Origin of the sequence: Streptosporangium jomthongense (assembly GCF_042650425.1) — a bacterium.
Classification (GTDB): Bacteria; Actinomycetota; Actinomycetes; order Streptosporangiales; family Streptosporangiaceae; genus Streptosporangium.
This window is the reverse complement of record NZ_JBHSBC010000009.1, coordinates 1-43,978: the sequence shown is the minus strand read 5'-3', so window position 1 is coordinate 43,978 and position 43,978 is coordinate 1. Positions and strand designations below refer to the sequence as shown.

General features: G+C 68.8%; 34 protein-coding genes. 17 read left to right on the top strand and 17 right to left on the bottom strand.

Translation table 11 applies throughout. The features are described from left to right. Positions 1-91 precede the first annotated feature (91 nt). The 3 genes from ACFOYY_RS09955 to ACFOYY_RS09945 are packed head-to-tail and all read right to left on the bottom strand — an operon-like array spanning position 92 to position 5,197. Positions 92-3,079, bottom strand: a complete 2,988-nt coding sequence (locus ACFOYY_RS09955) for a YbcC family protein (RefSeq protein ID WP_386189509.1) — start codon at positions 3,077-3,079, stop codon at positions 92-94. Continuing rightward, the gene (locus ACFOYY_RS09950) at positions 3,076-4,719 is read right to left on the bottom strand and encodes a SulP family inorganic anion transporter (protein ID WP_386189507.1); all 1,644 of its coding nucleotides are present in this window, start codon (positions 4,717-4,719) and stop codon (positions 3,076-3,078) included. Before ACFOYY_RS09950 ends, ACFOYY_RS09955 begins: the two co-directional genes overlap by 4 nt. Continuing rightward, positions 4,685-5,197, bottom strand: coding sequence for a hypothetical protein (locus tag ACFOYY_RS09945; protein WP_352015841.1), 513 nt, complete (start codon positions 5,195-5,197; stop codon positions 4,685-4,687). The genes ACFOYY_RS09950 and ACFOYY_RS09945 overlap by 35 nt, the downstream gene beginning before the upstream one ends. Positions 5,198-5,833: 636 nt before the next feature. On the opposite strand from ACFOYY_RS09945, the gene ACFOYY_RS09940 reads away from it, so the two are divergent. Continuing rightward, positions 5,834-6,202, top strand: a complete 369-nt coding sequence (locus tag ACFOYY_RS09940; protein WP_386189505.1) for a hypothetical protein — start codon at positions 5,834-5,836, stop codon at positions 6,200-6,202. A 77-nt stretch (positions 6,203-6,279) separates the two neighbouring features. Here ACFOYY_RS09940 and ACFOYY_RS09935 read toward each other — a convergent pair whose 3' ends face one another. The 6 genes from ACFOYY_RS09935 to ACFOYY_RS09910 form a co-directional block, all read right to left on the bottom strand. After that, positions 6,280-6,687 (bottom strand): NUDIX domain-containing protein, encoded by a 408-nt coding sequence (locus tag ACFOYY_RS09935; protein ID WP_386189503.1) that lies wholly within the window; start codon positions 6,685-6,687, stop codon positions 6,280-6,282. 183 nt (positions 6,688-6,870) lie between these two features. Next, positions 6,871-8,166 carry an endonuclease Q family protein gene (locus ACFOYY_RS09930; protein WP_362911345.1) on the bottom strand — a complete coding sequence of 432 codons (1,296 nt, stop codon included), beginning with the start codon at positions 8,164-8,166 and terminating at the stop codon, positions 6,871-6,873. A 29-nt stretch (positions 8,167-8,195) separates the two neighbouring features. After that, positions 8,196-9,380 carry a (Fe-S)-binding protein gene (locus ACFOYY_RS09925; RefSeq protein WP_386189501.1) on the bottom strand — a complete coding sequence of 395 codons (1,185 nt, stop codon included), beginning with the start codon at positions 9,378-9,380 and terminating at the stop codon, positions 8,196-8,198. Between the two features lie 62 nt (positions 9,381-9,442). After that, complete coding sequence (locus ACFOYY_RS09920) at positions 9,443-10,825, bottom strand: FAD-binding oxidoreductase (RefSeq protein ID WP_386189499.1); 1,383 nt, start codon at positions 10,823-10,825, stop codon at positions 9,443-9,445. Between the two features lie 25 nt (positions 10,826-10,850). Further along, positions 10,851-11,615 (bottom strand): SDR family NAD(P)-dependent oxidoreductase, encoded by a 765-nt coding sequence (locus ACFOYY_RS09915; protein WP_352015847.1) that lies wholly within the window; start codon positions 11,613-11,615, stop codon positions 10,851-10,853. Between the two features lie 28 nt (positions 11,616-11,643). Then, a complete protein-coding gene (locus ACFOYY_RS09910) occupies positions 11,644-12,741 on the bottom strand; it encodes an alanine racemase (RefSeq protein ID WP_386189496.1) in 1,098 nt (365 codons plus the stop codon). Positions 12,742-12,990: 249 nt separating this feature from the next. Here ACFOYY_RS09910 and ACFOYY_RS09905 point away from each other — a divergent pair, with 249 nt between their 5' ends. From ACFOYY_RS09905 to ACFOYY_RS09890, 4 genes are all read left to right on the top strand, one after another. Continuing rightward, positions 12,991-13,824 carry a fumarylacetoacetate hydrolase family protein gene (locus ACFOYY_RS09905; RefSeq protein ID WP_386189494.1) on the top strand — a complete coding sequence of 278 codons (834 nt, stop codon included), beginning with the start codon at positions 12,991-12,993 and terminating at the stop codon, positions 13,822-13,824. Between the two features lie 91 nt (positions 13,825-13,915). After that, positions 13,916-14,851 carry a zinc-dependent alcohol dehydrogenase gene (locus ACFOYY_RS09900; protein ID WP_386189492.1) on the top strand — a complete coding sequence of 312 codons (936 nt, stop codon included), beginning with the start codon at positions 13,916-13,918 and terminating at the stop codon, positions 14,849-14,851. A gap of 74 nt (positions 14,852-14,925) precedes the next feature. Next, positions 14,926-16,224, top strand: a complete 1,299-nt coding sequence (gene melA, locus ACFOYY_RS09895; RefSeq protein ID WP_386189490.1) for an alpha-galactosidase — start codon at positions 14,926-14,928, stop codon at positions 16,222-16,224. Next, positions 16,221-17,306: an amidohydrolase family protein gene (locus ACFOYY_RS09890; protein ID WP_386189488.1), complete on the top strand. Its 1,086-nt coding sequence runs from the start codon at positions 16,221-16,223 to the stop codon at positions 17,304-17,306. Before melA (ACFOYY_RS09895) ends, ACFOYY_RS09890 begins: the two co-directional genes overlap by 4 nt. A gap of 45 nt (positions 17,307-17,351) precedes the next feature. On the opposite strand, the gene ACFOYY_RS09885 is transcribed toward ACFOYY_RS09890, so the two are convergent. Continuing rightward, positions 17,352-18,482, bottom strand: a complete 1,131-nt coding sequence (locus tag ACFOYY_RS09885) for an endo alpha-1,4 polygalactosaminidase (RefSeq protein WP_386189486.1) — start codon at positions 18,480-18,482, stop codon at positions 17,352-17,354. 262 nt (positions 18,483-18,744) lie between these two features. Between ACFOYY_RS09885 and melA (ACFOYY_RS09880) the strand changes: the two genes are divergently transcribed. From melA (ACFOYY_RS09880) to ACFOYY_RS09865, 4 genes are read left to right on the top strand one after another with little or no spacing between them, the layout of a single operon-like run. Beyond that, the gene (gene melA / locus ACFOYY_RS09880; RefSeq protein WP_386189483.1) at positions 18,745-20,034 is read left to right on the top strand and encodes an alpha-glucosidase/alpha-galactosidase; all 1,290 of its coding nucleotides are present in this window, start codon (positions 18,745-18,747) and stop codon (positions 20,032-20,034) included. Further along, positions 20,031-21,323 (top strand): ABC transporter substrate-binding protein, encoded by a 1,293-nt coding sequence (locus tag ACFOYY_RS09875; protein WP_386189481.1) that lies wholly within the window; start codon positions 20,031-20,033, stop codon positions 21,321-21,323. Before melA (ACFOYY_RS09880) ends, ACFOYY_RS09875 begins: the two co-directional genes overlap by 4 nt. Further along, positions 21,320-22,252, top strand: a complete 933-nt coding sequence (locus ACFOYY_RS09870; protein WP_386189479.1) for a carbohydrate ABC transporter permease — start codon at positions 21,320-21,322, stop codon at positions 22,250-22,252. Before ACFOYY_RS09875 ends, ACFOYY_RS09870 begins: the two co-directional genes overlap by 4 nt. Continuing rightward, positions 22,249-23,064, top strand: coding sequence for a carbohydrate ABC transporter permease (locus tag ACFOYY_RS09865; protein WP_362783105.1), 816 nt, complete (start codon positions 22,249-22,251; stop codon positions 23,062-23,064). Before ACFOYY_RS09870 ends, ACFOYY_RS09865 begins: the two co-directional genes overlap by 4 nt. A 107-nt stretch (positions 23,065-23,171) precedes the next feature. Here ACFOYY_RS09865 and ACFOYY_RS09860 read toward each other — a convergent pair whose 3' ends face one another. Both ACFOYY_RS09860 and ACFOYY_RS09855 read right to left on the bottom strand, forming a co-directional pair. Beyond that, entirely contained in the window at positions 23,172-24,029 is an 858-nt protein-coding gene (locus ACFOYY_RS09860) for an SMP-30/gluconolactonase/LRE family protein (RefSeq protein ID WP_386189477.1), read from the bottom strand. Between the two features lie 80 nt (positions 24,030-24,109). After that, a complete protein-coding gene (locus tag ACFOYY_RS09855) occupies positions 24,110-24,868 on the bottom strand; it encodes an IclR family transcriptional regulator (RefSeq protein ID WP_352015859.1) in 759 nt (252 codons plus the stop codon). Between the two features lie 773 nt (positions 24,869-25,641). Here ACFOYY_RS09855 and ACFOYY_RS09850 point away from each other — a divergent pair. After that, complete coding sequence (locus ACFOYY_RS09850) at positions 25,642-31,920, top strand: DNRLRE domain-containing protein (RefSeq protein ID WP_386189474.1); 6,279 nt, start codon at positions 25,642-25,644, stop codon at positions 31,918-31,920. A gap of 62 nt (positions 31,921-31,982) precedes the next feature. Continuing rightward, positions 31,983-33,008: a hypothetical protein gene (locus tag ACFOYY_RS09845; protein ID WP_386189472.1), complete on the top strand. Its 1,026-nt coding sequence runs from the start codon at positions 31,983-31,985 to the stop codon at positions 33,006-33,008. 757 nt (positions 33,009-33,765) lie between these two features. Here the strand turns inward: ACFOYY_RS09845 and ACFOYY_RS09840 are convergent. Further along, positions 33,766-35,337 (bottom strand): sulfatase family protein, encoded by a 1,572-nt coding sequence (locus tag ACFOYY_RS09840; RefSeq protein WP_362911358.1) that lies wholly within the window; start codon positions 35,335-35,337, stop codon positions 33,766-33,768. 148 nt (positions 35,338-35,485) lie between these two features. Continuing rightward, positions 35,486-35,593 (bottom strand): putative leader peptide, encoded by a 108-nt coding sequence (locus tag ACFOYY_RS09835; RefSeq protein WP_352015862.1) that lies wholly within the window; start codon positions 35,591-35,593, stop codon positions 35,486-35,488. 220 nt (positions 35,594-35,813) lie between these two features. Between ACFOYY_RS09835 and ACFOYY_RS09830 the strand changes: the two genes are divergently transcribed. Together ACFOYY_RS09830 and ACFOYY_RS09825 are read left to right on the top strand one after the other, a co-directional pair. Then, positions 35,814-36,380 (top strand): DUF4291 domain-containing protein, encoded by a 567-nt coding sequence (locus ACFOYY_RS09830; protein WP_386189469.1) that lies wholly within the window; start codon positions 35,814-35,816, stop codon positions 36,378-36,380. A gap of 36 nt (positions 36,381-36,416) precedes the next feature. Further along, positions 36,417-37,067: an HAD family hydrolase gene (locus ACFOYY_RS09825; protein ID WP_386189467.1), complete on the top strand. Its 651-nt coding sequence runs from the start codon at positions 36,417-36,419 to the stop codon at positions 37,065-37,067. Positions 37,068-37,338: 271 nt separating this feature from the next. Here ACFOYY_RS09825 and ACFOYY_RS09820 read toward each other — a convergent pair whose 3' ends face one another. Together ACFOYY_RS09820 and ACFOYY_RS09815 are read right to left on the bottom strand one after the other, a co-directional pair. Beyond that, positions 37,339-37,707 carry a DUF4440 domain-containing protein gene (locus ACFOYY_RS09820; RefSeq protein ID WP_386189465.1) on the bottom strand — a complete coding sequence of 123 codons (369 nt, stop codon included), beginning with the start codon at positions 37,705-37,707 and terminating at the stop codon, positions 37,339-37,341. After that, positions 37,692-38,537 carry an SDR family oxidoreductase gene (locus ACFOYY_RS09815; protein ID WP_386189463.1) on the bottom strand — a complete coding sequence of 282 codons (846 nt, stop codon included), beginning with the start codon at positions 38,535-38,537 and terminating at the stop codon, positions 37,692-37,694. Before ACFOYY_RS09815 ends, ACFOYY_RS09820 begins: the two co-directional genes overlap by 16 nt. A 71-nt stretch (positions 38,538-38,608) precedes the next feature. Between ACFOYY_RS09815 and ACFOYY_RS09810 the strand changes: the two genes are divergently transcribed. Both ACFOYY_RS09810 and ACFOYY_RS09805 read left to right on the top strand, forming a co-directional pair. Beyond that, positions 38,609-39,538: an AraC family transcriptional regulator gene (locus ACFOYY_RS09810; protein ID WP_386189461.1), complete on the top strand. Its 930-nt coding sequence runs from the start codon at positions 38,609-38,611 to the stop codon at positions 39,536-39,538. Between the two features lie 672 nt (positions 39,539-40,210). Next, on the top strand, positions 40,211-40,762 hold the full coding sequence (locus ACFOYY_RS09805) for a GNAT family N-acetyltransferase (protein WP_386189459.1): 552 nt from the start codon (positions 40,211-40,213) through the stop codon (positions 40,760-40,762). Here the strand turns inward: ACFOYY_RS09805 and ACFOYY_RS09800 are convergent. After that, positions 40,717-41,991, bottom strand: coding sequence for a hypothetical protein (locus ACFOYY_RS09800; protein WP_386189457.1), 1,275 nt, complete (start codon positions 41,989-41,991; stop codon positions 40,717-40,719). The two genes, ACFOYY_RS09805 and ACFOYY_RS09800, sit on opposite strands and share 46 nt — an antisense overlap. A gap of 1,052 nt (positions 41,992-43,043) precedes the next feature. Between ACFOYY_RS09800 and ACFOYY_RS09795 the strand changes: the two genes are divergently transcribed. Both ACFOYY_RS09795 and ACFOYY_RS09790 read left to right on the top strand, forming a co-directional pair. Further along, on the top strand, positions 43,044-43,277 hold the full coding sequence (locus tag ACFOYY_RS09795; protein ID WP_362783133.1) for a hypothetical protein: 234 nt from the start codon (positions 43,044-43,046) through the stop codon (positions 43,275-43,277). Continuing rightward, positions 43,274-43,816 (top strand): hypothetical protein, encoded by a 543-nt coding sequence (locus ACFOYY_RS09790; RefSeq protein WP_386189455.1) that lies wholly within the window; start codon positions 43,274-43,276, stop codon positions 43,814-43,816. The genes ACFOYY_RS09795 and ACFOYY_RS09790 overlap by 4 nt, the downstream gene beginning before the upstream one ends. Positions 43,817-43,978 lie beyond the last annotated feature (162 nt).

Sequence of the window (43,978 nt, the reverse complement as noted above, 5' to 3'; positions counted from 1 at the left end):
CGCCCCTGCCAGGCGAACACCGCCATCAGGGCGAACGCCCCGAGCGGGAACCCGGCGACCGAGAGCAGCAGAAACCGCTGGAGGGTGTCGTTCACGACGCCTCCTCCCCGACGAGCTCCGGGGAGACCGGCTCCCCGGACCCCGTGCCGAGGGAGGCCGTCACGTGGGCGAACCCCAGGTGCTCCCGCCTGCCCGCGTAGAACTGCGCCGAGCGGTGCACCGTGGGGAGGGCCTCCCCCTCGGGGACGTACGGCACGAAGCCGCCCCGCTCGAAGACGTGCATCGCGTCCGACGACGGGCTCCACGCGACGAGCTGGATCCACCCGTTGCTCACGAGCCGCTCCAGTACGGCGTGCGCCCCCACGATCGCGGCCAGCCGCTCGGGCTCGGTCTCGACGACGAGCAGCAGCCGTACCGGCTCGTGGATCTCGACCATCTGCCAGGGCAGGCCCGTGCGCAGGTCGGAGGCGTGGCCGTCCATGACGCCGAGCAGGCCGACGATGTTGTGCGGCAGCTTCGTGCCGCACCCGTACCCCGCCGGGTCGACGTAGCTGAAGTAGTACTCCAGGTTGATGCCCGCGCAGACCGGCCCCGCCGCGAGCAGCAGGTTCGTCAGCAGGTCCCCCGACGGGTCGCCCTCCGGGTCGTAGGAGACGAGGAAGGCCCGCCGGTCGAGGAAGAGCCCCCGGGTGCGCGACCTGCGCCCGACGACGCCGATCGCGTTCGTGGCGTGGCCGTACTCGGGCCTGGGCTGGCCCAGGTCGACGGTGTGACTCTCGACGTGGGCCAGCGCCGCGTCGAGCGGCAGGTCGAGGGGGGCCGACTCGAACCTCCGGCAGCGTTCGTGCGCGTCCAGGACGCACGCCCGCGCCATGATCCGCTTCGCCTCCTCGACCGCGTGTCTCGACCGCTCGGGGACGAGGTCCTCGTCGTAGTAGGTCATGGAGTCGTCGCAGGTGTTGTGGTACGCCCCGACGAACCAGGTGCCGTCCGGGATGTCCAGGCCCAGGTCACGCAGTCCGGCGCGCACTCCCGGGTGGTTGGCCATCGCCGCGAACGCGCGCGCGTTGGGGCCGCCGCGTCCGCCGCCGGTCGCCCCGCAGTCGTGCGCCGACTCGTGCGGGTTGTTGAGGCTGGAGGAGCCGTGGCCGACGATCAGCACGACGGGCGCCAGTTCACGGCCGAGCCCGGTCGTCCGCAGGGCGGAGGAGACGACCTGCGTCATCTCCGGCACGGAGTACCCCCGCCGCAGGCCGTCCTCGGTCTCCACGGCGCCGGGGGCCCGCTCGATCGCCAGCCTGGTCACGGCCCCGCCGCCGGGGTCGTGGTCCAGGCGCCGGGACCAGCGGTGGAACCGGCGCGGGAACAGGCAGCGGCCGACCAGCGTGACGACCTGGGTCGCCCCGAGGCCGAGGGAGATCACGCTGCCGCGCGCCAGGGTCCTGCTGCCCACGGCCAGGCCCAGGCTCAGCCCGCCCCGGCCGTGTCGTGAACCCGGCTGCCGTGGCGTGCGGGACTCTGCGGGTTCCTCGACGACCAGGTGCGTCGGGGTGACGACGACCGGGCACAGCGGGCGCGGGCGCACCTCGCCCGTCCCGAGGTAGGTCATGGCCACTCCGAAGAAACCGGCGTAGCCGTAGGTCCTGGCCTGCGGGAAGTGCTCCTCAAGGTGTCTGCGCAGCGACTCCTCCCGCTCGTCGATGCAGAACACGGCCTGCATCGTGACGGGTGGTGCCTCGGCTCCGGCCGTGAACCGCCGGTGGGCGTCGAGCGCGTCGAGCGCCCCGACCCGGTGCCGCCGTTCGTAGGCCAGGTGCAGCAGACGGCGCCGTTCGGTCTCGTCGCAGGCGGCGACCGCCCCGAGCCAGGCGGCGGCGTGCTCCGGCCTGGCGAGGACCGTGACGTCCACGGGCATCAGCTGTGCCAGGACGAACGCCTCGTAGACCAGTTCGAGGCCGGGCCGTACCGTCGTCCGGTCGGCCGTGGCGGGCCCGCCGGGGTGGTTCCGCATGACGTGCCGTGCGGCCTGGACGTCCAGGACGAGCTGGACGGCCAGGTAGTCGAGCAGCCGTGCCGCACGCGCCTCGACCGGCGCCAGGTCGGGCCGGTGCTCGAACTGACGCATCATGCCCGCCCAGCCGCGCAGCGACAGCAGCGTCGCCTCGATCGCGGCGCCCCGGGCCTCCTCGGGTACGGCCAGCTCGTCCAGGGCCCAGACGACCGTCCGCTCGGCCGTCCAGCCCTCGGCCTCCTGCCGTCTCAGCTCGGCGCCGAGACCCCGCAGGAACCGGTCGGGCGGGCCGCCGGCCTGGCCGTACAGGCGGCGGAAGGCGCGCAGGAAGCCCAGTTCGCGCTCGGGCATCGGCCAGTAGGCGATCCCCTGGTCGAGGAAGGCCGCCGAAAGCCGGATCAGCAGCGGGTGCACCAGTTCGTCGGTGTCGGTCCCGGTCTCGGCGAGGATCCGGTCCCGCCCGCGCGCCGGGGGAGCGCCCGCGCCGGGCACCGTCGGAGCCGCCGCGGCCAAGCCGTTCCACAGGGTGTCGAGAAGCCGCGCCTGCGAGGCCCGCGCAGTCTGTTCGGGCGTCGTGGTCCAGTCGCGGCCGGCCTGTGCGAGCAGCTCGGCGCGTCGCCGGGGGTCGAGAAGGTCGCTGAGGCGGGTTCGGGCGTCGGTCTCCAGGAGCAGCCAGTCGAGCGCGGCGCCGCTGGGGATCTCGAACAGGTTCCGCAGCCGCAGGGCGAGGAAGCGCGCCCGCGTCGGTCCACCCGGCACGATCGGGGCGGCGCCGGGTGCCTCGGCCTCGGCGACCGCGTCGATGTCCGAGGGACGGATCCGTCCGGAGCCGACGTGGTCCCGGAAGGCCGCCTCACTCTGGAACGGCTCGGTGCCGAACACCCGCGCCGCGCTGACGACGGCCTCGTCGAAGGGCAGGTGCTCGAAGGCGTGCAGGGTGTTGTGGTGGACGAACGTCTGCAACGGAGCCTGCTCGGGCAGCAGCCTCGCCGCCCGTTCGACCAGCTCGGTGACGTCCGTGACGCGGTCCCCACGTCCGGGGGCCGCGGCGATGTCCAGATGGGTCATGCTCGCCTCCGGCGTCTGGTCGCCTGCGGGTGGGCGGAGACGGGGACGAGCCCGTCGAGCCCGCGCAGGGTGAGGGTGGCCCGCCACTCACGTGACATCGTGGCCAGCCCGGAAAGGAAGGTGTGGTCGACGAGCGTCGCGTCCGTCACGTCGACGACGACCTCGGTGACGCCGCCGTCCCCCGTGTCGTCCTTGGTGGCCCCGTTGACCGTACGGCGCAGCGGCAGCAGGGCGGTGAAGACGGCGGCTGCGGGGACGCGGACATTCAGCACGCTCCCCGAACGGACGGCCACGGCGCGGGGCCGCAGGAAGGCCACCGGCGGCACCCCGCGGACCAGGTGCAGCACGATCTTCAGGGCGAGACCGGCCGCGACGCCCATGAGCAGGTCGGTGGCGAGCGTGACGAACATGGTGGTCAGGAACAGGGCGAGCTGGTCGAGGCCGACCTCGCGGGCGTGGGCGAACTCTCGGGGGGAGGCGAGCCTGGTGCCGGTGTAGACGAGCATGGCGGCCAGCACCGCCAGCGGGATGGTCTGCAGCAGGCCCGGCGCCAGGGCGACGAACAGCAGCAGGAAGACGCCGTGGAAGAAGTTGGACCCCCGGGAGACGGCGCCCGCGTCGATGTTGGCCCGGCTGCGGACGATCTCCGAGATCATCGGCAGGCCGCCGATCAGCGCGGAGACGAGGTTGCCGCCGCCGAGGGCGAGCAGGTCGCGGTTGAGGTCGGAGGAACGCCTCTCGGGGTCCATGGAGTCGACCGCCAGCACGGTCAGCGTCGACTCGATGGTGCCGATCAGGGCGAACATCACCACGTACTTCAGCGACGTCCCGCTGAGGATCACCGAGAAGTCGGGGAAGGCCACGGCGTCGAGCAGGGTGCCGGGGAGCCGGACGAGGAACTCGGGGCCGAGGTGGTAGGTCGTGGTCATGAACCGGTAGTCGTGCGGGACGCCGACGTGGAACCACAGCGCGACCGGCACGGTCACGGCGAGCACGACCAGCGGCGCGGGTACGGCCCTGGCCCACCTGGCCCTGATCAGCGGCATGCCGAACATGATCAGCAGGCCGAGCGCGCCGAGCAGCAGGACGCGGGGGTTGGCACTGGCGACGCTGTGCGGGATCTCCGCGATCAGGCCGAGGGTCTCCTTGCTCTCCGGCTTGACGCCGAGCGCGACGTGGGCCTGCTTGGAGATGATGATGATCCCGATCGCGGCGAGCATGCCGTGCACGACCGAGGGGGACATGGCGATGCCGACGGTGGCCACCCGGCACAGCGCGAAGGCGATCTGGACGACCGCGGCGACGACGCCGACGGCCAGCGCCCGCCGGTAGCCGACCGCGAGGTCGCCTCCGCCGAGTTCCTGGACCGCGCCGAGCGCGATCACGATCAGGCCCGCGGCGGGGCCCTTGATGGTCAGGGGCGCGCTGCCGAGCAGGCTGACCAGCACACCGCCGACGATCGCCGTCAGGACACCGGCGACCGGCGGGAACCCGCTGGCCAGCGCGATCCCCAGGCAGAGCGGGAGCGCGATGAGAAAGACCAGGAAGCCGGACTTGACGTCGGCCGTCTGGAAGGCGCCGCGGCGGGGCGCGGTGGCTAAGTCGTCATGGGCCTTCAGGCCGTGCTGTTCTGACGTCACTGAGATCCTCACAAGGGCGTGGGCGGTCTGCTCCGGCCGTGTTCGGCCGGAGGTCGTGCGCACGGGAAACGCCTGCTCGCAGGCGTCCTGGGCGCACGGGGGGACCGCGGGCCACGCTCGTTTCGAGGATCGTCTCCGACGGCCGCTCCTGGTGGATCGCGACGGTGACGTCGCGTACCGGAGAACGGGAGTCGGTGGTCTCACTGTCGGTGAAGTCGTCCTTGACCTCACGCGAGTCGTTGCCGAAGGTGTCGTGCTCGTCGCCGAAGGCGGTGGCGACCGGGGAATCGAGGCTTCCCATGGCCGTCCCGCTGATCGGGCCTCGCACCGGGGTCGGTGGGACGGCCCTGGTGCGGTCGAGCTCTTCGTGGTGGTGGTGATGGCGCGTGTCCGCGCAGGCCACGGAAAAGGCCCTGGCCGGGGCGATCGTCTCGACCCATGACGTCATCGCCATCACGACCGCGAGCGCCGCCCCCACCGCACGGAGCAGTTTCCGCCCATGCCGGGATGATGCCCTGACAAAAGGGGCATTCGGCCGGTCGAGGGATGGCGGGGTCACTTTGGCTCCGGGCCACGATATGGGTCGGGATGAAGCCTCATGATTGATCCAGAAAAGGATTAAATCGGTCAAGACCTACGAAGAGTGGTTGTTCACTCTCCATCCGTGGCTTCGCGGCGCACGCGACCGTACTCTAGCTGCGATGATCTGCCGGTTACCGGAAATTCTCCCGGTCAATGTCACTATGACTTTCTGTAAACGCCGCAGGTCGTGAACAGGGAAACGTTACCAAAGCGTTATCGGAAGGGCTGCGGGATCGCTGTTTTCTCTACACGGATATCGGCATTCGCTGTGATGCCCGGCTATAACCCAAATACCTAACATCGTCTTTTCTATACGATGAATGCCGTAATTTCGTGTGCCATAACGCGTTTCCCTAACATGGGAAGAATGTTGGGTTCCTTATAGGGAACGCGCCGGTCGTTCTCCGGCGCGCGGCCGTCCGGTGCGCGGCCGGGGACGGGGACGCCGGGCTCGACGAATCCTCAACGAATCCTCAACACCCCCCGGCCTACGGTGCCCGTGTCATTCCGCTTCCGACAAGGAGAGCCGAACATGCGCGCACCAAGCTCCTCTCTGAGAGTGACCGCCGTGGCGGCCGTCGCGGCGGCCGGGCTGCTCACGGCGGTCGGCCCGGCGAACGCGGCCCAGGCACGGGTCCCTCAGGCGCCCACCGCGGTGGCCGCCTCCGACTGCGGTGGAACGATCACCCACAAGGACACGCACAGGTACGGCAGGCACACCCGTACCTACCGGATCACCTGGGCGAACTGCGGCTCCCGCACCTCACGCAAGAAGGTCGACATCCGCTGGGCCCGTGACCTGCCCTGCAGGACCATCCCGGGGGGCTCCACGGTGACGTGGACCGCCACGTACCCCATCAAGGCCCTCGCGCCGTACCCGCGGTCGATCAAGAACTGCTGACCACGACGGCACACCGCCCGGCCGGAGTCCCAGGGGCGTCTCCGGCCGGGCCCCGCGTTCTCGCCGAGCCGTACGGCTCAGGCGGGGAAGGCGACGGCCTTGCCGATCAGGTCGGCGTAGCCGTTCTCCAGATCTTCAGGGAGCTCGTCCACAGGGAAGAAACGCAGGGCGCTGTGCTCCTCACTGACCTGGAGCGGGGCGGAGCCGTCGACCGTGGCGCGCACCGCCACGATGAGCACCTTCGACTTCCCGATGCTCATGATCTCCGCGCCGACGACGGGGCCGACGACCACGTCGAGGCCGCTCTCCTCGCGGACCTCGCGCCTGACGACCTCGGCCAGGGTGTCGTCCTCCCTGTCCGGCCACCCGCCGGGGAGCTCCCATTTGTCCCGGGGGTTCCGGCAGAGCAGGACACCGCCGTCCACCAGCACCACGGCCTTGATCGAGGCGTGCATGAAGTACCAGCCGGTCTCGGCGTCGATCACGGGACGGTCCTTTCGACGGTGACGGTGTGGATCTTCCACCTCATCACCGATACCGGGGGAGATCCACCCTCCGCCATCGCGGCCCGGCACGGCCTCACGAAAGTCGGCCGACGCGGCCGGGCCGGTGGCGTTCAGCCCTGACGGTCGTACGGCGGCGGCGACGGGACGGCGCGGCCGGCGGCGCTAATCCGTGTCGTCGGCCGGGGTGTCGAAGAGGGTCGGGGCCTCCCGCTCGCCGGGGGAGAACAGGCGGATCACGCCGTACTCGCCGTCGAACCCCGGCTCCCTGATGACCTCGCCCCGGCGCAGCCTGCCGATCGCCTCCCCGAGCCTGGGGAGCCGGGCCTCCAGGTCGCCGACCGGCACCTCCTGGAGGATCCGCAGCTCGGGGCCGAGGGCGGCGACCAGCCGGTCGGCCTCCCCGGCGACCTTCTTGCTGCCCGGCCCGACACCCAGGATCTCGCCCACGATCTCCGGCAGCGGGACGAGCTCCTCGGAGACGGAGACGTCGCCCGCGGGCCGTACACCCTCGGAACGGTCGGCCAGATCCTCGACGCGGCTCAGCACGCCGACCGTGAGCGGTTTGCCGCACACCGGGCAGATCCCGCCGAGGCGGCGCGTCTCCGCGGGCTCCAACCTGACGCCGCACTTACGGTGCCCGTCCAGGTGGTAGCGGCCCTCCTCGGGGAAGAACTCGACCGTCCCCTCGTAGCCCGCGCCGGTCCGCAGCGCGTCCAGCACCGCGAAGTAGTCGAGATCGGTGTCGAGCACCGTGGTCTCCCGGCCGATCCTGGGCGGCGAGTGCGCGTCCGAGTAGCTGACCAGGCGGTAGCCGTCCAGCATGGAGACCCGCCGGTTCATCTCCGGGTCGCTCGACAGGCCGGTCTCCAGCGCGAAGATGTGCCCGGACAGGTCGCCGTAGCACTCCTCGACCGTGTCGAACCCCGACTTGGAGCCGAAGACCCCGAACCACGGCGTCCAGACGTGGGCCGGGACCAGGTAGGACCCCTCGCCGCTGTTCAGGGCGATCTCCAGCAGGTCGCGGGAGTCGAGGCCGAGGGTCGGCCTGCCGTCGGCGCCCAGGTCGCCGACCTTGCCCAGCTCACGGTTGAACGTCTCGGCCGCCTCGAAGCCCGGCACGTTGACCAGGTGGTGGAGCTTGCGGGTACGGCCGCCACGCCGGTAGACCGTGGACACCTCGACGGTGAGCATGAACCGCACCGGGGCCGAGGCGACCGAGGACGGCAGCGTCCTGGCGACCTCCCGGTCGAGGTCGTCACGCAGCCGGAACAGACCCGGCTCGGCGGGTACGAGCCCCTCGCGCAGCAGCGCGAACCAGGACGGATGCGTGAAGTCGCCCGTCCCCATCAGCGTGACACCCTTGTGCCGCGCCCACCTGGTCAGATGCGCCAGGTCGCTGTCCCTGCTGCACGCCCGTGAGTACTTCGAGTGGATGTGCAGATCCGCATGGAAGCGCATTCCAGACACTTTTCCATGGAAAGGCCCCGCTAATCCGTGCGGGGGTGGTGCCCGGAGGGAAGATCCGCCGCCAGTTCCGCCAGGTGTACGGCCCGCACCTTCGATCCCCTGCGGCGTAGTCCCTGGTCGAGCTGGCGGTAGCAGCCGGGGTTGACCACGGCCACGTAGTCCACCCCGGCCGCCTCGATCTCGTCGAGTTTGGCGTCCAGGACCTTGCGGCTGTCCTTGGGCCTGACCAGGGCGTAGCTGCCGGCCGCCCCGCAGCAGGCCCCGGCGGAGGGCAGCTCGACGTACTCGCCGATCCGGCCCAGCAGCTCCCTGGGCTCACGCCAGACCCCCAGGCCGTTGCGCAGGTGACAGGAGTCCTGCAACGCGATGCGTATCCCCGGCCTCGACGGCTCCTCAGGCGTGCCATCCGTTCCGGTACGGCCCGCAGAAGTGCGGTCCACGGAAGGGCGGTCCGCGGAAGGACGGCCCGTGCTCGGTTCGGGGGTCGTCTTGGAAGCGGCGGTCAGGTACTCGGAGATCTCCCTGACCCTGTCCCTGCCGAGCACGTCGGCGAGGTGGGCCGCGCAGCCGCCCGAGGTGGTGACGATCACCCCGGGCAGTCGTTCGCCCAGTTCGACGGCCAGTTCCCGGCCCCTGGCCGAGTCGCCGTTGTGCGCGTGCAGCGCTCCGCAGCACCCCTGCGAGGCCGGGGCGGAGAGCTCGGGCAGCAGGGCGCGGGCGGCCCTGCTCACCTTGGGATACAGGGCCCGTTCGAAGCAGCCGAGCATCAGGTGGGGCCCCTCGGGTGAGGGCCTGGTCCGGGCGTGGCGGCGGAACAGGCCGAGCAGCCACACCCTCAGGCGCGAGTTCACCGCGAACGTCAGCAGCCTGACGATCAGCGGACGTCCCGGCCCCCGCCACTGGTGGTCGCGCCACTCCTCAAGGAGCGCGCCGTACTCGACCCCCGCGGGACAGACGGTCTCGCAGGCCCGGCAGCCGAGGCAGAAACTCGACTCCTCCTGAAGGCGCAGGTCGTTCTCCGGCAGTGTGCCCTCCTCAAGGGCGCGCATCAGGGTGATCCGGCCCCGGGGGGAGGACGTCTCGTCCTTGGTGAGCGCGTACGTCGGGCAGGCGGGCAGGCAGAAGCCGCAGGAGATGCAGCGGTCGAGCAGTTCGGGGGTGAAGACACCCCGGGCCGACGGGTCAGGAGACGGTGTGGTGCTCACGGGCCGAGCCTCCCTGGTTCACGGGCTGAGCTTTCCTGAGGGGCACGGGCTGGGTTTCCGGTTCACGAGCCGAGCTTTCCCGGGTTGAGGATGCCCGCGGGGTCGAAGGCGGCCTTGATCCTGCGCAGCAGTGCCATCTGGTCCTCGCCGAGCCGTTCGGCCAGGTAGGGCAGCTTGGCCGCGCCGACGCCGTGTTCGCCGGTGATGGTGCCGCCCAGCTCCATCGCGGCGCGGAAGATGTCGGCGAAGGCGCGGTGGGCGCGTTCGGCCGCGTCGGTGTCGCCCGCGTCGATCACGCAGGTCGGGTGCAGGTTGCCGTCCCCGGCGTGGCCGAAGGTCGCGATCGTGAGGCCGTGCCGTACGGCCAGGGCGTCGACGCGGGCGACCATCTCGGCGATGCGCGGCCTGGGCACGCTGGCGTCCTCAAGGATCGTGACCGAGCCGAGGCGGGAGAGCGCGGGCAGCGCGCACCGCCGCGCGGCGAGCAGCGCCTCGGACTCGGCCGCCGCGCCCGCGACGACGGCCTCCGTCGCCCCTTCGCCGAGGCAGATCTCCGCCATCCTGGCCAGGTGGTCGGCGACCGGTGCGGCGGCGCCGTCGTCGCCGAACAGCAGCAGCGCGCCCGCGTCCCGCCTGAGGCCGAGCCCGGCGTAGTCCTCGACGGCGGCGACGCACTTGGCGTCGAGGAACTCCAGCGTCGCCGGGACGATCCCCGAGCCGATGATCCGGGCCACGGCCCGTCCCGCGTCGGCCAGGGTGGCGAAGTAGGCCAGCCCGGTCCCGGTGGTCTCCGGCGCGGGGGTGAGCGCGACCGTCGCCTCGGTGATCACGCCGAGCGTGCCCTCCGAGCCGGTGAGCAGGCGGGTCAGGTCGTAGCCCGCGACGTCCTTCCACAGCCGCCCGCCGGTGCGGACGATCTCCCCGGTCGGCAGTACGGCCTCAAGCCCGAGGACGTGGTTGCGGGTCACGCCGTACTTCAGGCCGCGCAGGCCGCCGGCGCAGGTGGCGATGGTGCCCCCGACGGTCGCGACCGTCCTGCTGCCGGGGTCGGGCGCGTACAGCAGGCCGTGTGCGGCGGCGGCGTCGGTGAGTTCGGCCGAGGTGACGCCGGGCTGGACGACGGCGAGGAGTTCGTCGGCGCTGATCTCCAGGATGCGGTCGAGCCTGGTCAGGACCAGGACGATGCCGCCGCTGAGCGGGACGGTCGCCGCGCACAGGTTGGATCCGGCGCCCCTGGGGACGACCGGCACACCGTGCGCGCAGGCCAGTTTGAGCACCGCGGCGACCTCCTCGGCCGAACCGGGGTGGACGACGGCGCCGGGCATGGCGGAGAACAGCGGGGTGGCGTCCCTGGCGTAGGCCGCCACGTCCCCGTCGGCGTCGCGGACGTGGCCCGCGCCGACGATCGCGCGCAGCTCACGCAGCACGGCGGCGTCGATCCTCATGGAAGTCTCCCTCCGGTAGGGCGGGTCACATGATCGCCAGCTGGCCGCCGTCGATCACCAGCTCGGTGCCGTGGACGAACGCGGCGTCGTCGGAGGCCAGGAAGGCGTATCCGGCGGCGACCTCCTCGGGCAGTCCCGCCCGGCCGAGCGGGATGTGGTCGCGCTCGTAGGCGGAGACGAAGTCGTCGGCCAGACCGGCCGAGATCTCCGCGTTCAGCGGGGTCTGGATGTAGCCGGGGCACAGCGCGTTGACGCGGATGCCGTACCTGCCCAGCTCGACGGCCATGGTCCTGGTGAGCAGCAGCACCCCGCCCTTCGACGCGTTGTAGTGGGCGTAGTCGGCCTCGCCGCCGATCCCGTTGGTCGAGGACATGTTGACGACGACCCCGCCCGTGCCCTGCGCGACCAGGTGCCTGGCCACGGTCTGGGCGACCTGGAACATGCCGCCGAGGTTCACGGCCATGATCCGGTCCCAGTGTCGCCTGGTGATGTCGAGGAACGGCTCGCGCCACGCGGTACCCGCGTTGTTGACCAGCACGTCGAGGCCGCCGAGGGCCGTGACGGCCGCCTCGACCAGCCGGTTCACGTCGGCCTCCGTGGCGACGTCCCCCGCCAGGCCGCCGATCTCGCCGAGCGGGGCCAGCTCGGCCACGGTCCGCTCGACCTCGTCGGCGTCGAGACCGCCGACGAAGACCCGGGACCCCTCCTGGAGGAACCTGCGGGCGGTGGCGGCGCCGATGCCGCTGCTGCCCCCGCTGATCAGCACTCTTTTCCCCGTCAGGCCGCGCATCGTCTCCCCATTTCGTCTCCCATGGCTGTCATCGCACGGCGCCGCGGGCGGCGACGCGCAGCTCGGTGACGACCTCGCCGTCCTCGACGACGTGCGCGACGTCGAAGAGGTTGAGCACCGGGCAGGCGTGGCTCGGGACGAGCCGCACCCGGCTGCCCACGGGCAGCTCGCCGTAGTTGGCGTGCCCCGGTTCGAGACGTGCCACCCCGTGCTCCTCGTTGAGGAACTCCATGTGCAGGTACGGCAGGCCGACCGCGGAGATCCAGCCGGGAGAGCCGAGGCCGTCCGAGGTGAGGCACTTGGTCCCGGCGTCGAGCACGACCCGCTCGGGGGAGGGGCGGCCGACGACCGTGGCCAGCACCCTGGCGCCCGTGGTCTCCTCGGTGGCCACGCCGAGCCGCATCATCGTGGTGTCGTTGAAGATGTAGGTGCCCGGCCTGATCTCGGTCACCCCGGGGACCTCGGCGGCGTAGCGGGCGGTTGGCGTCGAGCCGACGCTGATCTCGCGCAGCTCGACGCCCTCGCGGGCGCACAGCTCGGCGGTCGCGACCAGGTCCTCGCCCTCGCGGCGGGAGATCTCCAGCAGTTCCTCCCACGAGCGGGAGCGGTAGGCGTGCCCGGCCAGGGTGAGCAGGCCGACGACCTCGACGCCGGGGATCGCGGCGATCTCCGCGACCAGGTCGGCGGTCTGACGGCCCGGCGGACGGCCGAGCCGGTGCATGCCGGTGTCGACCTCGACGAGGACCTCGACCGGGGAGCCCGTGCGGAGTCCCAGCCTGCCCAGTCCCGCGGCGACGTCGGGTGAGTCGAGGCTGACCCGCACCCGGGCGCGTTCACGCAGCGCGGCCAGGCGGCGCAGCTTGGGTTCGCCCCAGATCGGATAGGCGAGCAGGATGTCGTCGATCCCGGCGTCGGCCATCACCTCGGCCTCGCCGAGCTTGGCGCAGGTGATGCCGACGGCGCCCGCCTCGACCTGCATGCGGGCCAGTTCTGGGATCTTGTGGGTCTTGATGTGTGGCCTGAGCCCGACGTCGTTCGTCGTGGCCACCTTGGCCATCTCCGTCACGTTGGCCCGGACCACGTCGAGGTCGATGACCAGCGCCGGAGTGTCGATTTCTGGATACATCGCTTGACCGCCCCTCCCGGCTGTACGGCGATTCCGGTCAACGTAGCACAGTTCCACAATGCGGTCTATGATTCCATTATACGGAATATGATCGGAATCTCCCAGGGGGCAGGGGTTGTGGCCGGGGAGAAGTCCGAGGTCGCGGGGATGGCCGGGAGCGTTCCGTCGAACACTTGACAGCGTGTTCGTCCGGATGTTCTGCTGTCGCATGTTCGGAACAGCATTCTGTGATACGGAATGGAGAAAGTTGTGAGGCTTGGCACGGTGCGGGTCGGGGAGGACCGGTCCGCCGCGGTTGAGCGCGAGGGGCGCTGGTACGCGCTGGGGGTTCCGGCGGGCACGCCGCTTGAGGCCGTCCTCGCGGCCGGGGCCGGGGAGGTCGCGCGCCTGGCCGCCTCGGCGACCGAGCCGATCGAGGACGCCGTCCCCGTGGCGCCGCTGCGCCCCGGCAAGATCGTGGCGATCGGGCTCAACTACCTGGACCACATCCGTGAGGCCGGGATGGACAGGCCCGAGCGCCCGCTGATGTTCGCCAAGTTCCCGTCGAGCGTGATCGGTCCCGGCGAGGAGATCGTCGTCGACGACGAGCTGACGGAACGGGTGGACTGGGAGGTCGAGCTGGCCGCCGTCATCGGCTCCCCCCTCAGGCACGCCGACGAGAAGGAGGCCCTGGCGGGGATCGCGGGATACACCGTGGCCAACGACGTCTCCGCCCGTGACCTGCAGTTCGCCGACGGCCAGTGGACCAGGGGCAAGAACCTCGACACCTTCTGCCCGCTCGGCCCGGTCATCGTGACCCCCGACGAGATCGACGACCCCCAGGCGCTGGCGCTCAGGACCGTCGTCAACGGGGAGACCGTCCAGGACTCGACCACCGCCGAGATGCTCTTCGGCGTCGCCGAACTGCTGGCGTACTGCTCGCGCGCCTTCACCCTCGAACCCGGCGACGTGGTGCTGACCGGCACCCCGTGGGGATGCGGCGAGTTCATGACCCCCCGCCGCTCGCTCAGGCCGGGAGACGTCGTCGAGGTGAGCGTCGAGGGCATCGGCACCCTGCGCAACCCCGTCGTCGGCCGCCGATGACCCTCCCCCCGAAAAACCCCCAAATTTCCCGAAAAATCCCTCATACAGGAGTTTCCGTGAGACAGGCACATTCGACCCCCGGCGGCCCACGGTGAAGGCCTTGGTGTTCACCGGCCCCGGCACCGTCGAGATGCGCGAGGTGCCCGAGCCGGAGCCGGGCCCCGGCGACGTGCTGGTGCACGTGGTCACCTCCGGCATCTGCGGCAGCGAGCTGCACGGCGTCAGGACACCGGGCTTCCGGGTGCCGCCGCTGGTGATGGGCCACGAGTTCGCGGGCCGTACCGACGAGGGACGGCCCGTCATCGTCAACCCGATCCTGTCGTGCGGGGAGTGTGACGTGTGCGCGCTGGGCCTGCGCAACGTGTGCAGGAAGCGGCGGATCGTCGGCGTGCACACCCCGGGAGGGTTCGCCGAGCGCGTCGCCGTACCGGAAAGCGCACTGGTCGCGCTGCCCGAGGGGCTCGACTGGACGGCGGCCGGGGTCGTGGAGCCGGTGGCCAACGCCGTACACGCCTGGGCACTGGCCGGGACCCCGAAGGGGGCGCGGGTCGGGGTCATCGGCGCGGGCGCGATCGGACTGGCCTGCCTGCAGGTGGCCGTGTCCGGGGGAGCGGGCCGGGTGGAGATCGCCGACCGCTCAGAGGACCGCAGGGCGGTCGCGGCCCGGCTCGGCGCGAACGCGGTCCTCACCGAGCTGACGGGTGAGTACGACGTGGTCTTCGACGCGGTCGGCGCGGCGGTCACCCACGAGCAGTCGCTCGCCCGGCTGCGTCCCGGCGGGGTCGCGGTGTGGCTCGGGCTGGCCGACACGGCCTCCGGGTTCGACGCCGCCGACCTGGTGCGCGGGGAGAAGCGGGTGCTCGGCTCCTTCGCCTACCGCGACGTCGACTTCGCCGCGGCGATCGGTCTGGTCGGGGGATGGGACCTGAGCTGGGTCACCACCTTTCCGCTCGCCGAGGGCGCCGAGGTCTTCACCGCGCTGATGAACGGCCGCGCGACCCCCGTCAAGGCCCTACTGGCTCCCTGAACTCCGGGGAAACCTCTGAGCCCTGTGGCGCCCCCGACGAAACCCCACCGAAGCCCCCTGAATCGAGGTACCCCATGGCCCGGATCGTCCTGGTGGGCGCCGGAAGCATCACCTTCGCCAAGAACCTGCTCTCCGACATCCTGACCTTCCCCGAACTCGCCGAATCGACGGTCGTGCTGCACGACATCGACGCCGAGCGGCTCGCGACGGCCGAGGCCATGGCCACCTGGATGATCGGGGAGCTCGGGATCGGCGCCAGGGTCGAGGCCCACCTCGACCGCCGCGCCGCGCTCGACGGCGCCGACCACGTCATCAACGAGATCGCCGTCGGGGGCATGGCCGCCGTGCGCCGCGACTTCGACATCCCCGCCCGGTACGGCGTGCGCCAGACGATCGCCGACACCCTGGGGATCGGCGGCGTCTTCCGGGCGCTGCGCACCATCCCGGTGATGGTGGGTCTGGGCAACGACCTGGCGGAGCTGGCGCCGGACGCGACGCTGTTCACCTACACCAACCCGATGTCGATGATCCCGTGGGCGGTCTACGCGGGCACGCCGTTCCGCAACGTGGTCGGCGTCTGCCACGCCGCCCGCGACACCCAGCGGACCCTGGCCAGGATGGTCGGCGTGCCCGAGGAGGAGGTCTCCTTCCTCACCGCCGGGGTCAACCACCAGGCGTTCGTGCTGCGCTTCGAACGGGACGGGGAAAATCTCTACCGTCGTCTGGACCGGCTCATCGAGGCTGATCCGGAGCTGCGCCGCCGGGTTCGCGTGGAGATTTACCGAAATTTCGGTTATTTCCCTACGGAGTCGAGTGAGCACGGCGCGGAGTACCTCCCCTGGTTCCTCTCCAGGCCCGACCAGATCGAGCACTACCGCATCCCGGTGGGGGTCTACCTCGACTGGCTGGCCGACGGCTTCGCCGAGTACGAGGAGCACAGGCGCTCCCTCGACGCGGGCCTGGGCGTACCCATCCAACGCGGTGACGAGCTGGCCTCCCTGGCCATCCACTCCATCGAGACCGGCACCCCCCGCCTCATCCACGGCAACGTCCGCAACGGCGGCCTCATCACCAACCTCCCCGAGGACGCCTGCGTCGAGGTCCCCTGCCACGTCGACCGCTCGGGGGTGAGACCGACCAGGATCGGCGAACTGCCCGCCCAGCTCGCCGCGCTCAACCGGGCGACACTCAACGTCAGCGAACTGACCGTGCGGGCCGCCCTCGAAGGCCGCCGCGACCACGTCTACCAGGCGGCCCTGCTCGACCCGAACACCGCGGCGACCCTGCCGGTCGGCAGGATCCGCGAACTGGTGGACGAGCTGATCGCCGCCCACGGCGACCTGCTGCCCGAAGGCGTCAGGGACCGCGCATGACCACTCCGGACATCCCCCTGTCGAGCTACCGCCCCGTCTCCCAGCTCAGGGCCCCGGTCACCCGCGTCGAGCGGGCCAAGGTGCCCGCCGTCGACGCGCACATCCACCTCGGCCGCTGGCTCACCGAGGACGGCGACTGGATGGTCAAGGACGTGCCCGCGCTACTGGACACGATGGACGCCCTCAACCTGCGCGGCATGGTCAACCTCGACGGCCGCTGGGGCCGGGAACTGGCCGAGAACATCGAACGCTACGACGCCGCCCACCCCGGCAGGTTCGCCACCTTCTGCCACGTGGACTGGTCGCAGGCCGCCGAACCCGGCTTCGGCGAACGGCTGGCCGCCCAGCTGCGCGCCTCGGTCGCCGAGGGCGCGGCCGGCCTGAAGGTCTGGAAGGACGTCGGCCTGCACGTACGCGACCACCGCGGCGAACTGGTCATGCTCGACGACGTACGGCTCGGCCCCCTGTGGGCGACCGCGGGCGAACTGGGCATCCCCATCGCCCTGCACACCGCCGACCCCGTCGCCTTCTTCGAGCCGGTCGACGAACGCAACGAGCGCCTCGAACAGCTGACCGCCCGCCCCGACTGGGTGTTCTCGGGCCCTGAGTTCCCGCCGTTCGCGCGGCTGATGGAGGCCATGGAGGCGATGGTCGCCGACCACCCGGCGACGACCGTGATCGGGGTGCACGCCGGATGCTGGCCGGAGAACCTCGGCTGGGTCGGGCGCATGCTCGACGAGCACTCCAACTTCCACATCGACATCGCCGCCCGCGTCGCCGAGCTGGGCAGGGCCCCGAGGGCGGCCCGCGCGCTGATCACGAGCCACCCCGACCAGGTGCTGTTCGGCACCGACGAGATCCCGCCGCACCCGGAGGTCTACCGCATCCACTTCCGCTTCATGGAGACCGCGGACGAGGCCTTCGCCCACTCCCTGGAGGAACCGCCGCCGATGGGCCGCTGGACGATCTCCGGCCTCGACCTGCCCGACGACGTCCTCACCGGGGTCTACGCGGGCAACGCGCTCAGGCTCGTACCGAGACTCGACCCCCGCCCGGAGGTGGCCACCGTGACACGGGACTGAGGGACCGGCCGTCCCCCCACAGCGGAGGGACGGCCGGCAACAGGATCACCGACAGGGCGTGTACGGCAGGTCGTTCAGGTCGTAGTCCTTCGACTTCTTGATGGCGTTGAAGTCGAACGTCGTGGAGTTCGCCTTCGGGCAGAAGGTGTTCGGCGCCGTGAGGTACTCCACCTGGAAGACCGGTTTGCCCGCCGCGACGAAGGGCTTGAGCTCGCCGCACTCGTCGTGCTGGAAGCACTCCTCGTTGATCGCGAAGTCGAAGTCCGCGACCAGGTCGGCGACCTGGCTCAGGTCGTTCTTGAGCCCGACGGCCAGGCCGTACCGGTGGGCGATGTCCGCCAGGGCCCGGTTGTAGGTGAGCTGGGTCGCGGGACTGATGTTCCAGCCGGTGACCGAGGCCCCCTCCTCGTGAGCGTGCACGACGTCGAACTCAACCCCGTCGAACCCGGCGCTCGCGCACTTGGCGACGCGCGCCTCCATCATCTGCAGCAGGAAGTCACGTTGTCCCTTGTCGTTGTTGATGTTCGCCCAGCGCTCGTTCGGGAACGTGGTGCTGAACGGCTTGCCGAGCAGGGACTTGCCGTGGCTGTTGTGCCAGTCGAGGAACTGCTGGTAGTCAGGACGGAAGTCCTCGATGGACCCGGCGTCGACGTAGCAGATCGCCTTGGCGCCGCGGGCGTGGACGGCCTTGACGGCCTCGGTGTTCAGGGTCGTGTTGTTCCCCACGTTGGTGTAGAGGTCGATGTCGTACACGTCGGGCCGCACGCAGGCGCCACCGGTCTGCGGCACCGCGCAGATGCCGACGTTGACGCCACCGGTCGCGGGGTAGGCCGAGTTGCCCTCCAGTTGGTACTGCCAGCGGCTGCGGAGCGCGGGGCGCCAGATGTCACCCTTGGGCGCGGCCGTGAGGCTCGGGACGGGCTTGGCCGTGGGGCTCTTCGTGGGCTTCGGCTTGGGCCTGTAGCGCCTGTGCCCGTCGTCGGGCTTCGCGGTGGGCGTGACGGTGGGTTTGACGGTGGGCGTGACCGCCGTGACGGCCCCCGTGGCTGCCACGCCGGTCCCGGTGGTGGAGGCGGCGCCCGCGGCGAGGGCCGAGGCGACGATCGTGGTCGCGGCGACACCCACCAGGACACCCAGGCGGAGCGGGGTCCGCCTCGGAGGGGAGAACTTGCTCAAGACGTTCACTCTCTTTCCGTATAACAGAATGGAGTTCCGCGATCAAGGAAAGCGAGTAAGAGGGAGGGATGTCAACCCTGGAAGAGGCGCCAGAAGGGTCTCTGGCGTCGTGGAACGTGACAGATCGTCAACGATCTTTGTTCCCGGAGCCTGGTTCTCAGGTTATTCCGTATAACGGAATGCTGGTCCGTATAACGGACAGTCGCTATACTCACCGCACGCAGCGGTTAACGCCGCCGTGCTCTGTGGAAGGAAAAATCCCATGGCACGCATCGTGTTCGTCGGCGCGGGCAGCGTCGAGTTCACCAAGAACGTCCTCTCTGACATCCTGACATTTCCGGAACTGGGAGATTCCACCCTGGTTCTGCACGACATCAATGCCGAAAGGCTGGCCACCGCCGAGGCCATGGCCGGTTGGATGGTCGCCAAGCTCGGTCTGGGCGCCAAGGTCGAGGCCCACCTCGACCGCCGGGCCGCCGTGGATGGCGCCGACTACGTCATCAACGAGATCGCGGTCGGTGGACACGCCGCCACGCGCGTGGACTTCGAGATCCCGCGCCGGTACGGCCTGCGCCAGACGATCGCCGACACCCTCGGGATCGGCGGCATCTTCCGCGCGCTGCGCACGATCCCCGTGATGGTCGGCCTGGGTCACGACCTGGCCGAACTGGCTCCACAGGCGCTGCTGCTCAACTACACCAACCCGATGGCGATGATCCCCAGGGCCGTCTACCAGGGCACGCCGTTCAAGAACGTCTTCGGGCTGTGTCACTCGGTGCGCGACACCCAGGCCCGCCTCGCCTCGCTCGTGGGCGTGCCCGAGGAGGAGGTCTCCTATGTCACGGCGGGGGCCAACCACCAGGCATTCGTGCTGAGGTTCGAGCACCGGGGCCGCGACCTCTACCCCGTGCTGGACGAGGTCATCGAGCGCGACCCCGAGCTGCGCCGGACCGTCCGGGTGGAGATGTACCGCCGTTTCGGATATTTCCCGACCGAATCCAGTGAGCACGGTTCCGAGTATCTCCCCTGGTTCCTGCGCCACGACGACCAGGTCGAGCACTTCCGCATCCCCGTGGAGATCTACCTGCGCTGGTCGGAGGAGAACCTCGACACCTACGAGGAGACCAGAAGACGCCTGGCCGCGGGCGCGGGCGTCGAGATCGAGCCCGCGATGGAGCTGGCCTCCGAGGTCATCCACTCCATCGAGACGGGCACCCGCAGGGTCGTGCACGGCAACGTGCGCAACAACGGCCTGATCTCCAACCTGCCCAAGGACGCCTGCGTCGAGGTGCCCTGTCTGGTCGACAGGTCCGGGATGCGGCCGACCGCGATCGGCGAGATGCCCGCCCAGCTCGCCGCGCTGAACACGACCTTCCTCAACGTGGGCGACCTGACCGTGCGGGCGGCCCTCGAAGGCCGCCGCGACCACGTCTACCACGCGGCCATGCTCGACCCGAACGCCTCGGCCACGCTCACCCTCAAGCAGATCCACGACCTCGTGGACGAGATGATCGCGGCCCACGGCGACCTGCTTCCCGAGGGGGTCCGATGAGAAGGGTCCGCACCGCGGCCACCTCCCTGGCCGCCGTCGTCGCGCTGACCGCCACCGGCTGCTCCGCCTCGGGCGAGAAGGCGTCGGGACCCGCGGAGATCGTCATCTGGCACGGCCAGGAGGACACCTCGGCCAAGGCGATCGAGAAGCTGGTCACCCGGTTCAACGACACGCACAAGGACGTCAGGGTCCGGGTCGAGTCGGGCGGCGCGACCGCGGACGGCATGCTTCCCAAGATCACTGCCGCGCTCACCTCGGACGCCTACCCCGACATCGCCTACCTGTACGGCTCGTGGGCGCCCAACGTCGCCCGCAACCCCAAGGTGGCCGACCTGACCGCCTACACCAAGACCCAGGAAGCCAGGTGGCAGGACTTCTGGGCCAACGAGCGCGAGGCGGTGACCGTACAGGGCAAGGTCATCGGTTTCCCCGCCGTGGTGGACAACATGGTCGTCCTCTACAACAAGAAACTGCTGGACAAGGCCGGGATCGAACCTCCCAAGCCCGACTGGACGTGGGCCGACTTCCGGGAGATGTCCAGGAAGATGACCGCCCCCGGCGACGGCGTTTTCGGCGCCACCTGGCCGATCAGCGGCGGCGAGGAGGCCGTGTGGGGCCTGTGGCCGATGCTCTGGCAGGCGGGCGGCGACATCCTCTCGCCCGACCAGAAGAGGGCCACCTTCAACTCCCCGGCGGGACAGCAGTCCCTCGACCTGCTGCGGGCCATGGCGGTCGAGGACAAGTCCCTCTACCTGGACTCAAGCCCGGCCGAGAAGGGTCAGAAGCTCTTCGAGTCGGGACGGCTCGGCTTCTTCATGTCGGGTCCCTGGGTGCTTCCCGACCTCCAGGCGGCCAAGGTCGACTACGGCGTCGTGCGGCTGCCCGGGACCAACGGCAACCACGAGACGGTCTCCGGACCGGACAACTGGGTCGTGTTCAACCACGACGAACGCCGGGTCAAGGCCGCGACCACCTTCCTGAGCTGGCTGACCGCGCCGGAGCAGGAGCTCGAATGGATGACGGCCACCGGATCACTGCCGATCCGTGAGTCGATCACCAAGCTGCCCGGCTACCAGGACTATCTGAAGAAGTACCCGGGAGCCGACGTGATCTCGGCCAACCTCGCCAACGCCAAGCGGGTCAGGCCGCCGACGACGAAGTACCCACGGGTCTCCTCCTTCGTGGCCGACGCCATCGCCAAGACCCTGCTCGGCAGGACGACCGCCAAGGAAGCCCTGGACGAGGCCGCCACCAAGGCGGACGCGGCGCTGGCCGTACCGGGATCATGAGCAACGCGCAGGCGCTCAGCCGGACGGAGACCGCGGCCCCGAAGCGGAGACCCGACCGCAGGAAGCCGGCCGACAACGTCACGGGATGGTCGTTCGCGGGTCCGGCGACGGTGATCATCCTGGGGTTCTCGCTGATCCCCATGGCGTGGGCGCTCATGCTCTCCTTCACCGACTCCGACCTGATGACGCCGGGGCGCAACGTCGGGCTCGACAACTACCGGGCGCTGTTCCAGGACCCGGTGTTCTACCAGGCGCTCAGGAACACCGGGCTGCTGGTCGTGCTCTACATCCCGGCCTCGCTGATCGCCGGCCTGCTGGTCGCGGTGCTGCTGAACAGGAAGGTGCGCGGCATCGGGTTCTACCGGGCCTGCTTCCTGGTGCCCTACATCGCCTCGGCCACCTCGGCCGGTCTGCTCATGGGCTACATCTTCGACCGTGACTTCGGGCTGATGAACGGCCTGTTCGTCAAGCTCGGGCTCCCGGTCCAGGGCCTGCTGAGCAGCCCGTCCCAGGCGATGTTCGTGCTGACGCTGATCTTCTTCTGGACCCGCTTCGGGTTCTCCGTGGTGATCTACCTGGCCGCGATCCAGGAGATCAGCAAGGAGGTCCTCGAAGCGGCGGCCATCGACGGCGCGAGCAGGTGGGCCACGTTCTGGCACATCATCGTGCCCTCGGTACGGTCCATGACGATCTTCCTCGGGGTCTGGGGACTGATCGACGCGCTGCAGTTCTTCGACCTGATCGTGACCACCACCAAGGGCGGTCCCGCCAACTCCACGGTGACGATCGTCTACTACGTCTGGCAGCTCGCCTTCAGCTTCTTCACCGCCGGGTACGGCGCGGCCGTCGCCTACGTGCTGTTCGCCGGGACCCTGCTGCTGATCGTCGCGGGCCTGCTGGTCGCGCGCAGGAGAGGGGCCATGCGATGAGGCGTCGTCTGCCCAGCGGGTGGCATCTGGTGCTCGTGCCGATGTCCGCGGTGACCGTGCTGCCGTTCGTCTGGATGGTGCTCAGCTCGTTCATGACCCAGGGCGAGCTGAACCGCTTCCCGCCCTCGGTCTGGCCGGAGGCCCTCGACCTGGGTGGATACCGTACGGTTCTGGGGGGCTCCGACTTCCCGCGCTGGTTCCTCAACAGCGTGCTCGTCTCGGGCGCGATCGTGGTCGCCCAGCTTGCGCTGTGCAGCATGGCGGGCTACGCCTTCGCGAGGATGCGGTTCATCGGCTCCAGGATCACCCTGGTCCTGGTGATCGCCACGGCGCTGATCCCCTTCCAGCTCACGGTGATCCCGACGTTCCTGATCTTCAACAAGGTCGGGCTGACCGACACGCTGGGCGCGCTCATCGTGCCCCAGCTCAGCTCGGCGGTCGGCATCTACCTGATGACCGCGTTCTTCCAGTCCTTCCCCAAGGAACTGGAGGAGGCGGCCAGGATCGACGGATGCTCGCGGTTCGCGGTGTTCTTCAGGGTCGTGCTGCCGGTGGCCAAGCCCGCCCTCGCCGCGCTGGCCGTCATCACCTTCATCACGGCCTGGAACGACCTGTTCTGGCCGCTGGTGGCGATCAGCTCCGAGGCGAACTACACGGTCCAGGTCGGGCTGACCACCTTCCAGGGCCAGCACAAGGCCGACTGGCCGGCCGTCATGGCGGGCACCGTACTCACCACGCTCCCCGTCCTGGCCGTCTTTCTCTTCGGCCAGCGCCGCTTCGTCCAGGCGCTGACCGGCGCGGTGAAGGGCTGACCCCCTTCACCGAACCCCCGGTGGGACGGCGGGGGCCGTCCCACCGGGGCTCACCTGACGCGCGTCCCCGCGTCCGAAGGCGCCCGGCCCCGGGTGGAAGAGCCCGTTCACCCGTTCTCCCGGTACGGGTTGGCGGGCAGGCCGGTGAAGGAGGTCGTGCACCGGAACAGCTCGCCACCCGTCCTCCCGTTCCAGGCGCTGGTCACATACAGCACGTCCAGGTCCGGGCCGCCGAACGCGCAGCTCGTCACGTTGGTCGCGGGGATCTCCACGGTCAGGTCGAGGCTCCCGTCAGGACGCAGCCGCAGTACGGCCCCGCCGCCCCACAGCGCGACCCACACGTGCCCGGCCGCGTCGACGGTGAGACCGTCGGGCATCCCCCTGGGGATCACCGCGAACACCCTGCGGTTCGCCATGCCTCCGTCGGCCGGGTTGTAGTCGAAGACGTCGACCCGGCCGGTGAGCGTGTCCACGTAGTACATCAGCCGTTCGTCCGGGCTCCAGGCCACGCCGTTGGAGATCGAGACGTCGGGGACCACGCGCTCGCAACGCCGTCCCGGTCCGAGCCGGTAGAGCGCCCCGGCGCCCGGGGTGTCGTCCTCGGACATGGTGCCCGCGAAGAACCGCCCCGCCCGGTCGCAGGCGCCGTCGTTCATCCGGTTCCCCGGTCGCTCGCCCGCCGTGACCGGCGCGACCACCTCCAGCCCCTCTTCCGCGAGTACGGCGAAGCCGTCCCTGACGGCCAGGGCCAGCCCGCCCTCCACCCTGGGGACCGCGGCCCCGACCGGCATGCCCACGTCGACCACACCGTGTGAGCCCTCCGCCGGATCGAGGCGGTGCACCTGCCCTGCGGGAATGTCCACCCACAGCAGGGTCTGGGTGTGCCCGTCCCAGTGTGGACCCTCGCCCAGTGACGCGCGGGGCACGGGGACGGCCCTCGGCTCGGAGACCAGGGGGAGGCTCATGAGGCGTTCCTATTCCATATAGCAGAACGATATTCCAAATAGACCTCAGCAGACCACCACGGCGAACGACCTGTCAAGAGTCAGAGATGCTCGGCCACGGCCCGCCGCAGGAAGTCGCCGCACTCTTCCATCCGGGCCTGTGACATGCGGTCCTTGAGGGCCGTCACGCTCACCGCGGCGACGGGGGCCGACTTGCCCATGAAGACCGGAGCCGACACGCACCGCACCCCGGGCTCGTTCTCCTCAAGGTCGAGCGCGTAACCGCGCTCCCTGATCTGGGCCAGGTTGGTGGCCAGCCGCGCCGGGCTGGTGATCGTGTTGCGGGTCCGCGAGGCGAGCGGGCCGTACCGCTCGGCCCACGCCTTGATCGCCTCGTCGGCGGGGTACGTCCAGGCCAGCAGGGCCTTGCCCACCCCCGTGCAGTGCGCGAGGTTGCGCCCGCCGATCACCGAGGTCATCGTGATCGAACGCACGGCCTCGACCTTGTCGAGGTAGACCACCTCGGCCCCGTCGAGCATGGCCATGTGCACGGTCTCGGTGAACTCCTCGCTCAGCCGCATCAGCAGCGGACGCACGAGAGTGCGCAGGTCCATGGTCTCGTAGAACCTGAAGGCCGTGGCCAGCATCTCGGTGCCCAGGTAGTAGGGGCCGCTCGGCTCGGGCTGCGCGGCGAACCCGCGATGCTTCAGCGCGCTGAGCAGGCGGTGCAACGAACTCTTCGGCAACCCGAGCCGGGTGGACAACTCGTCGAGGGTCGCTCCTCTGCTGTGCCTGCCGATCTCCTGCAGGATCAGCAGGGCGCGATCGACGCTTCCCACCGGCGACTGGACCTCACCCATGATTCTCCTCGCCTATTCCGAATAATGGAATGCTATAGCGTTATACGGAATTATCACCAGTCAACGACCGAGAGTCGAGGGAAGGCCCACCGGAACCGGTGAACAGGGCGCCGAACACGGTCCGCGAAGCCTACCCCCAGTCTGTCGCCCTGAGAGACCACCCCGTTACCCTCTCCACCCGGGTACGGCGCGCACGCGGGCTTCGGCCGGGCAGGCGCCGGGTCTTCACGCGAGGCAGGTGACCTGTGCGCCACCGATACGGCCTCGGGCACGCCGCGAACTCTTCAGGGTGAAGGGGCTCTCATGGTCAGCCATGTCCCGGGGTGTCGCCCTGAGCGAGACTTGCGCGCTCGGGACACTCTTGCTGGTTGCTCTGTGTGAACCGACGCCCCTTTCCAGCGAGGAGAATGCGGCGGGTCGGTGTCGGTCCTGAGGTGTTGAAACCGAACCGGGATCGGCAAGAAGGTTCGTTATGTAGTCAAATCACCCTTGGGTTCATAAAGGGATCTTTACTTAGATGGCTAAATATGTGACGATCACTCCGTTTTGGAACTTACGTTCGAAAGGTTGGAGTGAACGCATCACACACAGCGTCCGGATTAACCGTTCGGATGCGCCGTCGAGCTGCCATGCTCGCGGCTCTGGCGCTGCCTTTGTCGCTCATGAGTGCACCCGCGATCGCTCAGGAGCCCATGTCCCCTTCCACCCCCACACCACCCTCCATTCCCACGGCGTCGCCGTCCAGTACCCCCGCCACGCCTACGGGCAAGGCGTTGGCGCAGGCCAAGAAGGACAAACGGCGCGTCGAGATCGAGTCGTTGCGCTCGGAGAGCGCCACCTACTACGCCAACCCCGACGGCAAGACGCTCCGGATGGAACTGCATACGCAGCCGATCCGCGTCAGGAACGCCGACGGTAAGGGCTTCACGCCGGTCGACACCACCCTGGTGGAAGCGGACGGCGCCATCAGGCCCAAGACGGCCAAGGCGGATCTCGCCCTGTCCGCAGGCCGGGACAAGACGCTGCTCAAGAGCCGGGCGGCCGACGCCACGGCGAAGATCACCACGCCGTCGGTGCTGCCCAAGCCCAGGCTGAAGGGCGACACCGCGACCTACCCGGACGCCTACGGCAAGGGGCGTGACCTGATGGTGACCGCGAACCCCACCGGGTTCCGGCAGCAGATCACCATCGCCGAACGGCCCACAGGGCCCGTTTCCTTCCGGGTGCCGGTCGACCTGCCCCAGGGCATGTCCTTCACCACGAACGCCGCAGGCCGGCCCACCGTCGTAGGCAAGGATGGCAAGACGGTCACCGAGGTGCGGCCGACCCTGCTGCGGGACGCCAAGGCCGCCGACACGGCCGCCCCGTTGGAAGCCGGCAAGGTAGGCAAGGCCGCCGTCACGCTCGCCGAGGACGGCACGACGCTGGTGTTCACGCCGGACGCCGCGTTCCTGGCCGACCCGGCGACGACGTACCCGGTGACGATGACCGCCGCAGCGTCCGACTGGTGGGAGGGCCACACCGGCCAGTGGTCACTCGGCGGCATGGACACCTGGATCAACGACGTCGACTACCAGGACAGCTGGGACACCTTCACTCAGGACCAGATCGTGGTCGGCAAGTCCTACGCCAGCAGCGTCGCCAAGCGCTGGCGCGGCTACCTCCAGTTCCCCGACATCCCCGCCGAGTTCGCGGGCAGCACGGTGCAGAACGCCGACTTGATCCTGTGGAACTACCAGTCCAACGACTGCGGGATATCGATCGGCTCGGGCATCACGGCGCGGCAGATCACCTCCGGCTGGGACGAGACGACGCTGCAATGGAACAGTCAGCCGTCCGTCACCAGTGTGGGCGCGGACACCGAGTACGGCGCCTACAGCACCGACTGCTCCGGCTCCATGAACTACGCCTGGGACCTGACCCACTCGATCAACGGGATCGCCCAGGCGTGGATCGACGGCGCCACCAACTACGGCATCCAGCTCACCGCGGGCAACGAATCCGAGCTGCGCAACTGGCGGCGCTACCGCTCCGAGGACGCCGGCGGCTGCACCACGCCACCTCTGGAAGCTTGTAAGGGCCAACTCCACCCGCCCATCCTCACCGTGGACGTCGAACTGCCTCGCCACCGTGCTGTGTTCGCCACGCTCAAGGATCCTGGGGAGGCGGCCCCCAGCACGGGAGCGGAACTCCAGCAGTGGGCTTCCACCGGCCGAGTCTCCACTGAACTTCCTCAGCCGGATCCGATAACCAACGCTCAGGACCAGGAATACCGGGAGTCGAGCGACCAGGACAGTTTCACCCCGAGCAGTGACCTCGATGAGCCGCTCCCAGCCCCCGTTGGCGATGTCAAGGCCCGATGGTCGTTCAGCGAAGGGAGCGGCACCACGACCGCTGACGGATCAGGCAACGAGCATGACGCCACGGTGAATGACGGGGCTACCTGGACCACCGGAGTCAGCAATTCCGCGCTCACGAATGTCGGTGTCGCTCCAAACAGTGCGCCGAAACCATCCTCAGTGCTTCCGGCACGAGTGGCGGCCATGAACGAGGCTGTCGCACGAGGAGTCAAGGTTGAGGTCCGCGAGGAGACCACCGAGACCAGCATCACGTACGCCAATCCGGGCGAGAAGTCGTTCACCACAGAAGTGACTGCTGGGTCGGTCCGGACGCAACGAGACGGGGTGTGGATACCGATCGATACCACCTTGGTCGAGCAGAACGGGAAGCTTCGGCCCAAGGCGATCGACATCGAGGTCGAGGTGGAGGTCTCCACCGGCGGTTCGGGTGAGTTCGTGCGGATGACGGCGGATGGTCGGCGGTACGCGCTGACCTGGCCTGCCGTACTGCCCAGGCCGACGGTCAAGGGCAATGTGGCCACCTACACCGATGCGGCCGGTAAGGGCGCCGACTTGGTGGTCACCGTACTGCCGACCGGGTTCCGGCACGACGTGGTGCTACGCGAACGGCCCGATGAGCCGGTGGAGTTGCGCATCGGCGTGGATACCGGCGGCCTGACCCTGGCCAAGGGCAAAGGCGGGCGTCTGCTGCTCACCGAAACCACGACCGGCAAGAACAAGAACAAGAACAAGAACAAGGGCAAGGCTGGCGGGCTGGTGGCTTCGGCGCCGCAGCCGGTGATGTGGGACGCCGACGCCCGTGGCCGTCTGACCAAGGGCAAGCGCTCCAGCGCCCGTCACGCGAAGATCGCCACCGATGTGGTCGTCAAGGACGGCCGTACCGAACTGGTGCTCAAACCCGACCACAAATTCCTCACCGATCCGGCCACCGTTTACCCGGTGCGGATCGATCCGACCACCACGCTGCCGTTCAACCACGACGTGGAACTGGCCGACACCAACGACGCCGACTTCCCCGCCGACCCGACCAGCCAGTACCTGATGGCCGGCCGAATGTACGACATGTTCCTGTCACGGGTCTACCTGCGCTTCGACACCACGAGCCTGACCGGCTCCACCGTGACCGACGCCAAACTGTCGCTGCACAACATCGACGCCCCCTCCTGCGGCACCCAGGTCGGCGCCGGCATCCAGGCGCGGCGGGTCACGGGCGCGTGGGATGAGAACACGCTGCAGTGGGCCAACAAGCCCGCCTCCACCACCGAGGACGCCCAGACCAACCGCCAGGCCTTCACCCAGGACTGCGGCGCGGCCCGCATGCAGTGGACCGTCACCGGCATCGCCCAGGACTGGGCGGCAGGTGCGGCTAACCACGGCCTGGTCCTGCAGCACCCCAACGAGGCCAACACCGCCGACAACTACCGGGTGTTCACCTCCTCCGAGGACACCGACTACGCCGCCCCGCCCACCCTGACCGTCACCACCTCCGGCCCGGCTTCGGCCCCCACCGCCACCAACCTGGCCGTCACCCCGGCCCAAGTGAACGGCGGCACCACCACCATCACCTCGCTCACTCCGCAACTGGCCGCCACCGTCACAGACGCCGCGACCGGCTCCCTGACCGGCGGGTTCGAGATCGAGCACGACCCCACCGCCCCGGCCGGGCAGGGCACCGGCCAGATCTGGACCGCCACCTCCACCCCGGTCACCTCCGGCAGCCAGGCCACCGTCACCGTCCCGGCCGCCAAGCTGACCGACGGGTGGAAGGTGCGCTGGCGCGCCCGCGCGGCCAACACCACCGCGGCCACCACCTCGGCGTGGTCGGCCTGGCAGAGCGCGACCGTGGACGTGCCCAACCCCACCGTGGACGGTCTCCAGGTGACGCCGTCCCAGCAGGTCAACGGCACCACCGTGGCCACCAGCCTGACCCCCAACCTGCTGGCCGTGGTCACCGACCCGGCCGCTCAGCCGCTCCGTACCGAGGTCGAGGTCGAACACGACCCGGCCGCACCGGCCGGGCAGGGCACCGGCCAGATCTGGGCCGGTGGCGCCGACAACGTCGCCTCCGGCACCCAGGCCACCCTCACCGTCCCGGTGGCCAAGCTGATTGACGGGTGGAAGGTGCGCTGGCGCGCCCGCGCCCTCAACACCGCCACCACCATCGCCTCACCGTGGTCGACCTGGCAGACCCTGACCGTGGACGTGCCCGACCCGGTCTCCGAACCGATCGTCGGCGCGCTGCAGGTCACCCCGTCCGAGCAGGTGAACGGCATCACCGTCACCTCCACCCTCACCCCCGCCCTACTGGCCCAGGTGAGCGACCCGGCAGGCGGCACACTACGCGCCGAAGCCGAAGTCGAACACGACCCGGCCGCACCCGCCGGACAGGGCACCGGCCAGATCTGGACCGGTAACGCCGACAACGTCCCGGCCGGCACCCAAGCGAGCATCGCCGTCCCGGCGAACACGTTGAGCGACGGGTGGCAGGTGCGCTGGCGCGCCCGCGCGGTCTCACCCACCACCGCATCCGCCTGGTCACCCTGGCAACTCCTCACCGTCGACCTGCCCAAGGCCGAGGTGTCTGCGCTGGAGATCGTCCCATCCCGAGTGGTGGACGGTATTACCGTTGCCGAGAGTCTCACCCCCACGCTCAAGGCCACCGTCAACGATCCCGCAGATGGTCCGCTCCGCGCCGAGTTCGAGATGGAGCATGATCCTGCCGCAACCGTGCAAGGCACGGGCCAAATATGGGCCGGGATTGTGGACGCGGTGGCCTCCGGTTCTCAGGCGAGCGTAACCGTTTCCGCCGGGGTCCTTACCGACGGCTGGAAGATTCGCTGGCGAGCTCGCGCGGGAACCTCCGCCTGGGCTTCGTGGCGCTATGCGACCGTGAGCCTGCCCGGACCTCTCGGCGGGCCACTGGCCCAGACGACAGGGCCGGTTACTCTCACTGACCAGAGCTTCACCATCGCGGCCTGGGTCAAATGGAGCAATGTCGACGGTGCCTATACGATTCTCGACCAGAAGGGCGCCAACACGGTGCCTTTTCATCTTGGCAATGACCCAGCGCAGGGTTTGGTGTTCACTTTCACCACCGCTGACCAAGCCAACCCGACCGTCGCAGGAGTTTATTCGGGAGTGAAGCCCCCGGCGAATGAGTGGTTCCATATTGCCGGCGTTTACACGGCCGCCCCAAGCACCGCCGCCCTGTATCTCAACGGGACAGAGATCGGAAGTGCTCCGCTCGGATTTCCGGCGTGGAATGCTTCGGGGCCGATGAGCCTTGGGACCGCGATCGCGGGCACACTGGACGAGATCTGGGTGTACGGCCGGGATTTGATCCCCGAGGAAGTCTTCGCCCTGTACGACAGCAGCGGTGCAACGCCGACCACGCTCAAGTCTGCAGCTGCCTCAGTCACCGACCGTATAACTCCAGCGAGCTGTTACAAGGACTACGGAACGGGCAAGCGTACACACGGTCTTATGAAGAACCGCTTCAGCGGCTGCATTAAACACGAAGTGGAGGTGGTCGACTCGGCGAGTATTTGGGACTCTCTTGGATTTGCGGGTTCTGCCAGTGCGGCTGACGACGACCGTGACGCCTACAATTGGAAGGCGGACGTGATGTTCATCGCCAGGACATTTTCTGGCGGTGAGGGGCTCGATAGCGGCGCCACGACCCGCGATATCATGTTCGACGTCTACCTTGGCAATGTCAGGGACGACGGCGACATCTCAATGCTGGGGAGTACACTCACCATCGGTATGAGTCCCGCGCGGGATCAGACGGCTTGCAAGCACATAACCAACTTCAATGGTTCCGCACAGCAAAACCATGTTGCCAAACTGGTCACAGAATGGAACCAGGTGGCGTGGGAGCCCGGCCAGCAGTGGTCGGAGATCGCTACCTTCCGATTTCGCGCTGCCCCCAACGATGCTCCCACTCAGCGGAGGGATCGGTCGGGAATGGTGGCCAATGTCGAGCTGATCTCGAACTGTAACATCGAGCCGTATGTAAAGATCGTCCGCCCGCATGACATCGATCAGACCGTCGTCTACAACTACGGTACGGCCGAACGCGACATCAAGGTAAAGTGTGATAGCGCCAGCTACATCCTCGCGCGGACCGGAGGGTGCACACTGGCCATCATTCCGTCCGTCGAGTGGGAACTTAACGCCGGATACGACCTCGCGTATTTCCACTACTGGAAGGCATGTTATGACAAAGCGGACACCTGGCCTAAGCAGGTGAACAAGACCGTACTCGGGTGCGCCGTCAGCAACAGTGGCAGACCCGACAAATCGCAGTTCTTGTGGCGCGTCGGAGATCCTCGGCAGAAGAACAACAATGCACGGGCGGTGACCAGGTGTAGAAGCTTGTGGCCGAGGCTCGAAGCGGATCCCGATCCGCGAGAGTGCGACGAGTACCCCTTCGCCTCCGCAGGTAACCGCACCACCGGCGAAGACGCCGCCAGGAACTTCTCGGTTTGCGCGATGGGCGCCGGGCCATGGGAGCCCAACCAGGTGGCGGGTAAGAAGCTGAAGCGCCTCTACGACCGGGACCGGATCCTTCGCGAGGATCATTTCTTCAATAGGTTCGCTAAGACACCCGATCCTGTGCCGTCTATAGCGGACGTATGTTGGAAGCCGATCAACACCAAATCGACCTACTACAACCAGCCGCCCAGCTAGCCATATCCGCCGCCGTGGAGGCCATGGCTTCCACGGCGGCACTCTCCCCGAACAGGTGACACATGGATTTCGCGCAAACGGTCGCCCACTACGAGAAAGTGCTCACCGACGACAGTGGTTGGCTCGCCGAGGGTCTGTCCTGGACCGTCGTCCGCCCTTTCGGTACGGAACTCTCGCCGGGGGACCTCGCGGCCCGGATGACCGGCGGCGGATGGCCGACTACCACCGAGGCCAACGGGGACATCGAGGCCGAAGCGGTCTATCTCGGCGGCTGGGGGCGGACGGGCATGCTCTTGGAGCCTGGGGGATTCACCGGTGTAGGGCTGCCCCATGTCCTCAAATGGTTAAGCCACGAGGCCCAGGTTTGGCACCTGTCCTGGAATCTGACCGGCCGCCGGAGCATGACCTACCTGGTGGACGGTCACATCCTGGCCGAGGTTCCCAGACTCGATGAGGGACCGGAGATCCTCGCGACGGAACTCCGATTGCTGCGTGCCGCGGAAGACACCGCCTGGCCAGGAAAGCAGGCCACCGCCATGGCCATTGTGGAGGCTCGTACCGGCGCCCACCTTGAACGCCAGTGGTTCGACCGGCCGCGCCCGGTCGTGCTTCTCGACCAGCCGATTTCGCCGAACCCGCTGCCGCTCGGGCTCTGGCACCACGAGCCTGACCTGTACGCCAGGCTGAGCGTGTCATCTCAGCAAATGCGACGCACGGTGCTCCTTCACATGGTCGAGACGCTCATCGACACGTTTAGCCTTTCAGCGCCCGAACTCGACGACGCTCTGCACGCCGTACGCCAAGGTCGCACTCTGGGCGGGGATCAGCACGCCGCTGTGCGAGCAGTACACGAAAGTCTCGGACGCCAGTGGGCGGGACTTCCGTTCGCGATGCGTGAACAGGACGATCAGCAGTGGCGGCGTTGGGTCGCGGTGAACGCCGTCCGCCATGGCCTTCGATCGATCAGCGACGCGGAGGCCTGGCACCTCAGCGCGCTGACCTACGCGAGAGAGGCACTGTCCGAGGACTGGACGACTTTCCGATCGCGGCTGTACCAGCGACTCACGGGCCGGACGAACAGGCCCTGAGCCATTGGGAGTGGGAACCTCGGCGAGGTTGTCCGATTTTGCGACCCCATGATCGGGTGCACGGAGAGGCCCTGAAATCATTATGCGGTCCCGAATCGGTCAACGCCATCGCCGAGGTCGGAGACAGTCTTCTCCGGGTCAAGGTCGTAGATTGGTGAACCGTAGGTGGAATGTTTCGCCGATCGGGAATGGCGGTCGTCGACCCGCGCCTTCTACCGCATACCCAAGTCCTGGGAGAGCTGAGAAAAGAGTAGGCAGTTCTCACAGAACTCAGCGCCGGGACGAGGAAATGAGGCTTCGAACCCTTCAAGGTGATGAGTGATTCGCGTCGTGACGATCGAGATCAAGGACAGCTGAAAGTCGCGAGCCCTTCAGGGTGATGAGCGAGCCAGGTCGTCGGGATCGACGTGAAGGACAGCTGGAAGTCGCGAGCCCTTCAGGGTGATGAGCGAGCCAGGTCGTCGTGATCGAGATCAAGGGTAGATGGAAGTCGCGAACCCTTGAGGGTGATGAGTGGCACACCGGGTCGTCGGTCGTACGTTCGGAAGCCCGGGCGGCCCTCTCCGGCCGGAGCCGGAGCAGGTGGGGGACAGCGTAACTCACGATGAGGGGGCGGGCGAGGACGGCACCTCCGGCCGGAGCGGGGCGAACCGCACGGCGAAGGAGGGCGAGAACGCGGTGGTGCCGCAACACGTCACTCGGGCTTCTCATCCTCTGGTGCGGGCGGGGAGATCCCGCCCGCACCGCGACGGGTCCTCTACTGCGGCGGGTTCTCCTCCGCGTCCCGCAGTGCCTGCCCGGAGGCGCCCTTGAGTCTGCTGACCCAGGCGTCGAGCCTCCGTTTGAGCGTGGGGTCGGCGCCGCCGTAGGAGTTGTCGAGCTGGTGGGGATCGGCCGACAGGTCGTACAGCTCGTGTTCGCCGGTGTCGTAGGCGACGTAGTTCAACGCCGCGTTCACGCCGAGCGTGTTGGGCTTGGCCCGCAGGCCGACGTAGACGGGGGCGCCTCCGGAGGCGAGCGCCTGCGCGTCACCGGGATCCTGGGGTTCCAGCAGGTCGTTCAGGGTGTTGGTGTTCAGGGTGCTGGGTCCGGCGTGCTCGTTGAGGAACGCCAGGCGCCACGGCGACGGCGTGGTGCCGCGCAGGAACGGCACGAGGGAGCGGCCGTCGACAAAGGAGGGAGCGGTCGCTCCGGCCAGTTCGGCGAAGGTCGGCGCGAGGTCGACGTTGAGGGTGAAGGCGTTGACGACCGCCCCGGCGGGGACGCCGGGTCCGCGGATGACCAGCGGAACGTTGAGATCCTCCTCGAAGGCGGTGTTCTTGCCGGAGTTCAGGCGGTGCTGACCCTGGTGGAAGCCGTTGTCCGAGGTGAAGACGATGTAGGTGTTGTCGAGCACGCCCTGCGCCCGCAGGGTGTCGATCGTGTCCTGGACGAGGTCGGTGACCGCGCGCAGGGATTCTCTGCGCTTTTCGTAGAAGGCGTCGATGTTGCTGATCTGGGCGGCGGTGAGCTTGGGCTTGTTGCGGATCCAGGCCGGCTTGTCGCTGACGTCGTCCTCGTTGAAGGACGGAGTGCGCGGCGCCTTCGCATTGGGGTAGATGCCGTCGTAGCGCGGCGGTGGCGTCGCCGGCCCGTGCGGGATGTAGGGGGCGACGTAGGTGAAGAAAGGCTTGTCCGGGTAGTTGGTCGTGGTGTTCCTGATGAACGTGGTCAGTTTGCGGGAGATCACGTCGACGCCGTAGTCCGAGGACGCGCCGCCGAAATGGACGGTCGTGCCGTTGTCGTTGACGTCGTAGTCGTACTCCGAATACGGGCTTCCGCCGTTGGGGCTGAACCAGCGCGTCCACCCGGGCGGAATGTAGGTGCTGCTGGGCGCTCCGTTGGGGTACCCGTTGAGGTATTTACCGAAGAATCCGGTACGGTATCCGGCGCTCTGCAGCCAGGTGGCGACGGTCGAGTTCTCCAGTCCTTTGTTGTGGAAGGACTGGAATCCGCCACCGGAGGCGGCGTCGTTGGTGTAGATGCCGGTGTTGTGCGCGAACTGCCCGCGCAGCGTGGACACCCGCGACGGGCAGCACAGCGACAGTTCCACGAACTGCTTGTTGAACGTTGTTCCCTGGCTGGTCAGGAGCGTCTGGAGCCCGGCGTCCTTGCCGAAGACGTCCTCGTTGAGGTCGTCGGTGAGGATGAAGACGATGTTGGGCCGGGTCGTCGTCGCCGACGCCGGAGGACTGCCGAGCTTCACACCCGCGTAGGCGATGACCGCGGACGCGACGAGCAGGACCCCCAGGAGTTTCGATCGGCGACGATGTGGATTGAGGACGTTCATACCGCACCCTTTCTCGGAATACCTGTTCCATCGTTTGGCGTCGATGAATGCGTGCCGAGGCATTCCAGCCTCGAACAGGGTGGAGTTCATCCAGGGGTGACAGCGGTTGCGGGCACGGAAATTCGCACCCGAAAAGGAGGCCGGAGAATCAGTGGGAGAGAACCGGGCGACACATGGCGCTGCTCACACGCGCCAAGTCGATGTGACGCCGCACAGTGGCGTGGAAGCCGTGTCCACTCCAGGCGGTCGATGTCATGACCACATGCAATCCGAAATATCCCTACCGGTCAAGTGGGTAATTGTGTGAACCCGCCGCCGAACCGGTGTCGCGTGCGGTGTTCGTTCTGTTCACGACCTCGCGTAGCCGTTTGTCGGCGGCGTACCTGTTTCGTTGGAACATGCCGCTCCGGGCCTCGTGGCCGAGAGCGGGAAAAAGGCTTCGCGATGCGAGGGCACCGGATGGCAGGGTGCGACGCATGGCACCCCAGTACCAGGTTCGCGCGGACTACGACGCTGACACGATCGTGGTCTACCAGGCGTACGCGCCCGCCATAGCCGACGCGGCGCTGCGGGCGGGCCGCTTCGTCGCGCCGTTCTCGTTCCACAGGATGACCTGGATCAAGCCCTCGTTCCTGTGGCTCATGCACCGCAGCAACTGGGCCCGCAAACCCGGTCAGGAGCGTGTCCTCGCGGTGCGGATGACCCGGCGGGGCTGGGAGGAGGCCCTGTCCCAGGCCGTGCTCACGACCGCGGATCCGGCAGCCGTGGCGCGGGCGGCCGTACACGTCCAGTGGGACCCGGAACGCTCGTCACGCGGAGCGGCGCTGAACCACTACAGCATCCAGGTCGGCGTCGGCCGCGATCTGATCCGCACGTTCACCGACGACTGGATCGTCGGCCTCACCGACCTCACCCCCCAGGTCCGCAAAGCCGCGGCACTGACACAGACCGGGCACGCCGCCAAAGCCCAGCGGCTGTTCCCCGCGGAGCGGGTGTATCCACTGCCGCGGACCCTGGAAAGCCGCCTTTTCCCAGGCAGGTGACGTTTGGGGCGGTGCCCCCGGGCGTACGCTGTCCGGATGATCAACCCGATCGAGCTCGTCATATTCGACTGCGACGGTGTGCTCATCGACAGCGAACGCCTGGCCGTACGCCTCCACGTCACCGTGGGCGCCGAGCTGGGCTGGCCGCTGACCGAGGCCGAGGTGATCGAGAAGTTCATCGGCCGGTCGATCGTCTCCAACGGAGAACGGATCGCCGCCCGATTGGGCCCGAGCCAGGCCGCACTCTGGCTGGAGAGGTTCGAGCGGCTCCATCACGCGGCCGTCGACGCCGAACTCACCCCGGTCGACGGCATCCTCGACGTCCTCGACACCCTCACCCTTCCCCGTTGCGTCGCCTCCGGCAGCAGCCACGAGACGATGCGCCGCACCCTGGGCCGCACCGGGATTTACCGGTACTTCGAAGGCCGCGTCTTCAGCGCCGGTGAGGTCGCGCGCGGCAAACCGGCCCCCGACCTGTTCCTGCACGCCGCCAGGAGGATGGGCGTCCACCCGTCGGCCTGCGTCGTCGTCGAGGACAGCAAGTACGGAGTCCAGGCGGCCCGCGCGGCCGGCATGCGCGCCCTCGGATACGCCGGCGGACTCACACCCGCGCGATGGCTCGAAGGACCGAACACCTCGGTCTTCGACGACATGCGCGAACTCCCACGACTCCTCGCGGGAGCCTGACCGCCCACGACCTCACCGCGCACCTGTCAGAGGCCACGGGGTTGCTGTCTTCGGACATGTGGGGTGTTCACCCGCAGGTCCCGGCCCAGGCGGGCGCCGGGTCTTCGCACCAGGCGAGGTCACGTCCGGTGACCGGGTGCCGTACGTCGACGCCGTTCACGGTTGTTCGTGGAGGTAGAACACCTCGGGGTCACCCTCGTCGAGGCCGTGGAGCATGCCGATGGGCAGCCATTCGGCCCGTTCTAGCGCGGCACCCGACCCCGGGCCGTCGCTACGGCAGCCAGGTCTCGTGCAGGTGCAACCAGGTGGTGCCCTGGAAGACCACCGTGGACTGCCGGGTCCGATCCGGCTGGACCTCCTGGTAGGTGGCCACGACGAAGGCGCCTTCGGAGGCGACGATCCGTACGTTGCGGATCTCGATGGTCACCCCCGGCGCGCTGCCGTGGAGCGCCTCGACCTCGGCGAGGACCTGGTCACGGGAGAGCGTCGGGCCGTCGGGGGTGCTGAGCGTGAAGCCGGGGCCGTGGGCGTCGGCGAAGGTGGCGAACTCCTCCCGCGCGAGTGCGCCGGTCAGCCAGCGTTCGATGACCTCGTGGTGGCGGACGATCTCCGCCTCGACGCCGTTCACCGGGTCGCCCATGGCCGGGCGGCGATCCAGGCGCGTAGCGGCGTCAGCCGCAGGCCCAGCAGATCGGCCACGGCGGGATCGGCTGCGAACAGGTCGCGGTCGGTGGCGGCCCAGCGGTAGGTGTCGGCCACCGCGACGGCCGTCGGCGCGCCCAGCGTCGTCGCCAGGCCCGACTCGAACTCGGCCGGGTCCTGCGCGTCGTAACGGGCGCCGAAGGCGGCCGCCAGCTCGTCGCCGGTCACCACGTCGGCCCCGCCGAGCCTCAGCACGGCGCCCTCCAGACCGTCACGGACGAGCGCGGCATGCGTGGCGGCGCCCAGATCGTCGTGCGAGAGCCAGGACACCGGCAGGTCGGCGGGCAGCGGGTAGCGCAGCACGCCCTCGGCCGCCAGCGGGCCCGTCACCCACGGCGCGGCCAGGTTGTCCAGGTAGAGGGGAGGGCACAGCACCACGACCGGCAGCCCGGCCGACCGCAGCGTCCGCACCGCCCACCGGCGCGTCTCGAAGGCGGCCACCCGCGTGGCGGCCTCGGGCAGCCGGTTGGCGGTGTTGAACACCAGCCGCCGCACCCCGGCCGCCAGCGCGGCGTCGCGCACATGGTGGACGTAGGCGGCGACCGTGTCCGGCTCGAAGACCATGGGCAGCGTCACCGAGGCGTGCGTCACCCCGGCGAAGGTCGCCTTCACCGCCTCGGCGTCGCCGAGGTCGCCGACGACCGGTTCCACGCCGTGCGGCACCCGGCCGCTCCTGGTCAGGCCGCGCACCGCGTGTCCCTCGGCGACGAGCCGCCGCGCGACCGCGCCGCCCTGGGCGCCTGATGCGCCGATCACAAGAAAGGTCATGCCGGAAAGTCTCGACCGAATCCGCGATACGCTCAATTAAGTGAAATATCGGGTTATTTAAGGATCGTCCGGTGGATGATGACCTGCTGGCCCCGCTGCGGCTGGAGGGGGTCTTCCACAGCCGCTGGCAGGCGGGGTCGCCCTGGGGCATCGCGGGCGAGGCCGAGGACTGCGCGCTGCTGCACTACGTGCAGGAGGGAACCTGCGCCGTCGAACTGCCCGGCGCCGAGCCCGTCCTGCTGCACGCAGGGGACCTGGCCGTCTTCCCGCACGGCAACGCCCACCGGCTGGGCGACCGGCCGGGGCGCCCCGCCGTACCGCTCTCCACGCTGCTGCCCGAACGGCCGCCGGGCGGCGTCACCACCGTCGAACTCGGCGGGCCCGGCGAGCGGACCGTCCTGATCTGCGGCGGGCTCCACTACGACCGGTCCGCCATCTCGCCGATCTACCGGGCGCTGCCGCCCGTCCTGGTGCTCGACAAGGCCACACTGGACGGTCACGGGCTGCTCGGCGGCACCCTCGGGCGGTTGGCGGGCGAGTGGGACCTGGCCGAACCCGGCGCGGCGCTGGTCGCCCTGCGCGCCTTCGAGCTGGTCTTCGTGCTGGCGCTGCGGGCCGCGGTGGGGGAGCTGGCCGAGGGCTCGCCGGTCCTACGGGCGCTGCGTCACCCCGCGATCGGGACGGCGCTGCACGCCGTACAGACGAGGTTCGCCGAACCCTGGACGGTGGAGTCACTGGCGGCCCAGGCCGGCATGTCGCGCTCGGCGTTCGCGGCGACCTTCCGCGAACTGGTCGGCGAGGCGCCGATCCGGCACCTGACCGCCCGCCGCATGCAGGAGGCCGCCCGCCTGCTGAGCGAGACCACGCTCGCCCACAGCCGGATCAGCGAACGCGTCGGCTACCACTCGACGGTCGGCTTCCACCTGGCCTTCCGCCAGTGGTACGGGACCACCCCCGGCGACTACCGCCGCCGCTGGGCCCCCGGCTTTCAAGAAGATTGAACAGCGGCTCCCTCACCCGCTGGCGCCCCCCCCAACGGCCAGGAACTCCCACGGCCTTGGTCGTCACTCGGTCGTCAGGGGGTACGGCGACGCGGCGCCGAACCTTGGTGGCCTTGGGGATGGCTTCGACCCCTTCAGGGTGATGAGGAATCCCTGCAATCACGGGTACAGCCATGTCGCCGTCTACACGTTGCGAACCCTTCAGGGTGATGAGAAACAGACCCTCGACCGGGGCTCACTGTCCTGGATCGAGTTGCGAACCCTTCAGGGTGATGAGGAACCTGACCTTCAGGAGCCCCCGTGAACGCCAACCAGATCGCGTTGCGAACCCTTCAGGGTGATGAGGAACCCGAGGGTAAAGTCCCAGGTCGGGTGGGGTCGTGGAGGGGCAGGAAGGACTGTTTCTGCAGCAGTCCGGCGGTAGTGCAGATATGCAGGTCAGAGCGTTGACCATCTTTAGGGTACGGCCTCGGGACGTGGGGCTCTGTCCATGATGGCGGGCTCGTGGGTGAGAAGTCGAATGTTCCGAGTTTTGCGTCGCCTATGAAGGCGTTCCACTCGGAGGCGATGAAGGTCAGGGCTGGGTTGGAGGGGTCTTTGCCGCCCTGGGCAGCTTCAGGTGTCCGGGCTCGCTGCTTTCCTCGGGCGGTGGGATGTGGTGAGGATGTGTTCATGGGCCAGGCAGAGGTGAGCCGTCTCAGTCCCGGGGAAGCTCGGGAGCAGTTCGATGAGATTCAGCAGGTCTACGCTGTAGCGTTCCCGAATTACGACCTGGGCGACCATCGGCGGCGGACTCTTCGGCAGATCGAGTCGGCGGGGTTCGAGGCGGTGACGGTGCGGGAGAACGGGGTGTTGGTCGGTTTCGCCTATGGCCTGCCGCTCTCCGCGCGTTCGACGTGGTGGAACGGGCTCCGGCCGCTCCAGCCTGACGGCTTCGCCGTCGAGACCGGACGGCGGACGTTCGCGGTGATCGATTTGGCGGTGTTGCCGTCCCATCGTGGCCGGGGGCTTGGCAGGCGTCTCATGGACGAGCTTCTCAGGTCGCGTCCCGAGGAACGGGCGACGTTGGCCACCGTTCCGGACAACCGGGAAACGCAGCGCATGTACGAACGCTGGGGATGGAGCCTGGTAGGGCGGGTCCCGGGCGTTGAGGGTGAAACCTCGGACACGTTCGACCTTTACGTGATCGCTTTACGGCCTGAGGCGCCGACCAGCTCTCGATAGTCGACTACCGCGTGTGTACGCCATTCAGTCGTGGGCACCGCTTCAAGAACCCCGTGGGCCAATCGCGTCACCATGATGGTTCGTTGCTCGGCCGGATAGGCCTGATAGACAGCCTGAGCGTGTCGAATTCCTTCGGTCACATCACCGGAACGCACGTATCCCGCAGCCTGAAGAAGAGCTAGTTGAGCACGGAAACGAGGGTTGGGGTCAGATGGGTCCAGCGCCTCGTGCGTGTGGCTCACGGCTTCGTCGAGCCGCCCCCGATTACCGAGATACGAATACACCCATGCTTGGGTGTAATTCAGCCTCTCGACTCCCCAGCTTTCGATGGTTCGACCCTGGTGGGTGTTTGTGACCGAATCAGGCAGGCGTTCGAATATCTCGCCGCAGCGGCGGATTTCGGCCGCCGCTTCGGCGGACCTGCCGAGGGTCGCCAGCACCTGCGCGCGTGCGGCCGAGATCCCGGTGACTCCCCGATAGGCAGAGTCGCCGTGTTCGTTGAGCGCCGCGTCGGCGTGACGCAGGAGAACCGGTGCGGGGCGCTGGTCGTAAAGTCCGTGGATCAACTGCTCCGCTTTGATCCACGAGCTCAGGTCAGGGTCTCCGGATAGCTCCGCAGCGTTCAAGGCAGTCGCCCACCACTGTCGGGCCTGCCTGGACTGCTCAAGGTTGCACAGCGTCTTCGCCATGAGCAGCGACAGGCCCCCGGTCACCCGGCACCAGGAGCGGAACATCCGGCTGCGATCTCCCGCACGGGACATGGACTGCTTGACCGCGACGAGATCGGCCGCAAGCTCGCCGAGCATCTGCTGCGGAGGGGTCAGCCGATAGCCGTAACCGTGCTCGGAGACGGTCTCCTCCCACATCTCCACATCGAGACGCTCGTCGCGCCCCAGCGACAGGCCGACGCTGTCCCGGATCGTCTGGAGCGAGTCGAAGACCGGCGGCGAGGCGACGCCGAGCGCCGCCAGTGCTTGCAGGAGCCTGCGTCGTTCCATCTCACCATCCTCATGTGACGCCCTTTTCTTGGAGAATAGGACGTCTTCGTGGAGATTGAAGACCTGGGCATAGACGGCTGCCCAGTCGCGGGGGTAATGCTTACCTTTCTCCCAGTCACGGATCGATCGGGCCAGGGAGTTGACCGTCGAAGGGTCGTGCCCGGCCTTGGTGATCAGGCGGCGGGCCATCTCACTTTTGTTCCACCGGCGCTTTTCACGCTCGGACTGCAAGCGTGATGCCCATGCCGGACGTTCTGGCAGAGATGTCCCCATATCACCCGCCCATCGGAGAAAGGGCGGGGAGAAAGTCTCCGCCCATGTCTCCGCCATTTTCCGTTACGGACGGTGCTTTCGCTGGGGTTCACTGTCAAAGCCCTGAAACGACAGCGGCCCCGGACGCGGTGATAACAGCACCGGCCGGGGCCTTGATCAGGAAGGTAACTCCTGACGTGAGCAAGAGTAGTGCTCCGGGCTCCAGCCCGGACACGTCGATCCGGGACGGCTGTGGCTGCTTCGCCGGTGCCGTTCCCCTGCCCATGGGATGCGCCCGGTGTGGGCATGCCCCCTATGCCCACGGCTGCCCACAGCAGGACGGGCACGAGTACGTGCAGCCGTCCGGACTGTTGATGAACGCCCGTCTCCAGGCCCGCCGCGAGCACGGCCCGCAGTTCCTTCCCGCTCCTCGGCCTCCGGTGGAGGTCGCTCCCGCCGAGGTGATTCCGTTGGTGCCCGCCCAGCGGCGTCCCGACCCCGATCCTGAGCCGGAGGCACCCGCGATGGCCCCGGCCGCGAGCGCCGTACTGGATGGTCCTGTGGGGGTGGCTGGGTCAGATCTGGTGCTGGGGCATGGTCAGGGTTGTCCTATTTCCGAGCCGGATACGTTCTCGGTTGCCCCGGCCGTGAGTGCCGTACCGGACGGTTCTGCGGAGCCGGTTCCTGTGGACGGCCCGGTCATGGTTCCGGAGTCCACGCCTGTCGCGCCGGTACGGCCTGCCCAGGCTCCGGTGTCCAGGCGGGTTCGGCGTCCGTTCCTCACGGTTCCTCGGCCGGGGATCATCTGGACGAGGGTCCGTCCGCCCGGCCACTACGGTGTACGGCCCGCGAGCGGCGGGCCGCCTCGACGCGGAGACCGATGTCACGTTCCCCGTGCTCAGGCGGTCTGTCGGCCTGGTGCTCGTGGTCCTCGGTCTTCGGCTGTGCCGTACGGCGCGCGGCTTCTTTCTTGTCCCGCAGGGCAGGCCCGTCTGGCGATCACCCGTGCCAGGCATGCCTCTGGTCGGATCGTGGAGGTCCAGATCATGCACGACACCCCCGGCCGTCCGGTGATCCCGGGTTGGCGGTTGATCATCAGTGACGCGGGCCGGTTCTGGGCCTTCCGCAACCACCTCTTTCCCCGCATCGCCGTACGGGCCGGGGCACAGTCGGCAGTGGACGCCGACACCTTTGAGGAGGTCCAGGCCGTCATCGCCGAGCAGGAGAAGACCGCCCGCGACGCCGTTGCGGGGGTGACCTCGTGACCGGACGACACCGCGACGGCCAGCCGTACGCCCCGGTGTACCGGCGGGTGTGGGACGGCCCGGCACGCGCCGAAGCCGAGCGGATCGACCAGGCCTGGGTGGACTGGACGGTGCTCTACAGCCTGGGACGACGCTCCTTCTACGCCGTGGCCGCCTGGGACGGCCCCCGGCCGGTGATCGTCGAGGACCCCACGGCTGACGGGTTGGAGGAGCGGATGCGGGAGGCGGAGATGATCCGGGCCATCCGGCTCACGGCTCCCGTGCCGCAGCCTTCCCCGGCGCCGGTTCGCAGGAGGGCTTCCCGCGGGCGGGGAGGGCCCTCCGGAGGGGCGGTCGTCGAGGAGTTCGGCGGGACACGAACCGAGGTGATCACCAAGGAGCCCAGTGGGGAGCGGGGTTCGTCGGGTGGGGGAACGGCGCCCGTCGGGGGACGGCCTTCGTCAGGTGAGGGAATGATGTCCGGTGAGAGACGGTTTTCGCCGGGTGGGGAAACGGTTTCCGCCGGGGATCGGCGTTCGTTGGGCGGGAGGGCGGCATGACGCTTCCGGCCTGGACGGCCCGTCAAATTTCTGAGTTTTCCGATCGAACCTGTGCCTCCCTGCAGACGGCTCATCCCGGATGGCTGGTCTTCCACAGCTCGACGACCGGGTTGTGGAGCGCCTACCGGAGCGCCCTGTTCGGCAGGCCGTACGCCGGGGAGG

Bases quoted from the DNA above. Each gene is read 5' to 3' on its own strand.
- ACFOYY_RS09955 (WP_386189509.1), bottom strand. From the start codon at position 3,079: ATGACCCATCTGGACATCGCCGCGGCCCCCGGACGTGGGGACCGCGTC.
- ACFOYY_RS09940 (WP_386189505.1), top strand. From the start codon at position 5,834: ATGCGCGCACCAAGCTCCTCTCTGAGAGTGACCGCCGTGGCGGCCGTC.
- ACFOYY_RS09930 (WP_362911345.1), bottom strand. From the start codon at position 8,166: ATGCGCTTCCATGCGGATCTGCACATCCACTCGAAGTACTCACGGGCG.
- ACFOYY_RS09920 (WP_386189499.1), bottom strand. From the start codon at position 10,825: ATGAGGATCGACGCCGCCGTGCTGCGTGAGCTGCGCGCGATCGTCGGC.
- ACFOYY_RS09915 (WP_352015847.1), bottom strand. From the start codon at position 11,615: ATGCGCGGCCTGACGGGGAAAAGAGTGCTGATCAGCGGGGGCAGCAGC.
- ACFOYY_RS09910 (WP_386189496.1), bottom strand. From the start codon at position 12,741: ATGTATCCAGAAATCGACACTCCGGCGCTGGTCATCGACCTCGACGTG.
- melA (WP_386189490.1), top strand. From the start codon at position 14,926: ATGGCCCGGATCGTCCTGGTGGGCGCCGGAAGCATCACCTTCGCCAAG.
- ACFOYY_RS09890 (WP_386189488.1), top strand. From the start codon at position 16,221: ATGACCACTCCGGACATCCCCCTGTCGAGCTACCGCCCCGTCTCCCAG.
- melA (WP_386189483.1), top strand. From the start codon at position 18,745: ATGGCACGCATCGTGTTCGTCGGCGCGGGCAGCGTCGAGTTCACCAAG.
- ACFOYY_RS09875 (WP_386189481.1), top strand. From the start codon at position 20,031: ATGAGAAGGGTCCGCACCGCGGCCACCTCCCTGGCCGCCGTCGTCGCG.
- ACFOYY_RS09870 (WP_386189479.1), top strand. From the start codon at position 21,320: ATGAGCAACGCGCAGGCGCTCAGCCGGACGGAGACCGCGGCCCCGAAG.
- ACFOYY_RS09865 (WP_362783105.1), top strand. From the start codon at position 22,249: ATGAGGCGTCGTCTGCCCAGCGGGTGGCATCTGGTGCTCGTGCCGATG.
- ACFOYY_RS09860 (WP_386189477.1), bottom strand. From the start codon at position 24,029: ATGAGCCTCCCCCTGGTCTCCGAGCCGAGGGCCGTCCCCGTGCCCCGC.
- ACFOYY_RS09855 (WP_352015859.1), bottom strand. From the start codon at position 24,868: ATGGGTGAGGTCCAGTCGCCGGTGGGAAGCGTCGATCGCGCCCTGCTG.
- ACFOYY_RS09845 (WP_386189472.1), top strand. From the start codon at position 31,983: ATGGATTTCGCGCAAACGGTCGCCCACTACGAGAAAGTGCTCACCGAC.
- ACFOYY_RS09840 (WP_362911358.1), bottom strand. From the start codon at position 35,337: ATGAACGTCCTCAATCCACATCGTCGCCGATCGAAACTCCTGGGGGTC.
- ACFOYY_RS09835 (WP_352015862.1), bottom strand. From the start codon at position 35,593: ATGACATCGACCGCCTGGAGTGGACACGGCTTCCACGCCACTGTGCGG.
- ACFOYY_RS09830 (WP_386189469.1), top strand. From the start codon at position 35,814: ATGGCACCCCAGTACCAGGTTCGCGCGGACTACGACGCTGACACGATC.
- ACFOYY_RS09825 (WP_386189467.1), top strand. From the start codon at position 36,417: ATGATCAACCCGATCGAGCTCGTCATATTCGACTGCGACGGTGTGCTC.
- ACFOYY_RS09820 (WP_386189465.1), bottom strand. From the start codon at position 37,707: ATGGGCGACCCGGTGAACGGCGTCGAGGCGGAGATCGTCCGCCACCAC.
- ACFOYY_RS09815 (WP_386189463.1), bottom strand. From the start codon at position 38,537: ATGACCTTTCTTGTGATCGGCGCATCAGGCGCCCAGGGCGGCGCGGTC.
- ACFOYY_RS09805 (WP_386189459.1), top strand. From the start codon at position 40,211: ATGGGCCAGGCAGAGGTGAGCCGTCTCAGTCCCGGGGAAGCTCGGGAG.